61 protein-coding genes (1 of these 61 only partly in view) are annotated in these 54426 nt (G+C 72.1%); 34 read left to right on the top strand and 27 right to left on the bottom strand.

The genetic code is table 11. The features are described 5' to 3' along the window. The 7 genes in view from ACWCYY_RS12210 to ACWCYY_RS12180 are tightly spaced (at most 46 nt apart) and all read right to left on the bottom strand, a layout consistent with a single transcriptional unit that may run on beyond the window. A protein-coding gene (locus ACWCYY_RS12210) for an ABC transporter ATP-binding protein (RefSeq protein WP_449795943.1) crosses the window boundary here: on the bottom strand, positions 1–557 show its 5' portion. 274 nt of this gene lie to the left of the window's left edge; the window shows 557 of its 831 coding nt (coding positions 1–557); the start codon lies at positions 555–557; its stop codon lies off the left edge, out of view. After that, complete coding sequence (locus ACWCYY_RS12205; RefSeq protein ID WP_449795942.1) at positions 550–1563, bottom strand: ABC transporter ATP-binding protein; 1014 nt, start codon at positions 1561–1563, stop codon at positions 550–552. Before ACWCYY_RS12205 ends, ACWCYY_RS12210 begins: the two co-directional genes overlap by 8 nt. Then, positions 1560–2414, bottom strand: a complete 855-nt coding sequence (locus tag ACWCYY_RS12200) for an ABC transporter permease (protein ID WP_345281662.1) — start codon at positions 2412–2414, stop codon at positions 1560–1562. The genes ACWCYY_RS12205 and ACWCYY_RS12200 overlap by 4 nt, the downstream gene beginning before the upstream one ends. Next, entirely contained in the window at positions 2411–3370 is a 960-nt protein-coding gene (locus ACWCYY_RS12195) for an ABC transporter permease (protein WP_345281660.1), read from the bottom strand. The genes ACWCYY_RS12200 and ACWCYY_RS12195 overlap by 4 nt, the downstream gene beginning before the upstream one ends. Beyond that, on the bottom strand, positions 3367–5010 hold the full coding sequence (locus ACWCYY_RS12190) for an ABC transporter substrate-binding protein (protein ID WP_345281658.1): 1644 nt from the start codon (positions 5008–5010) through the stop codon (positions 3367–3369). The genes ACWCYY_RS12195 and ACWCYY_RS12190 overlap by 4 nt, the downstream gene beginning before the upstream one ends. Continuing rightward, on the bottom strand, positions 5007–6014 hold the full coding sequence (locus tag ACWCYY_RS12185) for an agmatine deiminase family protein (protein ID WP_345281656.1): 1008 nt from the start codon (positions 6012–6014) through the stop codon (positions 5007–5009). The genes ACWCYY_RS12190 and ACWCYY_RS12185 overlap by 4 nt, the downstream gene beginning before the upstream one ends. A 46-nt stretch (positions 6015–6060) precedes the next feature. Further along, complete coding sequence (locus ACWCYY_RS12180; protein ID WP_345281654.1) at positions 6061–7227, bottom strand: agmatine deiminase family protein; 1167 nt, start codon at positions 7225–7227, stop codon at positions 6061–6063. 198 nt (positions 7228–7425) lie between these two features. Between ACWCYY_RS12180 and ACWCYY_RS12175 the strand changes: the two genes are divergently transcribed. Continuing rightward, positions 7426–8019, top strand: a complete 594-nt coding sequence (locus ACWCYY_RS12175) for a TetR/AcrR family transcriptional regulator (protein ID WP_380149652.1) — start codon at positions 7426–7428, stop codon at positions 8017–8019. 75 nt (positions 8020–8094) lie between these two features. On the opposite strand, the gene ACWCYY_RS12170 is transcribed toward ACWCYY_RS12175, so the two are convergent. The 3 genes from ACWCYY_RS12170 to ACWCYY_RS12160 form a co-directional block, all read right to left on the bottom strand. Further along, positions 8095–9291: an agmatine deiminase family protein gene (locus ACWCYY_RS12170; RefSeq protein WP_380149651.1), complete on the bottom strand. Its 1197-nt coding sequence runs from the start codon at positions 9289–9291 to the stop codon at positions 8095–8097. 101 nt (positions 9292–9392) lie between these two features. Beyond that, entirely contained in the window at positions 9393–10478 is a 1086-nt protein-coding gene (locus tag ACWCYY_RS12165) for an agmatine deiminase family protein (RefSeq protein ID WP_449795941.1), read from the bottom strand. A gap of 164 nt (positions 10479–10642) precedes the next feature. Further along, positions 10643–11197, bottom strand: coding sequence for a TetR/AcrR family transcriptional regulator (locus ACWCYY_RS12160; RefSeq protein ID WP_380149703.1), 555 nt, complete (start codon positions 11195–11197; stop codon positions 10643–10645). A gap of 210 nt (positions 11198–11407) precedes the next feature. Between ACWCYY_RS12160 and ACWCYY_RS12155 the strand changes: the two genes are divergently transcribed. Beyond that, positions 11408–13054 carry a serine/threonine-protein kinase gene (locus ACWCYY_RS12155; protein WP_449795940.1) on the top strand — a complete coding sequence of 549 codons (1647 nt, stop codon included), beginning with the start codon at positions 11408–11410 and terminating at the stop codon, positions 13052–13054. Between the two features lie 94 nt (positions 13055–13148). Further along, a complete protein-coding gene (locus tag ACWCYY_RS12150) occupies positions 13149–13874 on the top strand; it encodes a dienelactone hydrolase family protein (RefSeq protein WP_380149648.1) in 726 nt (241 codons plus the stop codon). Between the two features lie 54 nt (positions 13875–13928). On the opposite strand, the gene ACWCYY_RS12145 is transcribed toward ACWCYY_RS12150, so the two are convergent. After that, on the bottom strand, positions 13929–14051 hold the full coding sequence (locus tag ACWCYY_RS12145; RefSeq protein WP_449795939.1) for a hypothetical protein: 123 nt from the start codon (positions 14049–14051) through the stop codon (positions 13929–13931). Positions 14052–14155: 104 nt separating this feature from the next. Between ACWCYY_RS12145 and ACWCYY_RS12140 the strand changes: the two genes are divergently transcribed. Next, positions 14156–14956: a class I SAM-dependent methyltransferase gene (locus tag ACWCYY_RS12140; protein ID WP_449795938.1), complete on the top strand. Its 801-nt coding sequence runs from the start codon at positions 14156–14158 to the stop codon at positions 14954–14956. Between the two features lie 139 nt (positions 14957–15095). Further along, complete coding sequence (locus ACWCYY_RS12135) at positions 15096–15854, top strand: MerR family transcriptional regulator (RefSeq protein ID WP_449795937.1); 759 nt, start codon at positions 15096–15098, stop codon at positions 15852–15854. 7 nt (positions 15855–15861) lie between these two features. On the opposite strand, the gene ACWCYY_RS12130 is transcribed toward ACWCYY_RS12135, so the two are convergent. Then, positions 15862–16404 carry a hypothetical protein gene (locus ACWCYY_RS12130; RefSeq protein ID WP_449795936.1) on the bottom strand — a complete coding sequence of 181 codons (543 nt, stop codon included), beginning with the start codon at positions 16402–16404 and terminating at the stop codon, positions 15862–15864. 210 nt (positions 16405–16614) lie between these two features. Between ACWCYY_RS12130 and ACWCYY_RS12125 the strand changes: the two genes are divergently transcribed. Next, positions 16615–17445 (top strand): S1 RNA-binding domain-containing protein, encoded by an 831-nt coding sequence (locus ACWCYY_RS12125; RefSeq protein ID WP_449795935.1) that lies wholly within the window; start codon positions 16615–16617, stop codon positions 17443–17445. Between the two features lie 88 nt (positions 17446–17533). On the opposite strand, the gene ACWCYY_RS12120 is transcribed toward ACWCYY_RS12125, so the two are convergent. Next, positions 17534–17755, bottom strand: a complete 222-nt coding sequence (locus ACWCYY_RS12120) for a hypothetical protein (protein WP_449795934.1) — start codon at positions 17753–17755, stop codon at positions 17534–17536. Between the two features lie 595 nt (positions 17756–18350). Here ACWCYY_RS12120 and ACWCYY_RS12115 point away from each other — a divergent pair. Both ACWCYY_RS12115 and ACWCYY_RS12110 read left to right on the top strand, forming a co-directional pair. Beyond that, positions 18351–18488, top strand: coding sequence for a hypothetical protein (locus ACWCYY_RS12115; protein ID WP_449795933.1), 138 nt, complete (start codon positions 18351–18353; stop codon positions 18486–18488). A gap of 31 nt (positions 18489–18519) precedes the next feature. Next, positions 18520–19086, top strand: a complete 567-nt coding sequence (locus ACWCYY_RS12110) for an IS3 family transposase (protein ID WP_449796065.1) — start codon at positions 18520–18522, stop codon at positions 19084–19086. A 367-nt stretch (positions 19087–19453) separates the two neighbouring features. Here ACWCYY_RS12110 and ACWCYY_RS12105 read toward each other — a convergent pair whose 3' ends face one another. Next, positions 19454–20002, bottom strand: coding sequence for a DUF4262 domain-containing protein (locus ACWCYY_RS12105; RefSeq protein ID WP_449795932.1), 549 nt, complete (start codon positions 20000–20002; stop codon positions 19454–19456). A gap of 161 nt (positions 20003–20163) precedes the next feature. Between ACWCYY_RS12105 and ACWCYY_RS12100 the strand changes: the two genes are divergently transcribed. The 3 genes from ACWCYY_RS12100 (at position 20164) to ACWCYY_RS12090 (ending at position 21782) form a co-directional block, all read left to right on the top strand. Then, positions 20164–20472: a hypothetical protein gene (locus ACWCYY_RS12100; RefSeq protein ID WP_449795931.1), complete on the top strand. Its 309-nt coding sequence runs from the start codon at positions 20164–20166 to the stop codon at positions 20470–20472. An 89-nt stretch (positions 20473–20561) separates the two neighbouring features. After that, positions 20562–21044 (top strand): hypothetical protein, encoded by a 483-nt coding sequence (locus ACWCYY_RS12095; protein WP_449795930.1) that lies wholly within the window; start codon positions 20562–20564, stop codon positions 21042–21044. Positions 21045–21353: 309 nt separating this feature from the next. Next, positions 21354–21782, top strand: coding sequence for a PIN domain-containing protein (locus tag ACWCYY_RS12090; RefSeq protein WP_345279656.1), 429 nt, complete (start codon positions 21354–21356; stop codon positions 21780–21782). A gap of 49 nt (positions 21783–21831) precedes the next feature. Here the strand turns inward: ACWCYY_RS12090 and ACWCYY_RS12085 are convergent, their stop codons facing one another. Then, a complete protein-coding gene (locus tag ACWCYY_RS12085; RefSeq protein WP_449795929.1) occupies positions 21832–22077 on the bottom strand; it encodes a hypothetical protein in 246 nt (81 codons plus the stop codon). A gap of 192 nt (positions 22078–22269) precedes the next feature. Here ACWCYY_RS12085 and ACWCYY_RS12080 point away from each other — a divergent pair, with 192 nt between their 5' ends. Further along, the gene (locus ACWCYY_RS12080; protein WP_449795928.1) at positions 22270–23208 is read left to right on the top strand and encodes a MerR family transcriptional regulator; all 939 of its coding nucleotides are present in this window, start codon (positions 22270–22272) and stop codon (positions 23206–23208) included. A gap of 97 nt (positions 23209–23305) precedes the next feature. Here ACWCYY_RS12080 and ACWCYY_RS12075 read toward each other — a convergent pair whose 3' ends face one another. Together ACWCYY_RS12075 and ACWCYY_RS12070 are read right to left on the bottom strand one after the other, a co-directional pair. Then, positions 23306–23530, bottom strand: coding sequence for a hypothetical protein (locus tag ACWCYY_RS12075; RefSeq protein WP_345279650.1), 225 nt, complete (start codon positions 23528–23530; stop codon positions 23306–23308). Between the two features lie 95 nt (positions 23531–23625). After that, positions 23626–24873: a threonine/serine ThrE exporter family protein gene (locus ACWCYY_RS12070; protein ID WP_449795927.1), complete on the bottom strand. Its 1248-nt coding sequence runs from the start codon at positions 24871–24873 to the stop codon at positions 23626–23628. 208 nt (positions 24874–25081) lie between these two features. Here ACWCYY_RS12070 and ACWCYY_RS12065 point away from each other — a divergent pair, with 208 nt between their 5' ends. The 3 genes from ACWCYY_RS12065 to ACWCYY_RS12055 all read left to right on the top strand — a co-directional run bounded on the left by ACWCYY_RS12065 (position 25082) and on the right by ACWCYY_RS12055 (position 27901). Then, a complete protein-coding gene (locus tag ACWCYY_RS12065; protein WP_345279646.1) occupies positions 25082–25372 on the top strand; it encodes a heavy-metal-associated domain-containing protein in 291 nt (96 codons plus the stop codon). A gap of 48 nt (positions 25373–25420) precedes the next feature. Beyond that, a complete protein-coding gene (locus ACWCYY_RS12060) occupies positions 25421–27691 on the top strand; it encodes a heavy metal translocating P-type ATPase (RefSeq protein WP_449795926.1) in 2271 nt (756 codons plus the stop codon). 63 nt (positions 27692–27754) lie between these two features. Continuing rightward, entirely contained in the window at positions 27755–27901 is a 147-nt protein-coding gene (locus tag ACWCYY_RS12055) for a hypothetical protein (RefSeq protein ID WP_449795925.1), read from the top strand. 9 nt (positions 27902–27910) lie between these two features. Here the strand turns inward: ACWCYY_RS12055 and ACWCYY_RS12050 are convergent, their stop codons facing one another. Then, the gene (locus tag ACWCYY_RS12050; RefSeq protein WP_449795924.1) at positions 27911–28441 is read right to left on the bottom strand and encodes a DUF6584 family protein; all 531 of its coding nucleotides are present in this window, start codon (positions 28439–28441) and stop codon (positions 27911–27913) included. A gap of 145 nt (positions 28442–28586) precedes the next feature. On the opposite strand from ACWCYY_RS12050, the gene ACWCYY_RS12045 reads away from it, so the two are divergent. Further along, the gene (locus ACWCYY_RS12045; RefSeq protein ID WP_449795923.1) at positions 28587–29033 is read left to right on the top strand and encodes a nitroreductase family deazaflavin-dependent oxidoreductase; all 447 of its coding nucleotides are present in this window, start codon (positions 28587–28589) and stop codon (positions 29031–29033) included. 25 nt (positions 29034–29058) lie between these two features. Here the strand turns inward: ACWCYY_RS12045 and ACWCYY_RS12040 are convergent, their stop codons facing one another. Together ACWCYY_RS12040 and ACWCYY_RS12035 are read right to left on the bottom strand one after the other, a co-directional pair. After that, entirely contained in the window at positions 29059–30327 is a 1269-nt protein-coding gene (locus ACWCYY_RS12040; RefSeq protein WP_449795922.1) for an MFS transporter, read from the bottom strand. After that, positions 30324–30872 (bottom strand): ArsR/SmtB family transcription factor, encoded by a 549-nt coding sequence (locus ACWCYY_RS12035; protein WP_345279633.1) that lies wholly within the window; start codon positions 30870–30872, stop codon positions 30324–30326. The genes ACWCYY_RS12040 and ACWCYY_RS12035 overlap by 4 nt, the downstream gene beginning before the upstream one ends. 204 nt (positions 30873–31076) lie before the next feature. Between ACWCYY_RS12035 and ACWCYY_RS12030 the strand changes: the two genes are divergently transcribed. Next, a complete protein-coding gene (locus tag ACWCYY_RS12030; RefSeq protein ID WP_345279631.1) occupies positions 31077–31634 on the top strand; it encodes a hypothetical protein in 558 nt (185 codons plus the stop codon). A gap of 232 nt (positions 31635–31866) precedes the next feature. On the opposite strand, the gene ACWCYY_RS12025 is transcribed toward ACWCYY_RS12030, so the two are convergent. The 5 genes from ACWCYY_RS12025 to ACWCYY_RS12005 form a co-directional block, all read right to left on the bottom strand. After that, positions 31867–32094, bottom strand: coding sequence for a hypothetical protein (locus ACWCYY_RS12025; RefSeq protein WP_449795921.1), 228 nt, complete (start codon positions 32092–32094; stop codon positions 31867–31869). A 97-nt stretch (positions 32095–32191) separates the two neighbouring features. Next, the gene (locus ACWCYY_RS12020) at positions 32192–32620 is read right to left on the bottom strand and encodes a DUF6210 family protein (protein ID WP_449795920.1); all 429 of its coding nucleotides are present in this window, start codon (positions 32618–32620) and stop codon (positions 32192–32194) included. A gap of 25 nt (positions 32621–32645) precedes the next feature. Next, entirely contained in the window at positions 32646–33641 is a 996-nt protein-coding gene (locus ACWCYY_RS12015) for a phosphotransferase (RefSeq protein WP_449795919.1), read from the bottom strand. A 177-nt stretch (positions 33642–33818) separates the two neighbouring features. Further along, positions 33819–35180 carry a glutamate--tRNA ligase gene (gene gltX, locus ACWCYY_RS12010; protein ID WP_345279665.1) on the bottom strand — a complete coding sequence of 454 codons (1362 nt, stop codon included), beginning with the start codon at positions 35178–35180 and terminating at the stop codon, positions 33819–33821. A gap of 159 nt (positions 35181–35339) precedes the next feature. Beyond that, a complete protein-coding gene (locus ACWCYY_RS12005; protein WP_449795918.1) occupies positions 35340–35903 on the bottom strand; it encodes an SMI1/KNR4 family protein in 564 nt (187 codons plus the stop codon). Between the two features lie 194 nt (positions 35904–36097). On the opposite strand from ACWCYY_RS12005, the gene ACWCYY_RS12000 reads away from it, so the two are divergent. From ACWCYY_RS12000 to thrS, 3 genes are all read left to right on the top strand, one after another. Beyond that, on the top strand, positions 36098–37447 hold the full coding sequence (locus tag ACWCYY_RS12000; protein ID WP_449795917.1) for a sensor histidine kinase: 1350 nt from the start codon (positions 36098–36100) through the stop codon (positions 37445–37447). 62 nt (positions 37448–37509) lie between these two features. Beyond that, positions 37510–37854 (top strand): RidA family protein, encoded by a 345-nt coding sequence (locus ACWCYY_RS11995; protein WP_345279619.1) that lies wholly within the window; start codon positions 37510–37512, stop codon positions 37852–37854. A 156-nt stretch (positions 37855–38010) separates the two neighbouring features. Further along, a complete protein-coding gene (gene thrS / locus ACWCYY_RS11990; protein WP_449796064.1) occupies positions 38011–39303 on the top strand; it encodes a threonine--tRNA ligase in 1293 nt (430 codons plus the stop codon). 391 nt (positions 39304–39694) lie between these two features. Here the strand turns inward: thrS and ACWCYY_RS11985 are convergent, their stop codons facing one another. After that, a complete protein-coding gene (locus ACWCYY_RS11985; protein ID WP_449795916.1) occupies positions 39695–40633 on the bottom strand; it encodes a LysR family transcriptional regulator in 939 nt (312 codons plus the stop codon). A 117-nt stretch (positions 40634–40750) separates the two neighbouring features. Here ACWCYY_RS11985 and ACWCYY_RS11980 point away from each other — a divergent pair, with 117 nt between their 5' ends. The 12 genes from ACWCYY_RS11980 (at position 40751) to ACWCYY_RS11925 (ending at position 48277) form a co-directional block, all read left to right on the top strand. Further along, positions 40751–41644: an NAD(P)H-binding protein gene (locus ACWCYY_RS11980; RefSeq protein WP_449795915.1), complete on the top strand. Its 894-nt coding sequence runs from the start codon at positions 40751–40753 to the stop codon at positions 41642–41644. Next, entirely contained in the window at positions 41644–42009 is a 366-nt protein-coding gene (locus ACWCYY_RS11975; RefSeq protein WP_449795914.1) for a darcynin family protein, read from the top strand. The genes ACWCYY_RS11980 and ACWCYY_RS11975 overlap by 1 nt, the downstream gene beginning before the upstream one ends. A 101-nt stretch (positions 42010–42110) precedes the next feature. Further along, complete coding sequence (locus ACWCYY_RS11970; protein WP_449795913.1) at positions 42111–42437, top strand: hypothetical protein; 327 nt, start codon at positions 42111–42113, stop codon at positions 42435–42437. A gap of 147 nt (positions 42438–42584) precedes the next feature. After that, entirely contained in the window at positions 42585–43010 is a 426-nt protein-coding gene (locus tag ACWCYY_RS11965; RefSeq protein ID WP_449795912.1) for a hypothetical protein, read from the top strand. A 480-nt stretch (positions 43011–43490) separates the two neighbouring features. Next, positions 43491–44138, top strand: a complete 648-nt coding sequence (locus ACWCYY_RS11960) for an RES domain-containing protein (RefSeq protein ID WP_449796063.1) — start codon at positions 43491–43493, stop codon at positions 44136–44138. 81 nt (positions 44139–44219) lie between these two features. Beyond that, positions 44220–44615 (top strand): hypothetical protein, encoded by a 396-nt coding sequence (locus ACWCYY_RS11955; RefSeq protein ID WP_449795911.1) that lies wholly within the window; start codon positions 44220–44222, stop codon positions 44613–44615. A gap of 140 nt (positions 44616–44755) precedes the next feature. Beyond that, a complete protein-coding gene (locus ACWCYY_RS11950) occupies positions 44756–45535 on the top strand; it encodes a hypothetical protein (protein ID WP_449795910.1) in 780 nt (259 codons plus the stop codon). 366 nt (positions 45536–45901) lie between these two features. Beyond that, positions 45902–46450: a hypothetical protein gene (locus ACWCYY_RS11945; RefSeq protein ID WP_449795909.1), complete on the top strand. Its 549-nt coding sequence runs from the start codon at positions 45902–45904 to the stop codon at positions 46448–46450. Positions 46451–46548: 98 nt separating this feature from the next. Continuing rightward, complete coding sequence (locus ACWCYY_RS11940) at positions 46549–47004, top strand: hypothetical protein (RefSeq protein ID WP_449795908.1); 456 nt, start codon at positions 46549–46551, stop codon at positions 47002–47004. Between the two features lie 93 nt (positions 47005–47097). Further along, complete coding sequence (locus ACWCYY_RS11935) at positions 47098–47490, top strand: hypothetical protein (protein ID WP_449795907.1); 393 nt, start codon at positions 47098–47100, stop codon at positions 47488–47490. Beyond that, the gene (locus tag ACWCYY_RS11930) at positions 47427–47807 is read left to right on the top strand and encodes a major capsid protein (protein ID WP_449796062.1); all 381 of its coding nucleotides are present in this window, start codon (positions 47427–47429) and stop codon (positions 47805–47807) included. Before ACWCYY_RS11935 ends, ACWCYY_RS11930 begins: the two co-directional genes overlap by 64 nt. A 347-nt stretch (positions 47808–48154) precedes the next feature. Next, complete coding sequence (locus ACWCYY_RS11925) at positions 48155–48277, top strand: hypothetical protein (RefSeq protein WP_449795906.1); 123 nt, start codon at positions 48155–48157, stop codon at positions 48275–48277. 709 nt (positions 48278–48986) lie between these two features. Here the strand turns inward: ACWCYY_RS11925 and ACWCYY_RS11920 are convergent. Next, entirely contained in the window at positions 48987–50483 is a 1497-nt protein-coding gene (locus ACWCYY_RS11920; RefSeq protein ID WP_449795905.1) for a SulP family inorganic anion transporter, read from the bottom strand. A 247-nt stretch (positions 50484–50730) separates the two neighbouring features. Between ACWCYY_RS11920 and ACWCYY_RS11915 the strand changes: the two genes are divergently transcribed. Both ACWCYY_RS11915 and ACWCYY_RS11910 read left to right on the top strand, forming a co-directional pair. Next, entirely contained in the window at positions 50731–51318 is a 588-nt protein-coding gene (locus ACWCYY_RS11915) for a hypothetical protein (protein ID WP_345279607.1), read from the top strand. Positions 51319–51574: 256 nt separating this feature from the next. After that, on the top strand, positions 51575–54426 hold a 2852-nt coding region (locus ACWCYY_RS11910), incomplete at its 3' end, for a DNRLRE domain-containing protein (RefSeq protein ID WP_449795904.1).

The raw sequence follows: 54426 nt of genomic DNA, 5'->3' as shown, positions 1-54426 counted from the left end.
AGCGCGGCCACCGCCTCGTCCAGCACCAGCACCGCCGGCTCCACCGCCAACGCCCGGGCGATGGCCACGCGTTGGCGCTGTCCGCCGGAGAGCTGGCGGGGCAGCGCGGAGGCCTCCCGGGCGCCGAGGCCGACCTGCTCCAGCAGTTCCTCGATCCGGCTGCGGTGGTCGGCCTCGGGGAAGTGCAGCTTCAGCGTCTCGGTCAGCGCGCTGCCGACGGTGCAGCGCGGGTCCAGCGAGAGGTACGGGTCCTGGAAGACCATCTGCACCTCGCGCGCCCGGGCCAGCCGGCCCGCCTTGCCCCTGGCCCCGGCCGCCATCCGGTCCCGGCCGTTGACCAACACCCGTCCGGAGTCGGCCCGTTCGAGGCCGACCACGATCCGGGCGCTGGTGGTCTTGCCCGAGCCGGACTCGCCGACGATGCCCAGCGAGCCGCCCTCGGCGAGCGTGAAGGAGACGTTGTCCACCGCCTGCACCTCGCCGTAGGAGCGGTGCAGGCCGAGCACCTCCAGGACGGGTGCGGCGGGCGTCGCGTGATCGGTCGCGTGATCAGCCATGGGCGAGGACCTCACCGGTTCGGTCGCTGTGGTGGCAGGCCGCCAGGCGCCCCGGCTCGCCCGCGACGGGCAGCAGGGCGGGCTCCTGCTGGGTGCACTCGAAGGTGGCGATCGGGCAGCGCGGGGCGAACGGACACCCCGTCAGCTCCTCGCGCAGGCTGGGCGGCCGCCCCTCGATCGCGGCCAGCCGGCCGCCCGGCGCGTCCAGCCGCGGGGTGGCCGCGAGCAGCGCCGCCGAGTACGGGTGGCGCGGGCGCTCGAACAGCGCCTCGGCCTGGCCGGTCTCCACGATCCGCCCGGCGTACATCACGTACACCCGGTCGCTGATCGCGGCGGCCAGGCCCAGGTCGTGGGTGACGAACAGCAGGCCGGTACCGAAGCGCTGCTGGAGGTCGTCGAGCAGCGCCACCACCTCCGCCTGCGAGCTGACGTCCAGCGCGGTGGTCGGCTCGTCGGCCAGGATCAGCGCCGGGTCGCCCATCAGGGCGGCGGCGATCATCACCCGCTGGAGCATGCCGCCGGAGACCTGGCCGGGGTAGCGGCCGAGCACCGAGGCGGGCAGGCCCACGGCCTCCAGCATCTCCACCGCGCGCTGCTCCGCTTCCTGGGCGGAGCGGCCGTCGTTGAGCCGGAGGCTCTCGGTGAGGAAGTCGCCGAGGCGGCGCATCGGGTTGACGGCGGCCCTCGGGTCCTGGAAGACCATCGCGGCGGTGTGGGTGCGCAGCCTGCGCAGCTGGGCGGGCGTCATGGTGAGCACGTCGTCCCCGGCCACCCGCAGGGCGCCCTCGGTGACGGCGCCGGGCGGCAGCAGGCCGAGGGCGCTGCGGGAGGTGAGGCTCTTGCCGGAGCCGGACTCCCCCACCAGGGCGACGGTCTCGGCGGCGCCGACGGTGAGGTCGACCCCGGCGAGCACGGGCCGGGCGGTGCCGGGCAGGCGCAGCCGGTAGCCCCGGACCTCCAGGGTGGGCTGCGTCTCCGGGAGCGGCTGCTTGTCGAGGGTGGTCATCGGTCCCTCCTGGCGACCTGGTCGGCCCAGCGCTCGCCGACGACGTTGAAGGCGACGACGGTCAGCACGATCGCGACGCAGGGCAGGACGGCGGAGAGCGGGTAACCGTTCTGGATGGCGGACTGTCCGTCGAAGACCATCCGGCCCCAGTCGGGGGTGAGGGCGGGGACGCCGAGCCCGAGGAAGGAGAGGCCGGCCAGGTCGATCAGGGCGTAGCCGAAGTTGACGGTGGACTGGGCGAGCACCACCGGCGCGATGCCGGGGATGACGTGCCGCAGGCAGATCTGCAGGCCGGAGTGGCCCTGCACCTGGTAGGCCTCGACGTAGGGGCGGGAGCGCTCGGCCAGCACCAGTGAGCGGGTGAGCCGGCTGACGTAGGGCAGGTAGGCGATGGCCAGGGCGATCACCGGGGCGAGCAGGCCCTCGCCGTAGACCGAGACGATCAGGATGGCGAGCAGCATGCCCGGGAAGGCGAAGACCAGTTCGGTGCTGCGGGAGAGCACCGAGTCCAGCCAGCCGCCGCGCCAGGCGGCGGTGACGCCGATGGCGACGCCGGCCAGGGTGGAGAAGGCCACCACGCCGAGCGGGCCGAGCAGCGAGGTGCGGGCGCCTAGCAGCAGCCGGGAGAGGGTGTCCCGGCCGGAGGCGTCCACGCCGAGCAGGTGCTCGGCGGAGGGGCCGGCCAGCGCGTTGCCGAGGTCGACCGCGTTGGGGTCCTCCGGGGCCAGCCAGGGGGCGAGCAGCGCGGCCAGCACCACCAGGGCGACGAAGCCCAGGCAGAGCAGCTGGAGCAGGCTGCGGTCGGTGCGGATCCGGGCCAGGCCCGGTCGGCGGATCAGGGTGGCGGTCATCCGGCGCTCCTCCCGGAGCCGAGGGTGACCCGGGGGTCGACCAGCGGGTGGACCAGGTCGACCAGCAGGTTCACCCCCATGAACAGCCCGACCATGATCAGTGAGATGGCCTGCACGGTGGGGAAGTCCTTGGTGGTGGTGGAGAGTTCGAGCAGCTGGCCGATGCCGCCGACGCTGAACGCGGTCTCCACCAGGACGGTGCAGACCAGCAGGGTGGAGACGATCAGGCCGCCGGTGGTGAGCACGGTGCCCAGCGCGTTGCGGAAGACGTGACGGCGGATCACCTGGTGCTCCGTCACCCCGCGGCTGCGCGCCACCGTGACGTGCTCGTGGCCCATCACCTCGGCCATCGCGGCCCGGGTGACCCGGGCCAGCATGCCGATCAGGTAGAGCGCGAGCGCGACGGCGGGCAGGGTGAGGTGCCAGACCATGTCGCCGAAGCCCTCCCCCGTGCCGCCGGTGGGGAACCAGCCGAGGCCGACCGCGAAGACGCCCTGGAGCAGCACGGCGGCGACGAAGGACGGGGTGCCGAGGGCCACGGTGGTGGTGACCAGCACGGTGGAGTCCACCGCGCCGCCCTTGACGGCGCCGAGCCAGCCGAGCAGCAGCCCGATCACCAGCACCAGGACCAGGGCCATGGCGACCAGCAGCAGGGTGGCCGGCAGCCGGTCGGCGAGCAGCCGGGAGACGTCCGTGCGGTAGGTGACGGAGCGTCCGAAGTCGCCGTGCAGGATCTGCCCGGCCCAGCGCAGGTACTGCACGAAGAACGGGTCGTCCAGGTGGTACTGGGCGTTGACCGCCGCGATGGCCTCGGGGGAGGCCGAGCGGCCCGCCAGCAGGAAGCTGGCAGGGCTGCCCGGCGCGAGGTACATCGCCCCGAAGATCACGAAGGAGGCGGCCGCCAGGGTGGCGGCCATCTCGGCCAGCCGTCGGGCGGCGAATCTCAGGAAGCTCACGGTGCAGCTCCCACCGCGGCCGCCCACGGCTGGTAGAGGTAGGAGATGGTGGTCGGGGCGCCGCTGATCCGCTTGTTGAGGAAGACGGCGGTCGGCCACTCGGCGACCGGGATCCAGAGCAGCTGCTCGGAGGCGGTCTTCTGGAGCTTGGCGCTGAGCGCGTACCGCAGGGCGGGGTCGTTGGCCTTCACGGCCTCGTCCACCAGGCCGTCGTAGACCGGGTCGCTGTAGGAGGCGAAGTTCTGGTAGGCGCCGGTCTTGAAGTTGGCCAGCAGGTCCAGCGGGTCGGTGATCGAGTCGTAGTACGTCTCGGGGAACATGTCGATCCCCTCGCGCGCCTGCGGGTCGGTGAACAGCGCGGTGAACGCGTTCGGCGCGATGGTCTTGAGCTTGACGTCCAGTCCGATCTTGGCCCCGGCCGCCTGCACGGCGGTGGCGAGCACCGAGACGTCCAGGCCGATCGGGCTGGTGGCCACGGTGATGCTCTTGCCGGTGGCGCCGGCCTCCTGGATCAGGGCCTTGGCCTTGGCCAGGTCGGGCTCGGTCGGGGTGAGGCCCTCGAAGGCCTGTTTGCGGACCGTCTCGGGGGCTCCGGCCCAGGCGGCCCGGGTGGTGAGCGAACCGGTGACCTGCCCGGACCCGCCGAGCCCGGCCTTCTGGAAGCCCGAGCGGTCCAGCGCCAGCGAGAGCGCCTGGCGGACCCGCACGTCGCCGAGCACGCCCTTCATGGTGGTGACGTTGACGTTGACGGTGCTCAGGCCCTCGCCGAAGTACAGCGTGCCGGCGCCGCTGGAGCGCAGCCGCTGGTAGGCCTCGGTGGGGATCAGGTAGCCGCCGTCGGCCTCGCCGCTGAGCAGCGCGTTGACCCGGGCCGAGGGGTCGGTGAGGAAGCGGAAGACCGCCTTCTTGGACTTGGCCTTGGTGCCCCAGTAGCCGTCGAAGCGCTCCAGCTCGATCGACTGGCCCTTGGTCCAGGTGCCGAGCTTGAAGGGGCCGGTGCAGGCCAGGCTGCCGGTGGTGCCGTAGTCCTTGCCGGCCGCCTCGACGCCCGCCTTGGAGGCGATCACCCCGGCGGCGGTGGCCATGTACTGGTTGAACTGCGAGTCGGGCTGGGTCAGCTTGACGGTGACCTGGAGCGGCCCGGTCTTGGTGATCGAGCTGACGTGCTGGAACTGCTGGGCCCAGGCGGCGGCGTTGTCCGGGTTCATCTGGCGGCCGAGGCTGTAGACCACGTCGTCGGCGGTGAGGGTGCCGCCGTCGTGGAACTTCACGTTCGGCCGCAGGTCGTAGACCCAGGTGTTGGGGTCAGGGTTGCTCGCCTTCTCGGCCAGGCCGGGGCCCAGGGTGAGGTCCGGGTTCCACCGCATCAGGCTCTCGCAGACGTTGGAGAGCACCGTGTTCTGCGGGTAGTCGAAGGCGGAGATGTAGTCCAGGGTGGGCGGTTCGGCGTACACCGCCCAGCTGAAGGAGTCCAGCCCGTCCTTGCCGGCCGGGGTCCCGGCGGAGAGCTTGAAGCCCTCGCCGTCGAGGTTCCCGGTCTTCGGCGGCCCGGAGCAGGCCGAGGCGGTCAGGGCGAGCAGTGCGGCGGCCGCCAACGCCGAGGATCTGACGACGGCGGAGCGGTACTGACGGCGAGTCATGCGCGGGGCTCCTTCGGGATCTGCTGGGTGATGCAGTGCACGCCGCCGCCACCGAAGGCGATGGCCCGGGCCCGGACGCCGACCACCTTGCGGCCGGGGAAGCACTCGGCGATCACCGCGAGCGCCTCCTCCTCGCCGGGGAGGTCGGCGACGGGGACGACCACGCCGCCGTTGGCGACGTAGAAGTTGAGGTAGCAGACCTCGATCTCCTGGCCGGCGATCTCGGTGAAGACCGTCTGCGGGAGGTCGATGATCTCCAGTGTGCGGCCCCGGGCGTCCACGGCCGCCTCCAACACGGCGCGGTTGTCGCGCATCCGCTGGTAGTCGGGGTGGTTCGGGTCGCTCGGGAGCTGGATCAGCACCTGGCCGGGGCCGGTGAAGGCGCAGACGCCGTCCACGTGGCCGTCGGTCTCGGTGTCCAGCAGACCGCCGTAGGGCAGCCAGATCACCTTGGTGACGCCGAGCTTGGCGATCAGCTCGGCCTCGATCTCCTCCTTGCTCATGCCCGGGTTGCGGTTCGGGTGGAGCAGGCACTGCTCGGTGGTGATCAGGGTGCCCTCGCCGTCCACGGTGACGGCGCCGCCCTCCAGGATCATCCGGGAGTCGATCCGCTCGACGCCGAGGCGCTCCAGCAGCAGGCCGGAGATCCGGTCGTCGGAGTCCCAGGGGCTGTGCTTGCCGCCCCAGGCGTTGAACCGGAAGTCCACCCCGGCCCGGGCGCCGTCCTGGTCGAGCACGAAGATCGGCGCGGAGTCGCGGAACCACGCGTCGTCGATGGGCAGTTCGGTCACCTCGATGCCCTCGCCGCAGAGCGCGCGGGCCTCCTCGCCCTGGCCCGGGGCGGCGACCATGGTCACCGGCTCGAACTCGGAGATCGCCCGGGCCACCTGCGCGTACTCGCGCTTGGCGTCCTCGAAGGTGGCGCCCCAGAGGTCCTCGCGGGTGGGCCAGGCCATCAGGCAGCCCTCGTGCTCGGTCCACTCGGCGGGCATGCGGAACGTCATGACAACTCTTCTCTAGGGGGTGGTTCAGGGGGTGGAGCGGCCGGGCTCAGTACGCCGGCGGGACGGCGGGCTGGGACTGGGTGGCGCAGTGGATGCCGCCGCCGCCCGAGGCGATGCCGTCGATGTTCAGCTGCACCACCCGGCGGTCCGGGTAGGCGGCCTGGAGGATCGTGTACGCGAGGCCGTCCGCGTAGCGGTCGCCGAACTGCGGGGCGATCACCGCGCCGTTGACGGTGTAGTAGTTGGTGTAGCTGGAGAGGAACTCCTTGCCACCACCACGGATCAACTTCTTGTCCGGGCCCGGGAGTTCGGTGATCTGCAGGCGGCGGCCGCGGGCGTCGGTGGCGCTCTGGAGGATCCGCTTGGTCTCCTCGTAGACCCGCACCCACTTGGGGTCGGTGTCCGGCCCCGGCTGGTCCAGGATCACCTTGCCGGGCGCGGTGAAGCGGGCCAGGCAGTCGATGTGGCAGTCGGTGATGTCCTGCCCGGCGAGGCCCGGCACCCAGATCACCTTGTCCTGGCCGAGCGAGGACTTGAGCTCCTGCTCCACCTGGGCCCGGCTCATCCCCGGGTTGCGGTTCGGGTTGACCAGCGAGCTCTCGGTGACCAGCAGGGTGCCCTCGCCGTCGGTCTCCAGCGAGCCGCCCTCGCCGACGAAACCGGCCTTGATCCGCGGCACGTTGTAGCGGTAGAGCAGCTCCTCGGCCGCCACCGCGTCGTTCTGGAACTGCTGGTAGTACGAGGTGCCGGTCTTGCCCCAGCCGTTGAAGTTGGTGTCCACGCCGGCCACGGCGCCGGGGGCGACCACGAAGGTGGGACCGAAGTCGCGGATCCAGAGGTCGTCGTTGCGGATCTCCTCGACGTCGATCCGGTGGTAGGCGCCCGAGCCGCAGTAGTAGCGGGCGTCCGCGGCCTGCTCGGGCCGGGCCAGCACCACGACCGGCTCGTAGCGGGATATCTCGTACGCGACGTTGGCGATGTCCCGCCGGACCACCGCGAGGTCGTAGGACCAGACCGAGCGCAGGGCCGGCCAGGACATGAAGGTCCGCACGTGACGGCCGTCCTCGGCCGGCATCCGCAGGGTCGCACCGTTGGGGGCGGTGGCGGCCCGGGCCGCTCCGGCACCAGGGAGGGCGAGGCCGAGGGCGGCCAGCGGCGCGGCGGCCGCGCCGAACTTGAGCAGGCTCCGCCGGGAGGTGACAGGGGTGTTCATGAAGACTCCCTTGAGGGTTCGGGAGGTGTGTGGGGTGACACACATCCTGCTCTGGACTGAAAATTCAGTCAAGGCATGAAGCGCACCTGATCGGGGAACGCGGCCCTCTCGGACCGCCTCCGTACCCGCACAGGCCCCTCACCACGGGATTTCTTCGCTGAAAATCTCGTCAGGATTGCTTCTGTGCAGGTAGAGTGAATGCCCGTGTCAGACCGTCGAACAGAGATACTCAGGGCCGCCACGCGGGTCATCAGCCGCCGCGGCGTGCGCGGACTGCGGGTCGCGGAGCTCGCGACCGAGGCCGGCGTCTCCGCCGCGCTCATCTACTACCACTTCACCGACCGGGCGGGGATCCTGCGCGAGACGCTGGAGTTCATCGGCGAGCGCGCCGACCGGTACACCACCGAGCAGGACCCGGAGCTCGCCGGGGACCCGAGGGCCGAGCTGGCCCAGGTCCTGCTGCTGGAGCTCCAGGACACCGTCGAGGTGCGCGAGAACAGCACCGCCTGGGGCGAGTTGAGGGCCAGTGCGGTCTTCGACCAGGACCTGCGCGAGGACCTGGCCCGCGCCACCCACACCTGGGTGCACGAGATCGCCTACCTGTTGGGCCGCGCCGACCCGGCCGGCACCGCCCCCGCGCACGCCTCCTCCGCCGAGCGGCTGACCGCCCTGCTGGAGGGGCTGAGCGTGCGCTGGCTCAGCGGCTCGATCCCGCTGGAGCACGCCCGGATGCTGCTCGCCGAGGCCATCGAAGCCGAACTCCCGCCCTACGGCCAGGAGTTCACTGCCTGAGCAGGGCGCTCCAGGGCACGCCGCAGCCCCTCCGGACCGTACGGACCGAAGGGGCTGGTGGCTGGTGGCTGGCGGCTATCCGGCGTCGGGGGTGCCGGGCTGGTCGTGCGTGGAGCAGTGGATGCCACCGCCGCCGGAGGCGATGTTGTCGATCACCACCGGCACCACCTCCCGGCCCGGGAAGTGGTCCCGGACGATCTGCTGCGCCCGGTCGTCCGCCTTGGCGTCGCCGAACTTCGGCAGGAAGACGGCCTTGTTGGCGATGTAGAAGTTGATGTACGAGGAGACGAAGGCGTCGCCGCGGCCGGTGATCCGGTCCGGGTCGGGCTGCGGAAGGTCGATCACCTTGAGCGGGCGGCCGAGCGCGTCGGTGGCGTCCCTGAGCACCTCGCGGGCCTGGGCCGCCGAACGGGACCAGACGTCAGCGGGCGCACCGGGGAAGGGCTGGTCGAGCAGCACCACGCCCGGCGCGGCGAACCGCACCAGGCAGTCCACGTGCGCGTCGGTGATGTCCTGGCCGCGCACCCCGGCGAACCAGATCACCTTGGTGACACCCAGCGCCTCCTTGAGCTCGGCCTCGACCTGGTCCCGGCTCTTGCCCTTGTTCCGGTTGTCGTTGACGACCGAGCTCTCGGTGACCATCAGGGTGCCCTGGCCGTCGCTCTCGAAGGAGCCGCCCTCGCCGACCAGCGGCGTGCGGATCCGCTCGATGCCGTACTTGCCGAGCACGGCGGCGGCCAGCGCGGAGTCGTTGCCGTGCTCCTTCTGCTTGTTGCCCCAGCCGTTGAAGTTGAAGTCCACGCCCTTGACGTGGCCACCCTCCTCGACGAAGACCGGTACGGTGTCCCGCGCCCAGAGGTCGTCCACCGCGAGCGGCACCACCTCGACCTCGTTGCCGCAGGCGTTCTGCGCCGCGTCCAGCTGGCCCGGCCGGGCGAACATCACCACGTGCTCGAAGCCGGCCACGGCCCGGGCCAGCCGCGCGATGTCCGCACGCACGCCCGGGAGTTGGTCGTCCCAGATGCCGGTCGAGGCGGGCCAGGACATGAAGGTGCGGGCGTGGCTCTCCCACTCGGCCCCGAACCGGCGGCCCTCCTTCCTCACCGGCGGGGTCGGCTGGGACGGCGGCCGCTCGGTGGAGGCCGGCGGCTCGGGCCCCTCCTCGTCGAGCACGCCGCAGGCGGTGGCGCCCAGCGTGAGCAGCCCCGCTCCGGCGGCGGCGCGCAGCACCGTGCGGCGGGTGGGCGAGAAGGGCGTGGTGCGGTCTGACACGGAATCACTCCGGCTCTGCTGTGGGGTGGTACGGCACGGCGGCTCGCGGACGGTGGCCGCGGCGGAAGGCCGCTCGCGCCGGGCTTCGGGTGCGGATTCGGCTACGGCAGGGGTTCCTGCATGGTCGAGCAGTGGATGCCGCCGCCTCCGGCCATCAGGCGGTCCACGTCCAGCTGGACCACCTCGCGCCCGGGGAAGCACTCGGCGATGGTCCGCCGGGCGGCCTCGTCCTTGGCGCGGTCGCCGAACTGGGCGGTGATGACGCCCCCGTTGACGACGTGGAAGTTCAGGTAGGAGTCGACGAACTTCGAGTCCCGGGAGCGGACTTCGTCCGGCCCGTCGATCCGGATCACCCGCAGCCGGCGGCCGCGGGCATCGGTGGCCCGGGACAGGATGTCGAACTGCTCACGGGCGTCCCGCGCCCAGACGTCGTTGCGGTCGGCCGGCGGCAGCTGGACCATGACGACCCCGGGCGCGACGAACCGGGAGGTGACGTCGATGTGGTCGTCGGTGATGTCGCGGCCCTTGATGCCGGGCACCCAGATCATCTTGTCCGCGCCGTAGACGTCGAGCACGGCCTCCTCGACCTCGTCCCGGCTCCAGCCCCGGTTGCGGTTCTTGTTCACCAGGCTGCTCTCGGTGGCCATCACGGTGCCGTCACCGTCGGTCTCCACCGAGCCGCCCTCGCCCACGAACTCGGCGTAGGAGAACGGGAGTCGGAGGTGCTCGGCGATCCCGCGGGCCACCTCGGCGTCGTCCCGGTGGGTCTGCTTGTTCCCCCAGCCGTTGAAGTTGAGGCCGACGGCGTCGAGCCGCCCGTGCCCGTCGCGGCGGAAGACCGGCGCGGTGTCCCGCATCCACAGGTCGTCGGTCGGGATCTCGGCGGTGACGGTGACGGCGGGCCCGCAGAGGGCGCGCGCCTCCTGGACGCTGTACTCGTCCGGCGCGCACATCTCCACCGGCTCGAAGCGGGCCACCGTCCGGGCGATCAGCGCGATGTCCTGCTGGACACCGGACAGCTGACGCCCCCAGACGGAGCGGCGGGAGGGCCACGACATCCAGGTGCGGGCGTGCGGCACGTCGTCCCGGTCCACCCACCACTGCGGCGGCTCTCCGGCGGGCCGGTGGGCCTGCAGCTCGGGGGCCGCCCCGAAGAGGCGGCTGATGAAGGATCGGCTGTCACTCATGGGATCTCCATCTCGAGAATTGCACGGTACCGCCGACCTGTCGGCCCGGCTCCGCGTCTTCACTCTCGCACTGACTGAATTTTCAGTCAAGAAAGCCCCCAAGCAGAAGGCCCCGGGTCGGCTCGCAAGCCACCCCGGGGCCCTTCGCTCCGACTACGTCCGGTTCAGTGGTGCAGCCGCTCCAGCTCGCTGTCGATCGCGCCGGTCATCAGCTCCCGCGCGTGCTCCAGCGGCAGGCTGCCGCTCAGCCAGCGCACGCTGAGGCCCTCCACCATCGCGGTCAGCCGCTCGGCGGAGGCCGCCAGTGCCGCGGCACCGTTCATCGGCCGCACCCGGCCGACCAGCTCGGCCACCTCCTGGACCCAGCCCAGGGTGGCCCGGGCGAGGTCCTCGCGCAGGTCCGGGTCGAAGACCGCGCTGGCGCGCAGCTCGCCCCAGGCCGTGCTGTTCTCCCGCACCTCCGGCGTGTCCTGGAGCTCCAGCAGCAGGGTCTGCTCCAGCTCCCCACGGGGCGTCAGCGGGGGCTCGTCCGCCAGCCGTTCGGTGGTGTACCGGCCGGCCCGGTCGTTGATGAACTCCAGCGTCGCGCGGAGGATCCCCGCCCGGTCCTTGAAGTGGTAGTAGATGAGCGCGGTGGACACGCTCGCCTCGGCGGCGAGCTCCTCCACCCGCAGCCCGCGGACACCGCGCCGGGCGATCACCCGCGCGGCCGCTTCCATGATCGAGGTTCTACGGTCTGCCACAAGCGATCACCCTACCCGCACCGTTTCCGCGCACCGCCGCGCCCGCCCCTTTCCGGGCGCCCGCCGCCGCCCCTCCTCGGCGGACCGTCCGGCACACCCATACTGACTGATATTCCGGTCAGGGTATAGTCCGAGCCGTCCGAGACCTCCCCCTTGCACACCTGCACCGACCTGCTGGGAGCCCCCATGACCGCTGACCTCTTCGGCAACAAGGCCCCCGGCGCGTTCACACCGCTCACCCCCGAGGACCCGGCCGAGGTCGGCGGCTACCGGCTCCGGGCCCGCCTCGGCGCGGGCGGCATGGGCCGGGTCTACCTCGCCTACACGCCCGGCGGGCGGCCCGTCGCCCTCAAGGTGATCCGCCCCGAACTCGCCGAGGACCCGCAGTTCCGCCACCGCTTCGCCCAGGAGGTGGCCAGCGCCCGCCTCATCCACGGCCTCTTCACCGCCCAGGTGGTCGACGCCGGCCCCGACGACGCGCTCCCCTGGCTGGCCACCGCCTACGTCCCCGGCCCCTCCCTCCACCAGGTCGTCCACCGCCACGGCCCGCTGCCCGAGCGGACCGGCCTCCTGCTGCTGGCCGGGATCGCCGAGGCCCTCCAGGCCGTCCACGCCGCCGGGGTCGTCCACCGCGACCTCAAGCCCGGCAACGTGCTGCTCGCCGCCGACGGCCCCCGGGTCATCGACTTCGGCATCGCCCGCGCCGCCGACGCCCTCCCCCTCACCAGCACCGGCCTGCGGATCGGTTCCCCCGGCTTCATGGCCCCCGAGCAGGCCCTCGGCCGGACCGCCACCCCGGCCACCGACGTGTTCGCCCTCGGCGCCCTGACCGCCTTCGTCGGCTCCGGCACCCTCCCCTTCGGCTTCGGCCCCGAAGCCGGCTCCCTCTACCGCGCCGTCCACGAGGAACCGGACCTCGACCGCCTCCCGCCCTCCCTCCTCGAACCGGCCCGCCTGTGCCTCGCCAAGGACCCGGCCGACCGGCCCACCACGGCGCAGCTGATCGAGTACGTCCGCAGCCACCCCGCAGTCGGGGGTGAACTCCGTTTCACGGACGGGTGGTTGCCCGAATCGGTCAGCTCCGCCCTGGTCGGCCACAGCGAGCTCCCGCCGACCCCGGCCCCGACTGCACCGACGGCCCTCGCGGCTCCGGCCTCCGCCCTCGCGACGGTGCTGCTCACCCCGGCGACCGCACCCGAGGCCGCCACCCGCCTCGCCGGGCCCCCGCCGACTCCCGGCACCGGGAAGCGGAAGGGGCGGCGGATCGCCGTGCGGGTGTCGGTCGTCGCAGGTGCGCTGCTGGTCGGCGCCGCAGGGGGCCTCCTCCTGCTGGACCCGTACGACTTCGACGACTCCGAGGCCGAGGCGGCCACCCCTCCCCCGTCGTCGTCCTCCGCCTCGCCCTCTCCCTCCCCGTCTCCCTCCCCCTCCTCCTCCCCGACGGTGACCCCCTCCCCCGGCTACGTACCGGTCCGTACCGACCTGACGCTCAGATCGCCCGACTCCTCCTACGAGTTCGACCTCCGGGCCGGAAAGGTGACCGCACAGGACGTCTCCACCTGGTTCCTCGGCCGCCACGGCGACGACCTCACCCTCCCCGACGGCTCCTCCGCCTACGTCTCCCCGGGCGGCCCCGTCCAACTGGAGGACTGCATCCGCGGGTTGGCCGGCGGTCCGGTCCACGCCGTCGCCCTCGGCACCGTTCAGGACGGCCGCGGCTTCTGCCTCCGCTCCCGCGACGGCGGTGACCTCGCGCTCGTCCGCGTCACCGACTCCGGCCCCGAGGACACCCCTCTGAGCGTCACCGTCACCACCTACCGCCGGGCCTCCTGACCACCCGTCAGGGCAGCGGCGTCCGGACGGAACGCCGTCTGCCATCGGTGAACACCACTCCGTACGGGCGGGACGGTCACTACCGTCCCGTCACATGACGGCACTCACCACCCGCGCGGTCGAATACCCGGCCGACGACCTGACGATGATCGGACACCTCGCACTCCCGGCCGGCACCTCGCGCCGACCGGCCGTGCTGATCGGCCCCGAGGGAGTGGGGCTCAGCGACGTCGAACGCCGACGGGCCGACGCCCTGGCCGAACTGGGGTACGTGGCGCTCGCCTTCGACCTGCACGGCGGGCGCTACCTGGACGACCCGGAGGACATGCTGGCCCGCTGCCTGCCGCTGCTCGCCGATCCCGACCGCATGCGGGGAATCGGCCGCGCCGCGCTCGACGTCCTGCGGGCCGAACCGCGGGCCGACCCCGACCGGATCGCCGCCATCGGCTACGGCACCGGCGGCGCGGTCGCTCTGGAGCTCGGCCGCGCCGGCGTCGACCTGCGGGCGATCGGGACCGTCAACGCGCTGACCACGGGCCGGCCGGGCGAGGCGGCGCGCATCCGCTGTCCGGTGTGGGCGGGGGTCGGCTCGGAGGACCCGATCATGCCGCCCGCCCAGCGGGAGGCCTTCACCGCGGAGATGCAGGCCGCGGGCGTCGACTGGCGCCTGACGGTCTACGGAGGAGCACTCCACGCCTTCCACCACCCGACGGTCGACCACCCCACCCCTCCCGGCGTCGGCTACCACCCACGCCACGCAGAGCGGGCCTGGCACGACGTCCTCGCCCTGCTCACCGAGTGCCTGCCCACCACGGAATGACCCCGCCCGGGCCGACCCGCGCGGCCACCGCGCGGGTCGGCCCGTGCGGAGCGGTCAGTCCACCAGCCCGTAGCACTCGGGGAACGCGCGCAGGAAGCCGGCCCGGTCGGAATCGTCCTCCACGGTGTGCAGTTCGCCGAGCACCTGGAGGAGCTCCGTCTGCTGATCCTCCGCCATGCGCTCGACGACCGGCCGAGCCCCCGACCGCACCCGGCCGCACCCGACCGCACCCGGCGAGGCGGAACCGGCGAACCGCCCCCTCGCGGCACTAGCATCGCGGCATGACCGGAGACAGCGCGGACCGCCGGTGGTCCGAGTCCATGCCGGAGGCGTACGAGCGGTACCTGGTGCCGGTGGTCTTCCGGCCGTTCGCCGAGGACCTGGCCGCCCGGGCGGCGGCGCTCCGACCCCGGCGGGTACTCGAACTCGCGGCGGGTACAGGGGTGTTGACCTCCGCGCTGCTGGCCGCCCTCCCCGCCGCCGAAGTGACGGCCACCGACCTCAACGAGGCGATGGTCACCTATGGCTCCGCCCGGGTCCCGGGGGCGGTGTGGCGGCAGGCCGACGCGCAGCACCTGCCGTTCCCGGACGGAGCGTTCGATCTGGTGGTCTGTCAGTTCGGCGTGATGTTCTTCCCCGACCGGGTGGCGGCCTACCGGGAGATCCGCCGGGTGCTGGCTCCCGGCAGTCGGGCACTCCTCACCACCTGGGGGCCGCTCCCCACCCACGCCTACGGCGCGGCGCTGCAGGCCGGGTTGGAGCGGGCCTTCCCCGGCGACGCACCGCCGTTCCTCCGCACCGTCCCGCACGGCTACGCCGATCCCGCCGCCGTGGCCGCCGATCTGACCGCCGCCGGTCTCACCGTCGAGGAGCAGCGGGAGCTGACGCTGGACGGCCGGGCCGCCTCCACCGCCGACGTCGCGATCGGCTTCCTCACCGGCACGCCCGTCCGCGCGGGCGTGCTGGAACGCGGGGACACGCCGGAGGTCCGGGCCCTCGTGGTCGAGGAGATGACGGCCCGGCTGGGGCCGGGGCCTGTGACGGCCCCGATGACGGCGTACGTCCTCCGCGCCGCGGCCTGAGCGCCGGTCCGCACCGATCTGCCCCGCCCCGCCGGAGGCGTGGCGGCCCGGCCCGGACGCACCGCGCTTGACGTTGACGCTGCGGCAGCTCCTACGGTCGTGACCAGGGCCGGACGGACCGGCCCGACGAGGAGGGGCGATGGACCTGCCGATCGCGGAGGTCGCCCGGATGTCGGGCGTGACCGCCCGGACGCTGCGGCACTACGACGAGATCGGCCTGCTCCCGCCGGCCCGGATCGCCGCCAACGGGCACCGCCACTACGGGGAGAGGCAGCTCCTGCGGCTGCAGCAGATCCTCGTGCTGCGGACGCTCGGCCTCGGCCTCCCGGAGATCGGCCGGATCGTCGGCGAGCAGGTCGACGAGGTGGAGGCCCTGCGCGGCCACCACCGTCGCCTGCTGGCCGAACGCGACCGGCTCGACGCGCTGGCCGCCACCGTCGCCCGCACCCTCGCCGACCTGGAACGCTCCAGAGAGGAAGGCCACCCCATGACCATCAACCGCCCGGAGAACCTCTTCGAAGGCATCCACCCCGCCCGCTACCAGGGCGGCCTGGGCGACTTCCCCGAACTCGCCGAGGCGACCGCGCGCCGCACCGACGGCATGGACCCCGCCGAGGTCGAGCGGGGCCAGCGGGAGCGCACGGCCGTGATGATCCGGCTCGCCGAGCTGATGGCGGCCGGCGTTCCGGTGGCCGACGCGGCCGTACAGGCGGAAGTCGACGCGCAGTTCCGGTCCCTGACGGAGCTCCACCCGGTGACGGCGGACGAGTTCCGTGCGATGGGGCGGGCCTGTGTGCGGCAGCCCGAGTGGCGCGCCGCGTACGAGGCGATCGCTCCCGGGCTGGCCGAGTACCAGCAGGCCGCGATCGAGCTCTACGCGGCGGGCCTGCCGGCCTGAGCCACCGTCAGGCCTTCCGGCCCAGCTGCTCCGCCCAGTCCGCCAGGCGCGCGAAGTCGTCCGGCGTCAGGCCGGTCTTCGGGTCCACGTGGTGCAGCAGCGCCGGGCCCGGGTGGTTGGCCCGGACCCAAGCCCGGTCCGCCTCCGTGATCAGGTCGTCGACCCACGCGAACGGACGCCCCCGGGCCCAGGCCACGATCTGCGGCGTCTTCCAGAACACCCCGCCCCCGGGCTCGGGGCGGGGCTCCGCCCAGGCGACGTACGGCAGTTCGGGAAGGCCGAGCAGCGGCGCGACGAACGCGTTCGCCTCCTCCTCCCAGGTCGTCGCCCAGACCAGCTCGAACGGCAGCCCGGCGAGTGCCGCCCCGTGCTCCTCGTTGAGCCAGACCCGCAGCGGCTTCGGCGCCTTGTGGGGCAGCCCGTACTCCCGGAGCCGCCGCCGCTCCATCGCCTCCCACCGAGGCGTCATCAACCGGTGCGTCCCGTACCCCTCGGGCCGCCGGTACGGCTTCGACGCGAAGGGATTCAACGGCCCGTCCACATCCACCATCAACAACGGCCGCACCGGCCCACCCCCACTCGTCGGTGCCCGGACGATACCGACGATCCACCACTGACGACCAGCGACTTCGTGGTCCCGAGCACTCGTCGAGCGCGTCGGTCAGGGCGACGACCGCCGTCGCCGTCCCGGCCACCGGGCACGAACCCCTCCCCTGACCTGATGACCTGACAGACGGTTAGGCGTGAGAGGCTGGGCGGCATGGGCGGGGCGTCGAACGATGAGTTTTCCCGGAGGTTCCTGGCCTCGATCCAGGTCGGTGATGTCTGCAGCGGGATCGTGGCAGAACTGACTCCACGGGGTGTGTCGGTGATCCTGGACGGCTTCGCTGCACGTCCCTTGGGGTTCGTGGGGCCGCTGGACCGGTCCTGGGTCCGGTCCTCGGGAGCGGCCGTGGAGGTCGGCGACCGGATCACCGCCGAGGTGACGGCCATCGACCTTGAGCAAGGTCGGGCCTGGATGTCCACGGCCGCCACGGAGAACCCCGAACTCTGGGCGTTCCTGAAATCCCTCCGCACCGGAGAAGTACTGTCGGGCCGGATCGGGTCGATCGAACGGTTCGGAGTGTTCGTCACCCTGGACGACGGCCCGGACCATCCGGTCTTCCCCGGCGTCGGGTTCATCACGATCCCCGAGCTGTCCTGGCGGCACTTCGAGGCGGCCTCGGAGGTCGTTCAGGTGGGCCAGCGCGTCAGGTGCGAGTTCCTCCAGTTCGACACGACGAACGGAGAGGCCAGGCTCTCCCTGCGAGCGACGCAGCCCGACCCGTTCCAGGCCTTCGCCGAGACCACCGCGGTGGGGCAGGCGCTGCAGGGACGAGTCACCAAGCTGGTTCCCTTCGGCGTGTTCGTGCAGGTCACCAGCGACCTCGAGGGCCTGCTCCATCTGCAGGAACTCACCTGGCCGCCTGTCGAGGCTCCAGAGATGGTCGTCCAAGTCGGCGACGACATCACGGTCGTCGTCACTGAGATCGATCGAGAACGACGCAGGCTGTCCCTCTCCCGACGGCACGCCTCCACGGCTCGCGACTGACCTCTCGCGCTCTCGCCTCAGCCGGGTCCGCATGACCCGTCTCATCGAAGATTGACTGGCGCGGGATTGTCGCAGTGTCAGCCCAGCGCTACACGGTGCGAAGAACAGGGTCGATCTCGGCCAGGATCTCGTTCAGCTGACGAGCCCCCAGAACCACGCGGTCGTCAGCGTCCCGAAACATCTCCTCGCACAGCCGCATCGCGTTGTCCCGGTCCTCGGAGAAGGTGCTGAACACATCGAGGATCGCGGTATGGATCCAGTCGCTCTGATTCGAGTCGGCGACGGCCAGTGCGGAGGCGGCTACCGCCAACCCGATCCTGTCCTTTCACCGGAGCACCGCTTCCGCGGTCACCCGGGTGACGAAGGTGTCACCCGGGTCGAGCACGAGCGCCAGCAGCGGCCCGCGGGCCTCCTGCCTCTCGGCGAAGCCTGCCAGGGCGCGACCGGCATCCGCCCGGTCACGATAGTCGTGGCTTCGCGAGAGCTCGCGGAGCGCCTCAACAGCCTCCTAAGGGCTGTCCCGCTATTCGCTCGCGCTACGACGGCGGATGCGCGGCTGACTGGCCAGACTGGGGCGCCACGAATCCGCTTGGGCCCGCCGGTGGGCGACGCGTAGCCTCTTGGCCATGTGCTACCACGCATTCAACGGCGCCTTCCGGCACTACGTGTGCGTCGGGTGCCGGCTCTCCTTCAAGGGCAGCACGTGGCCGATCCGGAAGCGCATCTGTCCTGGCTGTCGTCAGGAGCTCGTCTTCGCAGGCTACGACTTCGCCGCGCCTCGGCGACGCGACGCGAAGGCGTGGTCCGTCGTGGCTACCGTGCTCGCGGAGGGGCTGACCTACGACCACCGCCCCGGCTGTGGCTGCTCACGGCTCCCTTCGTTCCGCCCCCGGACCCCATCACAGGTGCGTGTCCGCCGACGCGCGGCCGAGCGGCTGGGCCTGCCTTTGTCGGTGACCCTCGCCCGCCGCGACGCCTTCACCCCGGAGAGCCGCGACGAGCTCCCGCCCTCCCCGTCGGCCGCCGAGCCCGACACGACCTGAGCGTCGCACCGGGTGGTGTCAAAGGGGGAAGATCATCCCCCGCTCCTCGTACTACGCCTGGGCCGGCGGCCCGGAAGCACGGCGGGCCCGTGAGCGGGCCGACGACGCTCCCGTCCACGAGATCACCGTGGTCCACCTCGCCTCCAAGGGCGCCTACGGCGTACCGCGCGTGCACGCCGAACTCCAGCGCCAGGGACACGCGGTGAACCACAAGCGGATCGAGCGACTGATGCGCGAACGCGGCATCGCGGGAATCACCCGCCGCCGCCGGCGCCGCTCGCTGACCCGCCCGGACAAACAGGCCTGCCCCACAACGGACCTGATCGGCCGTGACTTCACCGCCACCCGGCCCGGAACCCGCCTGGTCGGCGACATCACCTACCTGCCCACCGGCGAGGGCTGGCTCTACCTCGCCTGCTGGCTCGACCTCGCCACCCGCGAGGTCGTCGGCTACGCGATGGCCGAGCACCACCGCGCCGACCTGGTCGTCGACGCCCTGCGCATGGCCCACGCGCGAGGCCGCCTGGAGCCGGGCTGCATCGTGCACAGCGACCGCGGCAACGAGTACACCTCCACTCAATTCCGCACCACGGCATAAGAATTGGGGATCCGAGCGAGAACCGGACGCACCGGCTCGTGCTACGACAACGACACACCCTCGCAGCATGAGAACGAGCGTCCAGGATCATGGGGGGACTTCAGAGATCCTTACCAGCCGGCTCGGCGACGGCTGCCGAACTGGATCAAGGAAGTCGACGCCAGCCGACTGCCAGACCTAACTGGCTTCGCCGTCCACCTGCCCTCATACCTCGACGCCGTCATGGCCGGCCTCACCCCGGAGTGGAGTTCTGGCAGCGTCGAACGCGTCGTGAACCGAACCATTCTGTGAAATCAGCTCTATGGGCGAGCTGGTTTCGAGCTGCTTCGCAAGACGATCATGCTCCGGTAGATACCTGCGGTTGAGGTCAGAACTCGGCCGTCCAGACTCCGGCCGGGTGCCCGTCCGGCGACCGCCACAGCTGAGGTTGCGAGTCCCGATGCCCCGGCTCGACGCCTTCCTCCCAGTGGAAGCGCCCGCTCGCGTCAGGCCAGGCCACCTGCAAAACCGGAAGGGGCGGACGCCGGTAGAACCTGATGGCCTGTCCGAGGAAGGTCCTGTACCAACGTGGATCCGCCCGCCTGAGCCTCACCGGCAGACCGCGGGCGATGCTGTGATGCTCCTGGCCGTCAGCCAGGGCCGTACCCAACACGGCCCTCTCGCCGAGCGTATTGAGCATGCGGTGCATGAGGTGCACATCGAGCCCGAACATCGCGAGCTCAGGCGTGCCGTACGTGTGGGCCAGCCCGATCGTGTAGGCGAACCCTGGGCCGATCTCATCCTCCGGCACCATTACGACGTGCCAGCCGTGCTCCTGCACATTGCCGATGATCGCCCGCTCAACCTGGCCGACTTCGTCTCGGTCACCGTAGTCATGGCACAGGACACAGCGGCACTGGAATGGATCATCGACCATGCCTGCAGAGTACGGGGCGAATGTTCGAACCGAGGCAGCGGGCTCACGCACACACCACTCTCCTGCGCACATCTACCTGCGGAGGTATCTACTACCGGGTCCGTTCCTGGGCCAGCCGGAGCTGGAGCGGTCTGCGGGCGCTGAGCGACTACGCCCAAACCGTGCGGAGCGGGTTCGTCGGTGACTTCAAGCGCTACTGCTCCGGCTCCGCTCCCGGCGCGAAATGGCCGGTACGGGCGATCGCCAACGGGGAGACCGGCAGCACGATGGCCCGCTGGGGCCGGGAACGCATCTTCCACGTCCCCAAGCAGGTCCACCCCGACGGGCGGGCCGAGATGACCCACCATCTGAAGATCGACCGCAACGGTATCGCACCCCGCCTGTACTACCTCGACGACACCCGCGGGCCGACCGGGCAGATCATCATCAGCGACATCGGCCCCCACCTGACGAACACCCACACCAACTGACCCCAGCAACGTGGGACTTGGCCACCGCGGAGAGCTCACACGCCGGAATTCGGATGCGCGCCCCCACCCGTACGGCTAGAACTGACCTGATGACGATCTTCCACTGCTCCGGGTGCGGCGATGCCCTGACACCTACGCTCACGCCCCTGCACGCCGTACCGGAGCCCCCACCCTTCGAACGGCCCAGGCCGGGGGCCCGGGGGCCCGAAGCGACGATCCCCCGGGGGCACTACGCGATCGAGACCGAGCCCTGGGGGGCTCCGTACGAGCCCTACCCCGACGACGAGGAAGGCCCCGCCCAACGCCGGGCGGGCTGGATGTCCGACATGCGTGGCCTCCTGAGGTCCGCAGGCCCCCGGGGCAACATCGTCCTGAACCCCGAGGACGCGGTGGACCTGATCATGCTGGTGGACGCGAGCATGGGGTGCTGCGGTGGCCCGTCCGGCAACCAGCGCCTCAACCGCGCGTGCCGGTGCGGGCAGCCCGTCGCGACACTGGCCGCCGACTGCACCACGGTCTACGAACTGCACCTGGACGCAGATCGCGTGCGTGCCGGCACAGCGGCGAGCTGACGGGCCGGATCAGCGGGTGCTGAAGAAGCGGCTGTTGCGCTGGGCGACCGCGGGCGCGGCGGTGCAGGTCGGCGAGGCGGTCGGTCAGCAGCGCGGGCCAGAAGGAGCGCCCCAGCCGCTCGGGCATGGCAGCCGTCTTCCGCCAGACACCCGGCCAGCCCGAGCCCTCGGTTGTCGGTGCGCTCGGCGGCCGCAGGGTTGACTGTGCGGCGGCCTCGGTCGGCCCGGCGTCACGGGCGCGTCCCCGACCCGGCGTCACATCCCGCGCCGGCGCACGTGGCAGGCTTGCGGGTCATGGGTACGGACAGCATGGACAGCGACACAGAGCGGCCACCGCTCCTCGTGGTGGACGGCGCGAACGTGGTGGGCTCGGTGCCGGACGGCTGGTGGCGCGACCGGCGGGGTGCGGCGGAGCGGCTGCGCGACGCGCTGGTGCCGGTCGCGGAGGACGGGTTGGCGCTGGCCGCTGATCGCGCCCCGGGGTGGTGGCACGGTGGCCCGCTGGAGGTGGTCCTGGTGGTGGAGGGAGCCGCTCGCGGGGTGTCGGGGGTTCCTCGGGTACGGGTGGTGGCGGCGTCGGGGAGCGGTGACGACTGCATCGTCGAGCTGGTCGCCGCAGCCCGTTCCGCCGTTCCGGACCGCGCCTGCCTGGTCGTCACCGCGGATCGCGAACTCCGCACCCGGGTCACCGCCTTGGGCGCCGAGGTAGCCGGCCCGCGCACCGTCCGCCCCGCCTGAACGGCCCGCGCGAACCAGCCATCGCAACGAGGAGCAGCCTGGGCATCCCTCAGAGCCCGGACTCCTCCCCCGGGCAGACGCAGAGCCCGTCCACGGCACGCTCGGCAGCGGTGTGCAGCTGCCGGACCTCCCTGCAGGGGAGGCGGGCGACCACGATGGCGATCCGATCGGGATCGGTGGGAGTCCTCGCACTCACCTCGAGCTCGGCCCGCTCGGCCGCCGCCGCTCGGACCAGGACCGAGAAGACGTAAGAGTCCTTCTCCACGGCGTAGGCGTCGGCCCACAGTTCGATCAACGCGCCGCTCCGCAACGTCACGTGCCAAGCGGAGGGAACTCCAGCAGCGAACTCCATGGCGGCGAGCCTAGCCGTTGCCGGGACAGTCGAATATCGCCGTGGGTGAATGGGGGTCTTCTCAGGGGCCACCGACACGCCCCGGGACGGAAGGCACTTGAGTCTCCAGTGGGGGGAGACGGGAGGGTACGGGGTATGGACGGCGACGCGCTCTTCACGATCGGGGACCTGGCTCGGCGGACCGGGCTGACGGTCAAGACCATCAGGTTCTACTCGGACGAGGGGATCGTGCCGCCGACGGACCGGAGTCCGTCCGGCTACCGGCTGTACGACGTCGGTGCGCTGGCCCGTCTGGACCTGGTGCGCACGCTGCGCGACCTCGGGGTCGAACTCGCCGTGATCCGGCTGGTGTTGGACCGGGAGGTGTCGGTGTCCGAGGTGGCGGCGGCGCACGCGGACGCGTTGGAGGTGCAGATCCGCACGCTCCGACTGCGGCGCGCCGTACTGCGCGCGGTGGCCGAACGAGGCTCCACCACCGAGGAGATGACCCTGATGCACCGACTGGCGAAATTGACCGACGAGGAACGCGGGCGCCTCGTCGCCGAGTTCATCGACGACACCTTCGGCCGCTACGACGCCAACCCGGAGCTCGTCGCGATGATGCGCGCGGCCGCGCCGGTGCTGCCGGAGGACCCCGAGCCCGCACAGGTCGAGGCCTGGGTGGAGCTCGCCGAGCTGACCCGGGATCCGGACTTCCGGGCGGCGGTGCGCCGGATGGCGCGGTACCAGGCCGACGAGCGCGAGCGGGGCGACGACACGGGGCTGCACCACGAGCTCACCGAGGCGGTGCGCGAGGGGGTCGGCCGGGCGTTGGAGGCCGGCACGGCGCCGGGGTCGGCAGCGGCGGCCGAGGTGGTGGCCGGGCTGACGGCCCGTTACGCCGAGACCTTCGGAAGGGCCGACGACGCGGTGCTGCGCGGCTGGCTGCTGAACAGGCTGGAGGTCGCGGGCGATCCGCGGGCCGAGCGGTACTGGCACCTGCTGGCGACGGTCAACGGCTGGCCCGTCCCGGAGAGCCTGGGCCCGGTGTTCGCCTGGTTCGGCGAGGCGCTCCGCGCGCACCCCGCGCGGTAGTCCGGGCCCGCCTCCCCGGCGGGGACGAACAGGGTGCGGCTCGACCGGGTGTCACGCTCCCCCGGTCGAGCCGCACCCGGTGCACGGGCGAGCCCGATCAGCCTCTGCCGGGGTGCACGAGCTCCTCCGGGATCTCGGTCCACTCACCGATCAGCTCTTCGACGAACTGGATCGGCACGTAGGCCCAGAATTCGCCGGCCCTGGCGACTCGGGCCGTTCCGACGTCGGCCGTGCCCGGAAGGGGAGCGGCGGAGGCGGAGGCGGGAAGGAGGAGGACCGCCGCCACAGCGAGGGCCAGTGCGGCCGAGGTGTTCTTCATCATGGACCGATCATGGACGAACGACCCTTCGCCCCGCTGCCCTCCGCACGGGTGACCCCGGACGGCCCGGAGGACCGGGCCCGAATCCTGTCGGAGCGTCAGAGCGGCCGGGACCGGGGCCGCTCGGGGGTGGCCAGGGCGGCGCCGAGGACCATGCCGACGGCGATGCTGACGACGATGGTCACCAGCTTGAGCAGGTCCTGGAACCCCTCGATCACGTAGCCGCCGGCGAGCGTGGTGAGGCCGCGCATGCCGAGCGAGCCGACGGTGAGGGTGAAGAAGCCCGGGAGCAGCAGGACGAGCCGGGGCGGGTGCCGCGGTGCGCGGGCGAGGGCGGTGGCCACCGCCGCGAGGATGGTGGCGGCGACGAACGTCCCGCCGACCTCGCCGATGAGTTTCGTGCCGAGCGACTGCACGCCGACGGTGAGGTAGACCAGGAGCAGCAGTGGGCCCAGGAGCCGGAGCGGGATCGCGAAGGCGAGGACGGTCCCGACGGTGAAGACGATCCAACTGAGGAACAGTGACCAGCGCGGCAGGTCGGAGGTGGCCGCCTGGTCGAACAGGGCCCGGGTGGAGGTTCCGGTGACGAGGACGCCGATCAGCACGCCGACGTACAACTGCAGGAGCAGGAAGGCGGAGTAGACCAGGCGGACGGCACCGGTGGTGATGTGGCCGGCGGCGAGCTCGGCCGAGGCCGCGCTCAGGTAGTCGCCGGGAACGAAGAAGAACAGCGCCGGGAGCATCAGCAGGACGGGGCCGCCGCGCGCCGGGTCGTCGGCGAACAGTTCGAGGGTGAGCACGGAGACCGCGACCGCGACCACCAGCGGCAGGACCTTGGTGAGGCGTGGCCTCCGGTCGGCCGCGACGGCGAGGACGGCGACGAAGGTGCTCAGGGCGGCGGTCGTGCCGATCTCGTGCCAGGTCGGCTGCATCAGCGGGGCGAAGCCGACCGAGAACAGCACGATGCCGAGGAGCTTCAGCCACCAGGGGTACGGGGCCGGGGAGGTCCGGATCCGCTCCAGTCGCCGCTCCGCCTCGGTCAGGTCGGTACGGCCCTCGGCGAGGTCGGTGAGCAGCGGCTTGAGCGCGGTGAGCCGGTCGAGGCGGAAGACCTCGGGGACCCCGTGGACGGTGACGGTCCTGGACCTCCCGCGGACCGTGACCGTGAGCGTCGCCCCGTCCGGCACCAGGAGCACATCGGTCTCGGCCCCCAGCACCTCGGCCGTAGCCCGCACGTGATGCTCGATCAGCTCGGCGCCTTCGCCACTGGTGTCGAGCAGCAGCCCGGTCAGCCGGCGCAGGAAGTCGGTGACCCGGTCGAGGCCGGCGTCGTCTGGTCGGTCCACTGCCTCACGTCCCGGTCCGGCCACGGCCGCCGCGGCCCGTGGCGCGAACGTAACACCGCGCTCGCCCCACCGCCCCGCACGAACACACCGCCGATCGGCTGACGGTCCGTCGGGATCCCCTTGCGCCTGGTACCCCCCGGGGGTATAAATATCTCCACAAGGAGATACCCCCCATGGGTATCTGACGGACCATCAAGAGGAGACCGCCATGTCCTGCTGCTCCCCCGCCGGCACCTGCTCGACCGACTCGACCACCCTCACCATCGAGCCCCCCGTCGCCGCCGACAGCGTCACCACCGTCTACGCCGTCGCCGGGATGACCTGCGGCCACTGCGAGAAGTCGGTCGGCGCCGCCGTCTCCGCCCTCCCGGGCGTCACCTCCGTCTCCGTCGACGTCGCGGCCGGCCTGGTCACCGTCGCGTCGGAGGGCGAGCCCGAGGACGCGGCCGTGCGCGCCGCCGTCGACGAGGCCGGTTACGAACTCACCGGCCGCGCCTGAGGGTTCACCCCTCGTCCACGAGCCTTCACGACCCAGCGAGGAGCACCCATGAGCACGCAGGCACCCGCCTCCCACGAGGTGGAACTCGAGATCGGTGGCATGACCTGTGCGTCGTGCGCCGCCCGGGTCGAGAAGAAGCTCAACCGGATGGACGGCGTCGAAGCGATCGTCAACTACGCCACCGAGAAGGCGAAGGTCTCCTTCGCCGCCGACTCGGTGGAGGTCGCCGACCTGATCGCCACCGTCGAGGCGACCGGCTACACCGCGGCCGTCCCCCGGCCGGCGGACGCCGAGCCGGAGGCAGGGGCGGGGGCGGGGGCGGGGGCGACCGGTGAGCCCGACCCACTGACCCCGCTGCGGCAGCGGCTGGTCACCTCCGTGGTGCTCAGCCTGCCGGTGATCGCGGTGGCGATGATCCCGGCGCTGCAGTTCGACAACTGGCAGTGGCTCTCCCTCACCCTGACCGCGCCGGTGGTGACCTACGCGGCCTGGCCGTTCCACCGGGCCGCCTGGACCAACGCCAAGCACGGCGCCGCGACCATGGACACCCTGGTCTCGCTCGGCACCGGCGCCGCGTTCCTCTGGTCGCTGTGGGCGCTGTTCTTCGGGCACGCGGGGATGCCCGGGATGCGGCACGGCTTCGAGCTCACCATCGCCCGCTCCGACGGTGCGTCGAACATCTACCTGGAGGCGGCGGCCGGCGTCACCGCCTTCATCCTGGCCGGGCGCTACTTCGAGGCGAAGTCCAAGCGGACGGCCGGTGCGGCCCTGAAGGCCCTGCTGCAGCTCGGGGCCAAGGACGTCACCGTCCTGCGCGACGGCGCCGAGGTCCGGGTGCCGACCGCCCAATTGGCCGTCGGTGACCTGTTCGTGGTGCGGCCCGGCGAGAAGATCGCCACCGACGGGGTGGTCGAGCAGGGCTCCTCCGCGGTGGACGCCTCGATGCTCACCGGCGAGTCCGTGCCCGTGGAGGTCGGCGCCGGCGACGCCGTCACCGGAGCCACCGTCAACGCCGGCGGCCGCCTGGTGGTCCGCGCCACCCGGGTCGGCGCCGACACCCAACTGGCCCGGATGGCCAAGCTGGTGGAGGACGCGCAGAACGGCAAGGCCGCCGCCCAACGCCTGGCCGACCGCATCTCCGGGGTCTTCGTCCCCGTCGTGATCACCCTGGCCCTGGCCACCCTGGTCTTCTGGCTCGCCACCGGCGAGGGCTGGACGGCCGCCTTCACGGCCGCCGTGGCGGTGCTGATCATCGCCTGCCCCTGCGCCCTCGGCCTGGCCACCCCGACCGCCCTGATGGTCGGCACCGGACGCGGCGCCCAGCTCGGCATCCTCATCAAGGGCCCCGAGGTGCTGGAGACCACCCGCAAGGTCGACACCATCGTCCTCGACAAGACCGGCACCGTGACCACCGGCAAGATGACCCTGCTCGCCGTCCACACCGCTGACGGCGTGTCGGAGACCGAGACCCTGCGCCTGGCCGGGGCCCTGGAGCACGCCTCCGAGCACCCGATCGCCGCCGCCGTCGCGGCCGCCGCCACCGACCGCCTCGGCACCCTGCCCCCCGTCGAAGGCTTCGAGAACGTCCCGGGCCTCGGAGTGCAGGGCGTGGTGGACGGCCACGCGGTGGTCGCCGGACGGGAGCAGCTGCTCACCTCCTGGTCGCAGTACCTGACCCCCGAGTTGGCGAAGGCCAAGGCCGAGGCCGAGGAGGCCGGTCGGACGGCCATCGCGGTCGGCTGGGACGGCGAGGCCCGTGCCGTCCTGGTGGTCGCGGACGCGGTCAAGCCCACCAGCGCCGAGGCCATCACCCGCCTGCGCGCCCTCGGCCTGCGGCCGATCCTGCTGACCGGCGACAACGCCGCCGTCGCGCGGTCCGTCGCCGCCGAGGTCGGCATCGACGCCGCCGACGTCATCGCCGAGGTCCTGCCGCAGGAGAAGGTGGACACCGTCCGCCGCCTCCAGACCGAGGGCCACTCGGTCGCCATGGTCGGCGACGGGGTCAACGACGCCGCCGCCCTCGCCCAGGCCGACCTCGGCCTCGCCATGGGCACCGGCACCGACGCCGCCATCGAAGCCGGCGACCTCACCCTCGTCCGCGGCGACCTGCGCTCCGCCGCCGACGCCATCCGGCTCTCCCGCCGCACCCTCGCCACCATCAAGGGCAACCTCTTCTGGGCCTTCGCCTACAACGTCGCCGCCATCCCACTGGCCGCCGCCGGACTGCTCAACCCGATGATCGCGGGCGGAGCCATGGCCTTCTCCTCGGTCTTCGTCGTCGGCAACAGCCTCCGCCTCCGCACCTTCCGCACCCGCTGACCACCTCTCCCCCTCCCGGTTCGCCCGGCACCGACCCCCCGGTGCCGGGCGAACCGGCATGTGGTGCTGGACTTCGACGGTGTCCAAGTGGAGTTCTGCCACTGGAAGTTCGACGAGCTCTCGATCGGCTGGGGCACCATCGAAACCTCGGCGGCCATCGCGGGGTGGCCGGCCGACCCGGAGTACGTCCACCACGCGGCGGGGCGGTGAGCAGCGCCGTCAGAGCAGCCAGCGGACGACGGTGACGCCGCCGACCACGGCGAGCGCCACGAGCGCGAGCGCGGCGAGGCAGAGGCCCGCGCACCCCAGCCACCTCAGGTCGTCGTCCCCGGCCGGGGCGGTGCTTTCGTCGCGCTGTCGGACGTGGTCCCCCGCGGTGTGCCAGTACACCGGCCGGCACAGGTGTGCCGAAGCCGCCTCGCGGAGCCCGACCAGCCGGGCGCGGGCGGTCTCCGTCGCGACCTCGCGCTCCGAGCCGTACCAACGGAGCGCCACCATCCGGTCGAGCGGGTTCGGGTGGCGGGCTTCGAAGGCCGCCGTCTCGTCCGGGTCGCGGTCCTCTTCGAGGTAGGCCCAGCGACCCGCCTCGACGGTCTCGCCGTACAGGCGGTAGACCTCGGCCAGACGCCGCCTGGCCGTCAGGTCCGCCGGGTACGAGCCCACCAGGCCCCGCAGGCGCTGGCGGGCGACGGGTATCCGGCCGGCGCGGAGGTCCGCGTCGACTCTCAGCAGGGTGGTCTCGACTGTCACCGGAGCATCGTGACGTGGACGGAAGTGCAGGTCAAAGGGGTTATGCCCGACCGGCGGCGGAGTCTGCACGGCGGTGGGCGGTTTCGGGCCGGGTCCGGGTTGGAATGTCCCGGAGTAGTCCGTGTACGACATCAGGGAGGGCGCGATGGCTCTCGAGGGCGAGTACGACCCGAGCCCGATGCAGTGGATCCGCGAGCAGGTGGAGCTGTACGAGCGGTCCGGCGGCACGGAGGGCACCACGCTCTGGGACACCGGGCTGCCGGTCGTCATCGTGACGATGCGCGGAGCGCGCAGCGGCCGGATCCGCAAGGTGCCGCTCATGCGGGTGGAGCACGAGGGGCGGTACGCGGCGGTGGCCACCAAGGGTGGTTTCCCGCGCCACCCCGTCTGGTACCACAACCTCAGCGCGAACCCGCTGGTGGTCCTTCAGGACGGCTCGGAGCGCCGCCCCATGACGGCCCGTGAGGTCACCGGTGAGGAGAAGGCCGAGTGGTGGGAGCGGGCGGTGGCCGCCTATCCGACGTACGCCGAGTACGAGAAGACGGCCGGCCGGGTGATCCCGGTCTTCGTCCTGGAACCCGGGCCGGTGTAGGCCCGGGCGCGGAGGCGGACGGAGGTCAGACGAGGGCGGCCGGGCGGGACGGCTCGTCCGTCTCGGCGGCTGCGGCGCGCAGCGCCGCCTCGACGCGGCGGTTGCTCGTCATGGTGGCGGTGACCACCGTCATGGTGAGCAGCAGGCCGGCCGCGACGAAGATCGGGGTGCGGACGTCGTAGGCGGTGGCCAGCCAGCCGCCGAGGAAGGCGCCGAAGGGGGCCGCGCACATGGAGAGCATCCGGGAGGTGGAGGCGACCCGGCCCATCAGGTGGGCGGGGACGATCGCCTGACGGAGCGACGGGGCGAGCACCATGGTGGCGCCGATGCCCGCGCCGCAGACGGCGAGCCCGAGGCCGGCGACGTACGCGTTCGGGGCGGCTGCGACGGCGAGGATGGCGAGGCCCTCGACGGTCGCGGTGCAGGTCAGGGCGGTGCCGGTGCCGAGGCGTCGGCCGAGGAGGGAGGCGAAGCCCGCGCCGAACAGGCCGCCGACGGCCTCCGCGGTGAGGAGCAGGCCGTAGCCGGAGGCGCCGACGCCGAGGCGGTCGTGGGCGAAGAGGGCGAGCACGGTCTCCATCGCGAGGAACGCGACGTTCCCGACCGCGGGGCGCAGCGCGAGGCCGAGCAGCAGACGGTCCCGGAAGACGTGGGAGGCGCCGGCGCGGGCCTGCTTGAGCAGCGACTCGCGGGCCTCCGGGGCCGGTACGGGCACGGCCGGCAGGGAGCGCACGAGCAGGGCGGAGAGCGCGAAGGAGAGCGCGTCGGCGAGCAGCGGGACGGCGCGGCCGAGGGCGAGCAGGGCGCTTCCGGCGGGCGGGCCGGCGAAGCCGGAGGCGGCGGTCTGGGTGCCGCGCATGCGGGAGTTGGCGCGCTCCAGGAGGGCGGCGTCACGGCCGAGCAGGCCGGGGAGGTAGGCGGTGGCGGCGGTGTCGAAGAAGAGTCCGCCGAGGCCGAGGAGGAAGGCGACGGCCGCGAGGAGGGGGATGGTCAGGGCGTCGAGGGCGAGGGCGGCGGCCGGTACCGCGAGCAGCAGCGCGCGGGCCGCGTCCGCCACCCACATGGTGCGGCGGCGGTCCCAGCGGTCGACCAGTGCGCCGCCGAGGATGCCGAAGAGCAGCCAGGGGAGGGTGCCGGCGGCGGTGACGACGGCGATCGCGAGCGGGTCGCGGGTGAGGGTGAGGGTGATCAGCGGCAGGGCGGAGTGCAGCACTCCGTCGCCGAGGGAGGAGACCGTCTGAGCGGTCCACAGCCGTCCGAAACCGGTCGGCAACTTCTGTACGGCAAGGGTCACTTGGTGGTCTCCTCGGCCTGGTCGGCCTGGTTGCGGGAGCTGGGGTGGAAGAGCGCGAAGACGAGCGAGGCGTCCGGGAGCGACGGGTCGGAGAGCGCGCGGTACTCGTCCGCGAGGGCCTCCAGGCGGGCGCCGAGCTCAGCGAACTGCTCGTCGGTGAGGCGCAGGTGGGCCATCCGCACGTGCCGCTCGCCGTCGGGCGACGAGGCCTCCAGGTCGGCCACGGCGTGCCGCATCAGCACGTCGGGGCCGCCCTCCCCCGGGTCCGGCAGCACGATCGAGCGCGCGGCCATCGCGTAGTACCGCTCGATGACCCCCCGGACCTTCCTGGTCCGCACCACCTTGATCAGGCCGGCCCGTTCGAGGATCCGCACGTGGTAGCTGGAGCTTCCCTTGGCGAGGCCGACCCGGTCGGCGATCTGGGTGATCGTCGAGGGTTCGAAGCGGAGCACGGCCATGATGCGGTGGCGGGTGAGGTTGGAGACGGCGCGCAACTGCTCGTCGGTGGAGAGGTGGAGCGCCTCGGGAAGATCATCGTTGGTCACGCCCCCAATGGTCAACACTTCTTGACCATTGCGCAAGGGCTTTCCCTGACTCCACGCCACCACGATCCCGACGGGCCCCTGCCCCTCCCCGGTAGGCCCCGCCAACCCGGCCCCACCGAACGGAGGTTGAGGCTGCCGCTGGGTGTCGCGTGGCGCCGGGACGTGGCAGTGTGCCGGGGAGTGCTCGGGACGGAAGGGGGAGCGGTGGGGCTGTGGGAACAGGTACCGGCGTTGGTCGGGGTGGTGGTGGGGGCCGTGGGGTCGATCGCCGCAGCGGGTGCGGCGGAGAAGAGCCGCTGGCGGCGGGCGCGGGCGGAGCGGTGGGACGAGAAGCGGTTCCAGATCTACGTGGGGTACGCGAACGCGCTGAAGGCGCAGATCCGGATAGCCCAGCGGATCGGGGCGGCCCGCGGGTTCGCCAACGTGGTCGATCCGCTGGATCCGGTGCAGGGGCTGGTGCTGCTGGCGGAGGCGGAATCGCGGCGGGCGGCGGAGTGGGAGTCGGTGCTGCTGGTGGGCGACGCGGAGACCGTCGCGGCCGCCCGGGCGTGGCACGAGGCGGTGTGGAACGTCGAGCTGTACGCGCGGGGACTGCGGACCGACCCGGACGGCTGGGCGGCGGCGGAGCAGGGGATGAGCCGGGCGCGGGACGCGTTCTACGCACGGGCGCGGCGCGACCTCGGGATCGCGGGGCCGCCCCCGCCCTCCGGCAACTGGCCCCGGCCCTGGCAGGTGGAGGACGGGGGCCCGGGCACCGGCTGAGGCCGGCGCGGGCCCGGTACGGCTCCGCGTGGAGCCGCGCCACCGAGCTTGCCTCGCATGGGAACTTCCACCAGCGCAGGCTGTCACGGCGACACCACCGCCCCGGCCCCGGGTGGCACGATCCGCACCAGGACGACTCTCGGTGACGCCGCAGCGGCGCTACCGAGAGCACTGGTTGAACGGCAAGCCGACGAGTCGTTCCTGATCCACCGTCAACCCGCACTCCGCGAAGTCAGGCGGCGCCCCGGGCGCTGGACTCCCTCCGCAGCCGCACCCCGCCGATGACCAGCGCCGCCCCTGCGGCCACCACGCCGAGGTGGGCCGGGGGCGGCAGCTCGACGAGCTTGTGCACCCAGCCCCACTCCGCCCCGAAGAAGGTCCGCGACACGAAGCCGAGGAGCCCCTGAGCTCCCACGACGTAGCCGATGCTCTCGATGGTGTATCCGATGGTGATCCGCATGGATCGAGCTTCTCGCGGGCGGCGACCCGTGATCGTCCTCCGCAGGGGCGAGAGCGCGGTACACCGAAGGTTGCAGGTGCGCGGGAGACGGCGCCGCTCAGTCGGAGTTGGACCACAGCAGGACGGCCGGGCCGTCCGGAGTGAGGACCGGGACCCAGGCCTCGTCCGTCTCGGCGGCACGGCTGTCGTCCAGTCTGAGCGGGTGGGGGTGGTCGACGGCGCCGTCGGAGGTCCAGTAGCGGAGGGCGGAGACGGTGGCGCCCAGGCGGAGGCGCTGCTCGGCCGTCCAGCGGTGGTCCGCGGCCCCGGCCCCGCGCAGCTCGCGCTCGAACAGGGCTCGCAGTGCCGCGAGTTGGGGCGCGCCGGCGAGCGGGACCAGGAAGCCCTCGACCTGGCCCTGTCGGTTGGTGGTGCCGCCGTACTGCTGGTGGTAGACCACCCGGGTGTCCGCCTCGACCACCAGGCAGAGCCAGTCACGGCCGGCCGTGCCGTCCGGGTCGAGGGGGACGTGGTGACGCTTCGTCATGGAACCCAGTGTGGCAACCGGGCGGTCACGGGCTCCACGGGATTTCGGTGGGGAGGACGGTGGCGAGCTCGGCGAGGGTGCCGGTGAAGGCGGTCCAGGAGTCCTGGGTGTCGGTGTCGTCGGTGTGGGGGCCGCGGAACCAATGGAGGTAGGCGTCGATGTCCTCCAGGGCCCAGCGGAGGCGGTAGTGCGCGAGGGCGGCGGGGTCGACGGGGTGGCCGGTGGTGGCGCTGTAGCGGGCGAGGTCGGCGGGGGTGGGGTCGAGCAGCCAGAGGTCGCGTTCGGGGGTGGCAAGGGCGACGGTGTCCCAGTCGACCAGGAGGACGTGGTCGGGGTGGCGCAGGAGGTTGCCGGGGTGGGGCTCGCCGTGGGTGACGACCCCGGGGACGGAGGTGAGGGCCTCGGTGGTGCGGTCGAGGTGGGCGAGGGCGCGGCGGAGGGCGGGGAGGTGAGTGGCCGTCAGGGTGCGGGCGGGCTCGGCGTACGGGCCGGTGGCCCAGGGGGTGGTGAGGGACGCGAGGGCGGCGTCGAGGCGGGGACGGCCGGAGAGGCCGGGGTGGTGGACGGGGGTGCCGGGTGGCGGGGCGGTGGTGTGGAGGCGGGACAGGGCGTCGAGGAGCAGGCGGCGGTCCGCGGGGGCCAGGCGGTCGAAGAAGCCGCCGGGGGTGCCGGAGGCGTAGGGGAAGACGCTGAGCGCGTAGCGCGGCGAGAGCCGGAGGGCGGTCTCGCCGTCGGGGGTGGCCAAGGGGGCGACCAGCAGGCCCAGGTGGCGCAGCGACCGGGCGGTGGACATCGCCGCGCGCAGCCCGAGGAGGGCGGAGTCGGGGTCGGGGCCGCAGTGGCTCTTGTGGGCGAGGTCCGCGACGGTGAGGAACCAGCGGCGGCCGTCGGGATCGGTGGCGGTCCAGTGGTGGTCGCCGAAGCCGACGGGGGCGTAGGCCAGGGAGGCGGCGGTGAGGCCGTAGGCGAGCAGGCCGGTGCGGAGCTGCTCGTCGTGGAGGTCGTCCGGTCGGGTCTTCACGCCATCGAGGGTAGTGAGCACGGGACGCCAGAGGGCCCGCCCCACCCCGGAAGGGGAGGACGGGCCCTGAGGAGGCGTCAGACCGCGCGGCGGCACGTCGTCCGACCATGGGTCCGGTCGACGGTCTACCGGCCGTCAGTCCGGACCGGGCGCCAAACCGTCGGACTGGACCCGGCGTCAGCCGAGCTTCGCGAGGGCGGCGTCCAGGCGGGCCAGGGTGCGCTCCTGCCCGAGGACCTCCATCGACTCGAAGAGCGGGAGGCCGACGGTGCGACCGGTGACCGCGACGCGGACCGGGGCCTGGGCCTTGCCGAGCTTCAGGCCGTGCTCGGCGGCGACGGCCTCCAGCTCGGTCTTGAGCGCGTCGGCCTGCCAGGTGGCCGCGGCCAGGCGGGTGCGGGCGGTGCGCAGCAGGTCGGCCGCGCCGGCCTTCATGGCCTTGTTCCAGGAGGCCTCGTCCTGGACGGGCTCCGGCAGGAAGAGGAAGTCGACCTGCTCGGTGATCTCGGAGAGCAGCGCGATCCGGGACTGCGCCAGCGGCGCCAGCACCGCGAAGGCCTCGGCGTCGAAGTCCTCGGCCGCCCACGGGGCGCGGTCGGCGGCCAGCCACGGCGCGCAGGCCGCGGTGAACTCCTCGACGCCCATCGCCCGGATGTACTCGCCGTTGAAGGAGCGCAGCTTGGCGACGTCGAAGAAGGCCGAGGCGGCGTTCACGTCGGCGACCCGGAAGAGCTGCTCGATCTCCTCGTAGGGGCGGATCTCGACGTCGTCCTTGGGGCCCCAGCCCAGCAGCATCAGGTAGTTGACGAGGGCTTCGGGCAGGTAGCCCTCGGCCAGGTAGTCCTCCAGGGCGACCTTGTCGCGGCGCTTGGAGAGCTTCTGGCGCTTCTCGTTGACGATCACCGGCAGGTGCGCCCAGACCGGCGGGGTGGCGCCGAGGGCCTCCCAGAGCAGCTGCTGCTTCGGGGTGTTGGAGAGGTGCTCCTCACCGCGGATGACCTGGGTGACGCCCTGCTCGACGTCGTCCACCACGTTGGCCAGCAGGAATACCGGGCTGCCGTCGCCGCGGGCGATGACGAAGTCCTCCATCGCCGAGTTGGGGAAGGCGGGCTCGCCGCGGATCAGGTCCACCACGACCGTGGTGCCCTCGTCCGGGGTGCGGAAGCGCAGCGCGCGGCCCTCGGCGTACTCCAGGCCGCGGTCGCGGCAGTGGCCGTCGTAGCCGGTCTGGGCGGAGCCGGTGCGCTCGGCGAGCTGCTCGCGGGTGCAGTCGCAGTGGTAGGCGCGGCCGGCGGCGTAGAGCTTCTCGGCGGCGGTGCGGTGCAGCGGGGCGTTGGCCGACTGGAAGTACGGGCCCTCGAAGGCCGCGTCACCCTCGTGGATGCCGATGGCGGCCAGGGCGCTGATGATGCCGTCGGTCCACTCGGGCTTGTTGCGGGCGGCGTCGGTGTCCTCGATCCGCAGGACGAACGTGCCGCCCTGCTGTCGCGCCGTCGCCCAGTTGTACAGGGCGGAGCGGGCACCCCCGACGTGGAACATGCCGGTGGGGCTCGGTGCGAAACGGACACGGACGGAACGGGATACCTCGGTCATGGAGGGAAGCCTACTGACTCCCGGGACCTTCCATGGTCACCGGGCCCCCTGACGCACCCCGCGCCCGGCGGCCGGACCGCCCTGGGTGCACACCCCGTCCCGTCCTCAGGACCAGCGCCGCTGCCCCGCCCGCCACTGCTCCACCCACTCGGCGAAACCCCACGCCGCACCCGTGGTCGGCACCGGGGTCACGCCCACGTCGGCCACCATCCAGACCTCGCCCCGGTGCGGCCCGGTGGTCACCAGCAGCCAGAAGGACTGGCCGTCCTCCGAACCGAGCACCACCGAGCCGTGGTTGAACGCGGCGTCGATGCGCGCATCGTCCGGGTTGTCCTCCTCCTCCCAGCACCAGGCGGCCCCGACCGGGAACGGGGCGGCAGGCCGGCGGCCGCCGGGCCCCGTTGAGGAGGCAGCCCCGAGATCGGGCCACTGGGCCGGGAGCAGACCGAGCGGCTGGAGGCCGCCGTCCTCGGCCGGGCCGAGGGAGCTGCCGTTGGCCACCTCGGCGACGAAGGACCGGTAGGGCTCGGGGAGGGTGACGCCGTGCTCGGTCTCCCAGGCGGCGACGGCCCGCCGCCCCAGCGGCGGCTCGCGCCACTCCGGGGGGAACGCTTCGCGCAGCGCGTCGAGGACGGCCGGACCGGGGGCGGGGTCGTGGATGTCGGTCACGGGGAGAGGGTGGCAGGCGCGACCGACAGCGGACCCGACGGGCCGTCAGGCGGGCGAGCGCGGCGAACGGTCACGGCAACGGACGGTCACGGCGGCGACGGGACCGGCGGGCCCGGGGCGGTGGCGCGTCCGCTCGGGGCGGACCGGGGCGGCGGCTCTTGGAACGGGCGGGTGGGCGGCACTAGGCTGCGCCGGTGCTGGCGGACCAGGGATTCCTCGGACGGGTGGAGCGGGTGCTGCGTCGGCCGCGGGTGACCGACTCCGTGTTGGCGGTGGCGTACACCGTGGCCGCGTTGGTGCTGGGGCAGGAGCCCGAGCCCGGGGACTGGCACGCGCCGGACGCCCGGGGCGCGCTGCTGACCGTGCTGATCGGCGTGGCGCTGGCGGCCCGGCGGATGGCGCCGGTGCCGGTGCTGGGCGCGACGGTGGCGGTCTGGCTGGTGTACATCGCCCTGGGGTACTGGCCCGTCGTCAACTCCCCCGCGGTACTGCTGGCGCTGTACGCCGTGGCCGTCTCCACGGGACGTGCGGCGACGGTGGTGTGCTCGGTGGCGGTGGGCGCGGCCTGGGTGGTGGCCGGGGTGATCTACCGGGAGCACGGGTCGATGTCCTCGGTCCTGGTGCAGGCGGTGGCGTTCCCGCTCGGGGTGGCGCTGCTCGGCCGGACGGCCGGGCTCGCGGCCGAACGGAGCGTCCGGCTGGCGGAGTTGACGCGACGTCTGCGGGCCGAGCAGGAGGCCCGCGCGGCGCAGGCGGTGACCGAGGCGCTCACGGAGGAGCGGGTGCGGATCGCCCGGGAGCTGCACGACGTGGTGGCGCACCACCTGTCGGTGGTCTCGCTCCAGGCCGGCCTCGCCTCGTACGTCTTCGAGGGCGACCCGAGGACCGCGCGCGGGGCGCTGGACACCATCGCGGGCACCGGCCGGGAGGCGCTGGACGAGCTGCGGCGGATGCTGACCCTGCTCCGGGTCGGGTCGGTCGGCGCCGAGGACGGGGTGGTGGAGGAGGACGAGGGCCCGGCACCGGGGCTGGGGCGGGTGGAGGAGCTGCTCGCCCGGGTCCGGGGCGCGGGCGTCGCGGCCGAACTCCTCTGGGAGGGCGAGCCGTTCGCCCTTCCGCCGGGGATGGACCTGTGCGTCTACCGGGTGATCCAGGAGGCGCTGACCAACGTGCTGAAGCACGCCGGCCCGGCCACCGCGACGGTCTCGGTCCGCTTCCGGCCGCACCACCTCACCGTCCGGGTGACCGACGACGGCGCGGGCCTCCGCGACAGCGCGGGCCTCCCCGGCCTCCCCGGCCTGCCCGGCATCCCAGGCGTCCCAGGCGTCCCAGGCGGCGCGGCCTCGGCCGGGCACGGACTGATCGGGATGCGCGAACGGGCCCGGGTCTACCGCGGCACGGTGAGCGCAGGGCCCCGCCCGGAGGGCGGCTTCGAGGTGCTGCTCACGCTCCCCGCTCCGCGCGGGCCGGAGGACGGGGAGGCGGCATCCAGGTCTGCTCTCCATTCGGACAGCTCGGACGCCGCGGGCGGGCCGCCCCTATGATCGGCGCGCCGGAGCGATCAAGCTCCACGCTCCCCCGCTCCACGTACCTCCAGGAGGTCCCCATGATCCAGCGAATCGGCAGCAACGCGCGCATGAGCGAGGCGGTCGTCCACAACGGCACCGTGTACCTGGCCGGCCAGGTCGCCGGTGACCTCTCGGCGGGCACCACGGAGCAGACCGTGCAGGTGCTGGCGAGCATCGACAAGCTGCTGGCCGAGGCCGGTTCGGACAAGACCCGCATCCTGCGCGCCGAGATCTTCCTGGCCGACATCGCCGAGTTCGCGCAGATGAACGAGGCCTGGGACGCCTGGGTGCCGGCCGGGGCCGTCCCGGCCCGGGCCACCGTGCAGGCCGCGCTCTACCACCCGGACGTCCGGGTGGAGATCGTCGTCACCGCGGCGGTCTGACCGCGCTGACGGCGGGTCACGGGAAAAACCCCTCGGCCGGTGCGGCGGAGCGCTGCTAGCGTCGGGGGCATGAAGCGCGCAGGCATGGTCCGCACGACGACGCCGGAGAACGTCCCGGCGCGCTGACCCATGACTGAGTCCGAAGCCCCGGGGCGAGTGCCCCGGGGCTTCGCCGTGTGGTCACTCGCTCCGCCGTACCGCGAGGAGACCGCCGTGCACGACCACCGCCGACTCGGCCGTGAGCTGGACCTGTTCGACACCGACCGCCTGATCGGCGCCGGGCTGCCGTACTGGCTGCCCGACGGCGCGGTGGTCCGGCACGCCCTGGAGGAGTACGTCCGCGAGGCGGAGCGCCGGGCCGGGTACCGGCACGTCTACTCCCCCGTGCTGGGCAAGCGCGAGCTCTACGAGATCTCCGGGCACTGGGCGCACTACAGCGAGGACATGTTCCCGCCGATGGAGCTGGGCGGCGAACAGGTGGTGCTGCGGCCCAGCCTCTGTCCGCACCATGCCCTCATCTACCGCTCCCGGCCGCACAGTTACCGGGAGCTACCACTGCGGATGGCCGAGCTCGGCGGCATGTTCCGGGCCGAACTCTCGGGCGTGCTCGGCGGGTTGACCCGGGTGCGGGCGATCCAGCTGAACGACGCGCACGTGTTCTGCACCCTGGAGCAGGTCGCCGGAGAGGCCCGGGCCGCGCTCGACCTGATCCGGCGGGCGCACCGGGACCTGGGCATCACCGGCGCCCGCTACCGGCTCTCGCTGCCCGGCCCCGGCGGCAAGTACGTGGCGGCGCCGGAGAAGTGGCGGCGGGCCACCGAGCTGCTGACCGAGGTGCTGAACGCCTCGGGGGTGGAGTACGAGGCGGTGGAGGGCGAGGCCGCCTTCTACGGCCCGAAGATCGACGTCCAGGTGGCCGACGGCGCCGGGCGGGAGTCCACCCTCTCCACCGTGCAGGTGGACTTCCACCAGCCGGAGCAGTTCGGGCTGGAGTACACCGGCCCGGACGGCGCGAAACACCGTCCGGTGATGGTGCACCGTGCGGTGATCGGCAGCGTGGAGCGGGTCGTCGCCCACCTGATCGAGCAGCACGGCGGGGCCTTCCCGGCCTGGCTGGCGCCCGTCCAGCTGGTGGTGCTTCCCATCTCCGAGGCCGAACTCCCGCACGCCGAACGGCTGGTGGCGCGGAGCCTGGAGGCCGGGCTGCGGGCCGAGCTCGCCGGTCCGGAGCTGGGGAGCCTGGGCGCGCGGATCCGGCAGGCTCGGCTGGTGCCCTACCAGGCAGTGCTCGGAGCCCGGGAGGCGGCGGACGGAGCGGTGGCCCTGCGGCTTCGCGACGGTCGGCAGGTCCCCGGGGTGTCCGTGGACGGCCTGCTCGCCCGGATCGGCGCGGTGGCCGCCGGGCGGTGGGCGGACCTGTGGGAGGAGGGCACCCCGCCGGCCCCCTGACGCCGCCCGCAGCGTAGGCCGCACCACCACCCGACGTGCCCGTCCGTCCGGCGTGCGCTGCGCGCAGCGCACGCCGAGCGCAAGGCGGCGGACAGCAGGCAGCGCGGACGGCAAGCGACGCGGCGGAGTCGATCACATGCGCGCGACACTCGCCGAGTTACAGCCCGCCTCACCGGTCGGCCCGTTGACGCTGCGCGCAGCGCACACCGGACGCCAGGCGTCGAACAGCGGACGGCACGGACGGCAAGCGGCTCGGCGAAGCCGATCACATGCGCGCGACACAGCCCACGCCACAACCCACCTCTCCCGTCAGCCCGTTGACGCCGCGCGCAGCGTGCGCCGGGCGGTGCGGACTCCACCACGCCGTTCACACCACGGTCCGCCCTTCCCATCACCCCGTCGGCTCCGCGCGCAGCGTGCGCCGGACGGCGCGCCGGAGCCAGTGGTGGGCTCCGTCAGCGGTGTGGCGGGGGTGCCAGGCCATGCCGATGGTCAGGGACGGGAGCGGAAGCGGGATGTCGAGCAGGTGGAGCCCGAGGGCCTCGGCGTCGTGGGTGAGGGGAGAGGCGGCGGCGCCGGGGAGTGCGGCGGGGACCAGGCAGACCAGGTCGCTGCGGGCGGCCAGGGTCATCGCGGCCAGATGGCCGGGCAGCACGACGCCGACCCTGCGCCGCAGGCCCCGCTCGGCCAGGGCCGTGTCGAGCGGCCCGCCGAAGCGGCCGCGCCGGCTGACCGCCACGTGCTCCGCGGCAGCCAGCCGGGCCGGGGTCAACTCCCCTTCCAGCAGCGGATGTCCGGGCCGGACGGCCGCCACCATCCGGAGCTCGGCCAGCTCCTCCACCCGGGTCTCCGGATCGACGTGGTCGATCGATCCCACCTCCAGGTCGATCCGCCCGTCGCGCAGGGCGGGCCCGGCCTCCAACTCCTCGGCCAGGACCCGGAAGGAGACCCCGGGCGCCTCCCGCCCGGCGAGCCGCAGCAGCCCGGGGGCGAGCGCCGAGCCGACCAGGTCGGCGGCCTGGAGGGTGAAGGTGTTGCTCAGCCTGGCCGGGTCGACGCCCGCGCCCGGGCTGAGCAGCGCGGCCAGGCTGCGGACCACGGCGGCGGCCTCCTCCCGCAGCTCCTGCGCCCGTGGGGTGGGGACCATGGTCTGCCCGGCCCGGACGAGCAGGGGGTCCTGGAGGACGCGGCGCAGTCGGGCCAGGGTGCGGCTCATCGCGGCGGGCGAGGTGTGCAGCCGCGCGGCCGCCCTGGTCACGCTCTGCTCGGCGAGCAGGGCGTCCAGGGCGACGGCGAGGTTGGCATCGAGGGCCGGGGAGACACCGCTCACCTGCATCATTCCGTTCCGGGCAATGATCACGTGCTGGGATTCCCATTGTGGCAGCACCTCGCGCCTCAGCAGGATGAGGGTCGTACCGACCGGCACCAACCGACCCACGAGGTTTTCATGATCGTCATCACTGCGCCCACCGGGAACATCGGCCGCCACCTGCTCCCCCTCCTCCTGGCACCCGCCGTCGAGGAGGAGGTGCGGGTGGTCGTCCGCGACCCCGCCCGCCTGCCGGCCGCCGCGCACGGCCGGGTCGAGGTGGTCACCGGCTCGCACGGGGACCGCGCCGTCCTGGACCGGGCCTTCGAGGGGGCGGACGCCGTCTTCTGGCTGGTCCCGCCGGACGGCTCCCGCACGCCCGAGGAGGCCTACGTCGGCTTCACCCGACCCGCCGTCGGCGCCCTCGCCGCCCACGGCGTCGGGCACGTGGTCGGGGTCTCGGCCCTCGGCCGGGGCACCCCGCTCGCCGACCGGGCGGGCCTGGTCACCGCCTCCCTCGCGATGGACGACCTGATCGGCGCGTCCGGCGTCAACTACCGCGCCCTGGCCTGTCCTTCCTTCTACGAGAACCTGCTGGAGGACGTCCCGTCGATCGTCGAGCGCGGCGTCTTCACCGACTCGGTCGACCCGTACCTGAAGGCGCCACTGGTCGCGGTCGCCGGCATCGCGGCGGCCGCGGCGGCCCTGCTGCTGGACCGCTCCTGGAGCGGCACCGGCAGCGTCCCGGTGCTCGGCCCGGAGGACCTCTCCCCGCTCGACCGGGCCCGGATCCTGACCGAACGGCTCGGCCGCCCGGTCCGCTACGAGCACCAGCCCTACGGGGAGTTGCACGCCGCCCTGGCTGGCTACGGCCTGGACGAAGACTTCGTCCGGGGCGTGGTCGAGATGAAGCGCGCCAAGGACGCCGGCCTGGACTCCGGCGCCGTCCGCTCCCCCTCCGCCGCCTCCACCCTCTCCTTCGCCCAGTGGTGCACCGACACCCTCGCACCCGCCGTCCTGGAGGCTTCCTGATGACCACTCACCCCAACACCACCCCGGTCACGGCGTTCATGCTGCTCAAGACCACGCCGGAGTGGCTCGCCCTGACCGTCGAGGAACGGCTGCACGCCTTCACCACCCAGGTCCTGCCCGCCATCGAGGCGCGGACCACCGGTGTTCGCTCCCGCTTCTACGACACCGAGTTCTACTCCTCCCGGGTCACCGACGTCTGGGTCTGGGAGGCCGACGACCACCACGCGTACCAGCTCCTGGTCGACGCGCTGCGCGAGACCCCGTTCTGGGACCGCTACTTCGAGGTCGTCGACCTCCTGGTCGGCACCGAGAACGGCTACGCCCGCACCTACGGGCTCGCCCCGGTGGCCACCATCACCACCTGAGCCCGCAGCACCCGTGCCGCCCACGCCGCCTGCGGACCATGGCCGGATGTGCCAGAAGCCCGTCATTGCGGACATCGGGCGGCGGGCGGCAGGATCGGGACATGCCCGCTCCGCACCGTGTGGTGATCGCCGCCTTCCCCGGGGTCGAACTCCTCGACGTCACCGGCCCCGCCGAGGTCTTCTCCGTCGCCTCGCGGCTCACCGGAGGCGCCGGGTCCACCGGGTCCACCGAGGCCGCCTACCAGGTACGGGTGGCCACCGCCGACGGCGGGCCGCTGACCACCTCCAGCGGGGTCCGGCTGCTGGCTGAGCAGGTACTGGAGCGAACTCGTCACCACGTCGTCCCGAACCCGAGCCCGCTCGGCCACCACATCACCGTCGACGAGATCATCAACTACGCCGAAGCCAGCTCGGCGACGCACGCATGAGGTGCGCCCAGCTGCGAACAGTTGGGCGCACCAAGCTATTTCACCGCGCGCGTTCGACGGCCCTCCGATGCTGAATCCTCAGTCAGCTCAGGAACGCCCCGCCGCCACTCCGCCTGAACCGCCCGGATCGATCGGATTCCGCTGATCATGGCCCTGCTCAACGACCAGCACTGCCTGAAGTCCCTCGGCCCGCCCGACCGACCCACCGTCCACCCCCACACGAAGCTCCAGCTCCCGGCCGCGAACCCGCCACTCACCTGGCACCTCTGCGCTCTCCCGAAGCCGTGGCACTGGGCCTCGAATGCCCACCTCGCCTTCGAGCCTGCGCCCGACTACCACCGGGAAGGCATCGCCCTGATCCCCGGCCTCGAAGTTCGAATGGTCGGTGCCCGGCCAATCACCGAATGGGGACCGCGCAACATCCCCGCCAACGAACCACGCCGGTCGCTCCGCCGCTTCAGCACCTGCCGCAACTGGCAGTTCGCGTGGTGGCTTCGCCTGCCCCGTGCCGCGCCGGACGTAGCCGTGGCTACTCCAGTGCGGCACGGGGCTGATCAACTGCCCTTGCTGTAGTTGATCATTGGTGCGGCGCGCTGCTTGGTGAGCCCAGTGGTAGAAATGAGGTACCTCAACCGAGAGACTTCACCATGGCCCCCACTCGAACCCGCCGAGCTCGCGTCGCACCGTCGAAAGTCGTTGCCGACAACGAGCGCGAGGCCGCAAGGTTCCTACGCGACAATCTCGGCGAGACCCTGACGGCATACGTGGCAGGAAGTGCGGATGCCCGCCTAGTCGCTGATTGGGCAACCGGAAAGAGGAGGCCGCCAGCAAGGGTCCGGGTTCGCCTGAGGGTTGCAAGTGACGTGTTTCAGCTCGTCCAAGCTGCCGAGAGCCCCCATACGGCCCGTGCATGGATGATTGGCTCCAATCCGCAGCTGAACGATCGTTCTCCGGCTGAAGCCCTCCATCGGGGACGTCTGAAGGAGACTCGGAGTGCCGCAGAATCCTATCTCGTTGGCGGCTGACGAATTAGTTGGGTGCTGCTCCCGCTCAATGCCAAAGCAGGGCGTTTGGCGAGTCGCACCGCTCGCTGACCCGCTACGCCCGAGTCGTATATCCGAGTCACAGTTTGATCAGCCGGGCGGCAATAGGTTCGACATTCTTGGATGTGGAATCTTGTACTTCTCCACCACGCTCCAAGGGTGCTTTGCTGAAACTATTGCCCGGTTTCGCGTGTCGGCGAAGATGCGTGCAATGGTGGCAGATGAATGGCGACAACGCGGATTCATGGAAGCTGGATCAGTTTCAGCGGAGTGGCGCGATCGCCGATGTGCGGTACGCGTCACTGCTGACCATCGGGCACAGTTCTTGGATGTCGAGAGCGCGCGGACCCATGACTACCTCACGACGGAGCTGGCGGAGCAGCTCGCCGCCCTGAAGATCGACTACCTTGATGTTCCCGTGGTGAGAGGGCCGGACCGACGTGTTACCCGGCAGATGTGCGCGTGGGCGAGGAGGGTCCATTCATTGCCTGGCGGTCCAGCATTCGGTGGTGTGAGATACATTTCCCGGCTCGGAGATTGGGAGTGCTGGGCTGTCTTCGAGGACACCGGACTTGTAGAGGCGGAGCGGATAGACATCCCTGTTGCAACACCCGAGTTGGTCGAGATCGCGCAGCTCTACGACTTGACCATCCATTAGTCGTAGGCAGCTGCCTGGTCGGCAGCGACGGATGCGATCATGGGTCCTGGCGTGGGGCGCTCCGGATGGAGGACCCGCGCCATGGCCCGCCACACGAAGGCGCAGCGCGCTGCCATCGCGCAGCGCCGCGCCGACGCCGTCGAACTACAACTGGCCGGCGTCGACTGGCTCACCATCGGCCGCAAGCTCGCCGCTGACCCGTCGATCAACACCGACCGGATCGCTTACCCCCAGGGCTATGGCGCAGACCTCTACGCCAAGGGCAAGGAGCCGCCGGACGACGCGACTCTGATCCGCTACACCTGCAAGGACGTTCAGCACGCCCTCAACGAGCGGTACACCAACCTCGGCGTCTCGGTCGGCGAACTGCGCCTGGTCCACCACATGCGACTGGAGCGCCTGTTCTTCATCGCGTTCCGCCGCGCGGTCAGGGACGGAGACCTCCCCGCGGTTGACCTGGCTGTCCGCATCCTGTAGCGGGACGCCCGGCTGCTCGGCATCGACAAGCCGACCCGCACCGAGCTGTTCGGCCCGGACGAAGGGACGATCACGCTGGAGGCAATCACCTCCGCCGAGCTGGCGCTGCTCATCGCAGCCACCGAGGGCGAGGACGGCTGATGGCGGGCCACACCGAACTCCTCTCCCAGTACCGGACGTTGCCGGCCGACCGGCGCCGAGCCATCGCCCCGAAGGCCTCGCCCAAGCTGCGCGTCGAGCTGGCCCGGGCCGAGACGGACATGGCCATGCGCCGCTCGCCGGGCTCGCTCGCCGCCGTACTGACCGCCAGGCGCGAGATGCAGGCCGAGCACCTGGAGAGTCTGGTGGGTGACGAGACCGGCATCGTCGGCATAGCGGCCGGCTACGACGAGAACCTGTACGTCCTCGACGACCGGTCCGGTTCCATGGGTGCCAGCGACTGGGGTCTCACCGCCTGCCGCCTGGCGCTTGAGTTGAAGGCGGACACCATCGTGGTCGAGTCCAACTACGGCGGAGACATGGCCCGTCAGGTAGTCACCCAGGCGTGGGACCAGCTGGCCCGCGAAGGCGTCACCCACGGTCTGCTGATGCCGATGATCCTGGAGGTGACCGCGAAGGTCGGCAAGAGGCTCAGGGCCGCGCCGATCGCCCAGCTGTACGAACAGGGCCGGGTGCACCACGTCGGCCAGTACCCGGAACTGGAGGGGCAGATAGTCACCTGGGTCGCTGGCATGGACAGCCCGGACCGGATGGACGCAGCTGTACACAGCCTCACCGAACTCGCCGACCCGGACCAGCTCGTGATGCTGCCGAAGGGCCTGGACGACGCCCGCCTCGACGGCCGCCGGTATGCGCCGAATCACCACAACAGGTTTACCGTCAACCAGCGCCAGCAGCCGCTGGTAGGTTCCCGATCATGAAGCTGAGGGGGAAGCTCGTCATCGCGGTCGTGGCCGGAGTCCTGGCGATCGGCCGGGGAGTGGTGTGGGTGGCGTAGCCTGACGCCACGTCACCCGCCGCTCGCCCGCAGCCGGGGACGCCGGAGTGGGACAACTGGAAGAAAGAGTCGATCGTGGCCGGGCGGCTCGCGCAGCTGGCCATCGTGCAGCGGGGAGAGGAACGCTCTCGCGACCTGTGCGACGCCGAGTGGAACAAGCTTCGGCCCGAGTAGCGAGACCGCCTCGACAAGATCGCGTTCGGCTCCAGCCGCATCCTCCAGTAGGCGGCCAGTGGGTAGTTCACTGAGAAGGCCACGGTGGCTCTGGTCCGTCGGGCAGAATCTCGCCGTGGATATCTGGATTCCGGCAATCGTAGGACTCGTTGGTGCTGTCGTTGGTGCGCTGGCGTCGTCCTGGACCACCTTGAGGTCGCTCGCCAAGCAGAGCGAGGCGGCTCGGGCTGAACGAATCGCGGCCGAGGAGGCAGCGGCCATCGACGCGATGCTGACCCGGATGTGGGATCTGGAGCAGCACGCCAACAAGACCTGGAAGTGGAACCCCTGGAAGCAGGAGGAAGACGAGGCCGAGTGGGACAGCTGGGGTGAGTCTCTGGTTGCCCTGCTCGGTCCGGTCTCTGTGATCATCGAGTCGGTTCACGGCGCCACTGCCCGCGAAGAGGTGCGCAAGGCGCTGGACACCATGCACGACTGGCAGACAGGGGTCAACGCGAGCGTCAAGCACCCTGGTGCCGTCGTGGCCGTGGGGGCCCGGCGGATCGTTGCGGTGCTCGGTGCGTACCGCCGAGGAGAGCAAATCCCCGCCGAGCCGAAGCTCCTTGCCGAGGTGAGGGCTGATTCCGAGATGTTGTCCGAGCTCGCTCGGGAGGCAGGCGCGTAGGCTGACCTTCGGTATGGGGCCTGGTTGCTCGGAGGGGCACTGTTGGCCTGCGCGAACTCGTCATCGGCGCCTGGAGCTGGCTGAACTACAAGCCGGTGATGACCGCCCCGATCCGCCGGGACTCGGGCCCGTTCGCGGAGTTGGCCGCCGGCTGGGTACCGCCGGAGGATCTGCGCCGACTCCAGGCGCACAAGCTGCTCGCCGCGTACGACAACAACCAAGCCGGGCAGATCGCCGCCGCCTCGGGTGACGACACCGGGCTGGAGCGGCGCGAGCTCGGCGACGCCGCGAAGCTGATCGACACCGCTCTCGGCTACATGTTCGGCTCCGAGCAGACCATCGTGGTGCCCCGGGCGGAGCACTCGGAGGACGAGGCACCGCTGACCGGCACGGTGGAGGCCCTGTCGGTGCAGAGCCGGTTGCGGGAGTGGGCGGAGAAGGAGCTACTGCTGCCCATCCAGCAGGCCGAGCGGTCTGCGGTCCGGTGCGGCAACACCGTGCTCACCCTGGCGTGGGTGCCGTTGAAGGGCCGCCCGATCCTGCGGGTGCGGTGAAGACCTCGCGGGTGCCCGGCGGAATCGACCCGACCAAAGTGCTCCCGTCGTCCACCGGCCCCCAGATCCGCTTCGTCTGAAAGGAGTTGACCGATGACCATCCAGGACCTGATCAAGGGCGTCGGCGCCCACGACCTCACCGCGTTCGCTCGCGCCATCCCAACACTGGCCGACTTCCTGCTCAGCAACACGCTGTTCCCGACGCTCGTGTCCCGCGAGGTGAAATGGCGCATCAAGCAGAGCGGACGGTACGTCAACCCCGCGAAGTTCCGGGCGTTCGACGCGAGCGTGCCGTTCGCCGACCGGCAGGCGTGGGAGTCCGCGCGGGAGGGCGCGCTGCCGCCGCTCGGCCAGAAGCTGGTCGTGGGCGAGCAGGAGCAGATCCTGCTGGAGCAGTCCCCCGGCGCCGACCAGGACCGCCGATCGAGCTGCTGTACGACGACGCGGAGCGCCACGTCGAGGCGATCCGCTCGCGGCTGGAGCTGACCGCCGGTGACGTGCTGCTCGACGGGAAGTTCAGCCTGGTCAACGAGAACGGCCTGACGGTCGAAGTGGACTTCGGCGTGCCGGCCGGCAACATGCCGGTCGCCCCGAAGCTCTGGTCCGACCCGACCAGTGACCCGATCGCCGACGAGCTCGGCTGGATCCAGTACCTGGACGACCTCGGCGTGCCCGAGCCCGCGATGGTGCTCACCTCCCGCCGCGCGGTCAGCCACCTTGCGAAGAACAACTCCTACCGGGCCGCGTACTACGGCTCGGCGAACCCGTCGAACACTCCGACTGCGACGCTGACTCCCCAGTAGATCAACGTCGTTCGAGGCAACTACGGCCTGCCGCCCATCACCTTCTACAAGGGGCAGGTGCGGGTGGACGGCGTCCCGACGAAGGTGCTGCCGGACGACCAGTGGATCCTCCTCCCGCCGGACCGGCAGAAGTGGGGCCAGCTCCAGTTCGGCGTCACCGCCGAGGCCCTGGTGCTCTCCCGGAGCTCCAACCCCGAGATCGACCGGGAGGACGCACCGGGAGGACACACCGGGCATCGCCATCACCCGCGGCGTTCAGGACGACCCCGTGCAGATCTGGACCGAGGGCGCGGCGGTCGGCATGCCCGTGTTGGACACCCCGGACGCCCTCGCGAAGGTGCTCAGACATGGCCCGACCTGCCGCTGCCGTCCACGTGGACCACCCCGTCTCGCGAGAGCGGATCGTCCTCCAGCCCGGTGACGAACCGGGCCCGGAGATCGCCGGGCTGATCACTAACCCGGATGTCTGAAAGGAGCCGCCCCCGGAGTCCGAGGAGGAAGCCAGCAGCAGTGATCCGGCCGACGCCCCGGACCAGCTGGTCGAAGCGGAGGTCCCGCCCGAGACCAAGGCGCCCAGGGCCCGCAAGGCTCGTGCCGACGCCGAGTAGTTGAGCATGCCCGAACCAGCACCCCCAGGACCCCGCCGAGCTCGCCAGCCGGTACGGACGCCTCGGCACGGCCCGCGCCGTCGCGCAGAGGTCCTGGCCGAGCGGCGCGCACGGCTGCTCGCCGACCCACTGCGCCTGGTCGTGGACGGAGTGGTCACCCTGGAGCAGAGCGGCAACGTCACCGCTTTGCAGCGCCAACTCGCCTCCCTCCAAGATGCGGTGGGCCCAGATGAGGCGGTCGTGGAGGCCAGCACGGCGCCGTTCCTGGATGCGACCGCTCCCGTACCTGCGCGCAAGGGCCGGTAGGCTGCCGTGGTGTACGAGTGGCCGCCGTTGGTTCCCGGCGACGCGGACGAGGTGGCCCGCCGTGTCGCCGCCGTACTCGAGGACGCCTGGCAGAGACTCAACGAACGTCAGGTCGCTGTGCTGGCCGCGTTCGCCGACAACCGGCGGATACCCGACGTCCTGGCCACGCTCACCGAGTTCAGGGCGGAGTCGTCCTGCCCTCCCTGGTCATCTGGCTTCGCGAACCGACCAGATGACCATTCGTCAGACGGGCCCTGGCCAGCCGTCAGTGACCGGGGGTCAGTTGGCCGGAGAGGCGGGCGTGGAGATCGGCGCTCGGGGGGTTGAGGCCGGTGAGCTCGACGGTCTTGCCGCGCTGCGCGTACCTGGCGGTGACGGCGTCCAGGGCGGCGACCGAGGAGGCGTCCCAGACGTGGGCGCGGCTGAGGTCGATGGTGATCCGGTCCGGGTCGCCGGCGTAGTCGAAGCGGGTGAGCAGCTCGTTGGCCGAGGCGAAGAAGAGCGCGCCGTCCACCGCGTAGACCACCCGCCCGCCGTCCGGGTCGCGGACGGCGGAGAGCCGGGCGTGGTGGGCCACCCGGCGGGCGAAGACCGCCATCGCGGTGAGCGAGCCGACCACCACCCCGGCCGCGAGGTTGGCGGTGGCGACCACCACGACGACGGTGACCACCATGACGGCGAGCTCCCCGGCCGGCATCCGGCGCAGCGTCCGGGGCATGACGGAGTGCCAGTCGAAGGTGCCGACCGAGACCATCACCATGACCGCGACCAGGGCCGCCATCGGGATCTCGGAGACCACCGGACCGAGGAGCACGCAGAGCACCATCAGGAAGGCACCGGCCAGGAAGGTGGAGAGCCGGGTGCGGGCGCCGGAGACCTTGACGTTGATCATCGTCTGGCCGATCATCGCGCAGCCGCCCATGCCGCCGAACAGCCCCGTGACGACGTTGGCGACGCCCTGGCCGACGGACTCACGGGTCTTGTCCGACCGGGAGTCGGTCAGCTCGTCCACCAGCTGGGCGGTCATCAGCGACTCCAGCAGGCCGACCAGCGCCATCGCCAGCGCGTAGGGGGCGACGGTGGCGAGGGTCTGCGGGGTGAACGGGACGTCGGGCAGGCCCGGCAGCGGCAGCGAGTCCGGCAGCCCGCCCTTGTCGCCGACCGTGGGCACCGCGATCCCGGCGCCGAGGGTGAGGGCGGTGAGCGCCACCACGGTGACCAGCGGCGCCGGGACCACCTTGGTGAGCTTCGGGGAGAGGACCATCAGCACGAGCCCCACCGCCAGCAGCGGGTAGACCGCCCACGGCACGTGGGTCAGCTCCGGGAGCTGGGCCAGGAAGATCAGGATCGCCAGCGAGTTGACGAAGCCGACCATCACGGAGCGGGGCACGAAGCGCATCAGTCTCGCCACCCCGAGCGCGCCCAGCACGATCTGGAACACCCCGGCCAGGATCACCGCCGCCACCAGGTACCCGAGGCCGTGCTCCCGGTTGAGCGGGGCGATCACCAGGGCGACCGCGCCCGTGGCGGCCGAGATCATCGCCCGGCGTCCGCCGACCACGGCGATCACGACGGCCATGGTGAAGGAGCCGAACAGACCGACCTGCGGCTCGACCCCGGCGATCACCGAGAACGAGATCGCCTCCGGGATCAGGGCCAGCGCGACGACCAGTCCGGCCAGGACCTCGGTGCGCCAGACCCTCGGGTCCGACAGCCACTCGGGGCGGAGGCGGCCGGCCGGGGCGGGGGCGGGGGAAGACACGGGTGGTGCACCTCGTCGTGCTCGGGCCCGGCCCCGCGGTGGGACGGGACGGGGCGGTGCGGGTGGTCCGGCGGCGGGGCCGGGCAGGCAGTGGGTGACTCTACGGCCGCCCCCGGCGCCACCGGCCGCACCCGGGGCTACCCGACTCAACCCGCCCGACAGACCGTCAGGTCAGCCACCGGGCAGCGGCCCTGACGGCCCGGAATCCGCTACCGGCCGCCCCGGGCCCCGTGGCAGCATGCGCGCCATGGAGACGAACGGGGTGCCCGTCACCGAGGCGGAGGCGGTACGGGAGCTGCGGCGGATCGCCCACTCCTGGGTGGACGGCCGGCACGAGGAGCCGCGCCTCCTGATCGAGGCGGCACTCCGCGCCCTGGACGCCGGCCTCTACACGCCCTCGCTGCTGCACCTCGCGGCACTGATGAGTGCCGAACGCGACGAGGCCCCGGCCCTGTTCGACCGGGTGATGGACGAGCTCGGTTTCGGCTTCCGTCCGCCGCCGGGCTACTGGGAGGGCCGCCTGGCCCTGGCCGGCTGGTGGGCCGCGGAGGTCGCCGACGGCTGGCTCGACCCGGCCGAAGGCATCGCCCTGATCCTGGAGAACGTCGCGGACGCGTACGGCGACTGCGAGGAGCTGGCACCCGTCGTCGAGCTGATGGACCGGCTCTGGGACCGCACCGGCCCGCTCCCGCCTCCCGCCGCGATCGAGGCCGCGATGGTCCGCACCGCACGGGAGTTGACCCGCCGGATTCCGGCTCCCGACCGTTCGCCGGCGCACGGCCCGAATACGGATCCGATCTCCCGGCGGCAAGGTCAAGATCACCCAAAGTCATGACCAGCCGTACGGAAACACCGGACCGTCGCGACCGGACCAAACGGGCAAACGACCGAGGCCGGTTCCCCTCCGGTCCCGATCGTTGCCGGATCGAGATCTCCCGCGCCAGCGGGTGCTCACTCAGCGTGAGAGGTTGTGCGGCGCTCTCCGGAGCATGATCATCCGCACCCACTCACCAGGATCGATTTTGCCGAAGAATGCTCAGGCCCTATCCGCATCGGCGGGCAGGGCCTTCACCGTGTCAACGCTACGAAGGGTGTCCACGGTCGTGGTGCTCGGTCTGCTCGTGCAGACCGGCGCCGTGGTGGACGCGGTCGCGTCCTCGCCGAGGACGCCGAAGCCGGGCGCCAAGCCCTCCGCCTCGCCAACCGGGGTCGTCGGCGAGGCTCCTGACGAAGCGTCGGCCCTGCTGGCGGCGCGGCTGAACAAGCGCCGGATCGAGGTGACCGGTGCCCGCACCGCCACCACCACCCTGTGGGCCAATCCCGAGGGGACCCTCACCCAGGAGATCGCCGACGGCCCGCTCCGGATGAGGTCCGGCGAGGCCTGGGTCCCGGTCGACACCACTCTGGTGGAGCGGCCGGACGGCAAGGTCGCGCCCAAGGCCCACCCGGAGGGTCTGGAGTTCGCCGGCGGTGACGCGACCTTGAAGGTCGGCGACGCGCTCCCGGGCACGGAGGCCGCCGTCCGCGGTCTGCCGGGCAGCGGTGCGCCCGCTGCCGACCCCAAGGCGTCCGCGCCCGCAGCGGGCGCCGCGAAGCCCGCCGGGCAAGGGCTGGTGAAGCTCGGCAAGGACCGCGAGCAGGTCGAGCTGGGCTGGCTCGGCAAGCTGCCCAAGCCCAAGCTGTCCGGCTCCAAGGCCACCTACGTCAACGCCCGCCCGGGCGTGGACCTGGTGCTGGAGGCCACCCGGACCGGCTTCGAGCAGTACCTGATCGTCAAGGACCGCTCGGCGGTCTCCCAGGCCGGCACCCTCACCCTGCCGATCGACACCACCGGCTACCGGATCGAGCGCCAGGCCGACGGCGGCATCCGTCTGGTGGCCCAGGAGCCGGGCAAGGCGCCGGTCCGCATCCCGGCCCCGGTGATGTGGGACGCCGCCGTCGACGAGGGATCGGCCGAGCACCTGCACCGCGGGGCGGTCTCGATGGAGCTGCGCGGCGAAGGCGCCGGCGCCGAGCTGGTGTTCACCGCCGACGCCGCGTTCCTCGCGGACCCGAAGACCCGGTACCCGGTCACCATCGACCCGACGGTGGACCTGGGCACCACCTTCGACACCTTCGTGCAGAGCGGGACCAGCAGCGACCAGTCCGCGTCCACCGAGTTGAGGGTGGGCACCTACGACGGCGGATCGACCGTCGCCCGCTCCTTCCTCCAGTTCCCGATCTCCGGTTTCAAGGGGAAGCAGGTCCTGGGAGCCACCCTCAACCTGTTCAACTTCCACTCCTACTCCTGCACCGCCAAGGAGTGGGAGGTCTGGAACACCACCGACCCCTCGACCGGGACCCGGTGGACCAACCAGCCCACCTGGGGCAGCGAGTACGCGTACTCCTTCGAGACCCGCGACGTCGACACCGGCACCGACGCCCACCAGTGCGCCAACGGCGACGGCAGCGGGTGGGTCAAGGCCGACATCACCCGGCTCGCCTCGGACTGGGCCGGCACCGGCAACAACTACGGCTCCGTCGGCCTGAAGGCCGACAACGAGTCGGACACCGCGGCCTGGAAGAAGTTCTCCTCCGCCGAGGGCGGCGCCGTGCCGTTCATCTCGGTGACGTACAACTCCGTTCCGGCGACGCCCGGTTCGGTCGACGTCCAGCCCTCACTGCCCGGTGACCCGAGCTACACGGCCTCGGCCACGCCGCGGTTCCAGGTGCTGGCGGCGGACCCCGACGGCGGCAACATCGGCGTCAACATCGACCTGTGGAAGGGCTCCACCTTCCTGAACGGCATCTACCGCACCGTTCCGGCCAACAGCTACCTCCAGGTCACCTCCGCCGACCTCTCCTTCCCCACCCTGGAGGAGGGCGCCACCTACTCCGTGTGGGCCCGGATCAGTGACGCCAACTCCCAGTCCGGCTGGGTGGGGCGCTCGTTCGTGGTGGACACCGTCAAACCCGGTGCGCCGTTCGTCACTTCGCCGACCTACCCGGCCGACGGCCTGTGGCACGGCGGGGCCGGACAGGCGGGCCAGTTCACCTTCACCCCGCCGGCGAACACCACCGACCTGATCGGGTTCGTCCACTCCCTGGACGGCGGGGCACCGGTGACGGTCGCCGCGACCGGCACCACGAGCACCTCGATCACCCCGAGCACCGACGGCAAGCACACCCTCAGGGTGCAGGCCAAGGACCGGGCGGGGAACCTCTCCGACGCGACCACCTTCGCCTTCCAGGTGGGCCGCGCCGGTCTGACCTCGCCGGTCGACGGCAGCCGCAGCGCCAGGCGCGTGAAGCTCTCGGTGGACGCGCAGGCCGACCTCAAGCGGGTGGTCTACCAGTACCGCCGCGGCCCCGGGGCCACCGAGTACAACGTGCCGCTGACCAACCTCACCAAGGCGGACAACACCCCGGTCACCGACCCCAAGCCGCGCCTGGCCGACCTCGGCACGCACGCCAACTGGACGGTGGTCGACACCCTCGGCAACGTCGGCGGCGTGGTCCAGGTCCGCGCTCTGATGTTCCCCGAGGACGGCTCCGGCACCGGCACCGCCACCGGCTGGAACACCATGACGGTGGACCAGAACGCCGACGGCGCCGCCTCCGCCGCGCTCGGCGTGGGTTCCGTCAACCTGCTCACCGGTGACTACTCGCTGGGCTCCACCGATGTCGACGAGTTCGGCAGCTCGGTCAAGCGCATCTACTCCTCCCGCGGCCTCGGCCGTGGTTGGCAGCCCCAGGGCGAGCGTCTGACGGCCGCTCAGCGCCAGGTCACCGACCTGACCGGCTTCGTGGCCGGCCCGGCCGACGTCACCCGCTCCACCGTGCGCGGCCACGACAACTCCACCGACTCACTGCTGATCAAGCCCTCCAACAGCTGGGCGTCCTACGCCTCGATCGGCCCGGAGTACACCCTGGGCCAGGGCATGAAGCCCGGCCGGACCTACCG

It is taken from the genome of Kitasatospora sp. NPDC001664 (assembly GCF_053596675.1).
This window is presented reverse-complemented; position numbering and strand designations above follow the sequence as displayed.

Excerpts from the sequence above, each read along its gene's own strand:
- ACWCYY_RS12205 (WP_449795942.1), bottom strand. The coding sequence starts at position 1,563 with ATGACCACCCTCGACAAGCAGCCGCTCCCGGAGACGCAGCCCACCCTG.
- ACWCYY_RS12200 (WP_345281662.1), bottom strand. The coding sequence starts at position 2,414 with ATGACCGCCACCCTGATCCGCCGACCGGGCCTGGCCCGGATCCGCACC.
- ACWCYY_RS12190 (WP_345281658.1), bottom strand. The coding sequence starts at position 5,010 with ATGACTCGCCGTCAGTACCGCTCCGCCGTCGTCAGATCCTCGGCGTTG.
- ACWCYY_RS12185 (WP_345281656.1), bottom strand. The coding sequence starts at position 6,014 with ATGACGTTCCGCATGCCCGCCGAGTGGACCGAGCACGAGGGCTGCCTG.
- ACWCYY_RS12180 (WP_345281654.1), bottom strand. The coding sequence starts at position 7,227 with ATGAACACCCCTGTCACCTCCCGGCGGAGCCTGCTCAAGTTCGGCGCG.
- ACWCYY_RS12175 (WP_380149652.1), top strand. The coding sequence starts at position 7,426 with ATGCCCGTGTCAGACCGTCGAACAGAGATACTCAGGGCCGCCACGCGG.
- ACWCYY_RS12165 (WP_449795941.1), bottom strand. The coding sequence starts at position 10,478 with ATGAGTGACAGCCGATCCTTCATCAGCCGCCTCTTCGGGGCGGCCCCC.
- ACWCYY_RS12160 (WP_380149703.1), bottom strand. The coding sequence starts at position 11,197 with ATGGAAGCGGCCGCGCGGGTGATCGCCCGGCGCGGTGTCCGCGGGCTG.
- ACWCYY_RS12155 (WP_449795940.1), top strand. The coding sequence starts at position 11,408 with ATGACCGCTGACCTCTTCGGCAACAAGGCCCCCGGCGCGTTCACACCG.
- ACWCYY_RS12150 (WP_380149648.1), top strand. The coding sequence starts at position 13,149 with ATGACGGCACTCACCACCCGCGCGGTCGAATACCCGGCCGACGACCTG.
- ACWCYY_RS12145 (WP_449795939.1), bottom strand. The coding sequence starts at position 14,051 with ATGGCGGAGGATCAGCAGACGGAGCTCCTCCAGGTGCTCGGCGAACTG.
- ACWCYY_RS12140 (WP_449795938.1), top strand. The coding sequence starts at position 14,156 with ATGACCGGAGACAGCGCGGACCGCCGGTGGTCCGAGTCCATGCCGGAG.
- ACWCYY_RS12135 (WP_449795937.1), top strand. The coding sequence starts at position 15,096 with ATGGACCTGCCGATCGCGGAGGTCGCCCGGATGTCGGGCGTGACCGCC.
- ACWCYY_RS12130 (WP_449795936.1), bottom strand. The coding sequence starts at position 16,404 with ATGGTGGATGTGGACGGGCCGTTGAATCCCTTCGCGTCGAAGCCGTAC.
- ACWCYY_RS12125 (WP_449795935.1), top strand. The coding sequence starts at position 16,615 with ATGGGCGGGGCGTCGAACGATGAGTTTTCCCGGAGGTTCCTGGCCTCG.
- ACWCYY_RS12105 (WP_449795932.1), bottom strand. The coding sequence starts at position 20,002 with ATGGTCGATGATCCATTCCAGTGCCGCTGTGTCCTGTGCCATGACTAC.
- ACWCYY_RS12095 (WP_449795930.1), top strand. The coding sequence starts at position 20,562 with ATGACGATCTTCCACTGCTCCGGGTGCGGCGATGCCCTGACACCTACG.
- ACWCYY_RS12090 (WP_345279656.1), top strand. The coding sequence starts at position 21,354 with ATGGACAGCGACACAGAGCGGCCACCGCTCCTCGTGGTGGACGGCGCG.
- ACWCYY_RS12080 (WP_449795928.1), top strand. The coding sequence starts at position 22,270 with ATGGACGGCGACGCGCTCTTCACGATCGGGGACCTGGCTCGGCGGACC.
- ACWCYY_RS12075 (WP_345279650.1), bottom strand. The coding sequence starts at position 23,530 with ATGATGAAGAACACCTCGGCCGCACTGGCCCTCGCTGTGGCGGCGGTC.
- ACWCYY_RS12065 (WP_345279646.1), top strand. The coding sequence starts at position 25,082 with ATGTCCTGCTGCTCCCCCGCCGGCACCTGCTCGACCGACTCGACCACC.
- ACWCYY_RS12060 (WP_449795926.1), top strand. The coding sequence starts at position 25,421 with ATGAGCACGCAGGCACCCGCCTCCCACGAGGTGGAACTCGAGATCGGT.
- ACWCYY_RS12045 (WP_449795923.1), top strand. The coding sequence starts at position 28,587 with ATGGCTCTCGAGGGCGAGTACGACCCGAGCCCGATGCAGTGGATCCGC.
- ACWCYY_RS12025 (WP_449795921.1), bottom strand. The coding sequence starts at position 32,094 with ATGCGGATCACCATCGGATACACCATCGAGAGCATCGGCTACGTCGTG.
- ACWCYY_RS12020 (WP_449795920.1), bottom strand. The coding sequence starts at position 32,620 with ATGACGAAGCGTCACCACGTCCCCCTCGACCCGGACGGCACGGCCGGC.
- gltX (WP_345279665.1), bottom strand. The coding sequence starts at position 35,180 with ATGTTCCACGTCGGGGGTGCCCGCTCCGCCCTGTACAACTGGGCGACG.
- ACWCYY_RS11995 (WP_345279619.1), top strand. The coding sequence starts at position 37,510 with ATGATCCAGCGAATCGGCAGCAACGCGCGCATGAGCGAGGCGGTCGTC.
- ACWCYY_RS11980 (WP_449795915.1), top strand. The coding sequence starts at position 40,751 with ATGATCGTCATCACTGCGCCCACCGGGAACATCGGCCGCCACCTGCTC.
- ACWCYY_RS11975 (WP_449795914.1), top strand. The coding sequence starts at position 41,644 with ATGACCACTCACCCCAACACCACCCCGGTCACGGCGTTCATGCTGCTC.
- ACWCYY_RS11970 (WP_449795913.1), top strand. The coding sequence starts at position 42,111 with ATGCCCGCTCCGCACCGTGTGGTGATCGCCGCCTTCCCCGGGGTCGAA.
- ACWCYY_RS11965 (WP_449795912.1), top strand. The coding sequence starts at position 42,585 with ATGGCCCTGCTCAACGACCAGCACTGCCTGAAGTCCCTCGGCCCGCCC.
- ACWCYY_RS11960 (WP_449796063.1), top strand. The coding sequence starts at position 43,491 with ATGCCAAAGCAGGGCGTTTGGCGAGTCGCACCGCTCGCTGACCCGCTA.
- ACWCYY_RS11955 (WP_449795911.1), top strand. The coding sequence starts at position 44,220 with ATGGCCCGCCACACGAAGGCGCAGCGCGCTGCCATCGCGCAGCGCCGC.
- ACWCYY_RS11950 (WP_449795910.1), top strand. The coding sequence starts at position 44,756 with ATGGCGGGCCACACCGAACTCCTCTCCCAGTACCGGACGTTGCCGGCC.
- ACWCYY_RS11940 (WP_449795908.1), top strand. The coding sequence starts at position 46,549 with ATGACCGCCCCGATCCGCCGGGACTCGGGCCCGTTCGCGGAGTTGGCC.
- ACWCYY_RS11935 (WP_449795907.1), top strand. The coding sequence starts at position 47,098 with ATGACCATCCAGGACCTGATCAAGGGCGTCGGCGCCCACGACCTCACC.
- ACWCYY_RS11925 (WP_449795906.1), top strand. The coding sequence starts at position 48,155 with ATGGCCCGACCTGCCGCTGCCGTCCACGTGGACCACCCCGTCTCGCGA.
- ACWCYY_RS11915 (WP_345279607.1), top strand. The coding sequence starts at position 50,731 with ATGGAGACGAACGGGGTGCCCGTCACCGAGGCGGAGGCGGTACGGGAG.